Below are 57671 nucleotides of genomic sequence, written 5' to 3' on the forward strand. Positions count from 1 at the left end.
TATCAGAGGAAGCCCTTCAAGGCGTTACCCTATCATTTGACTTCTCGAAATAATAGTTCTGCTGAATATTGAATCAGCGCCTAACCTTTTCAGTTAGGAACGTGTCGCACAACTGCTCGATTGCAGTGCGAGTGGCCCTCACTGATTAAAGTTTCATTTTATTTTTGCATTGAATCTAACATCTTCACAATAAAGGCAGCTGCCTGACCACGAGTTGCTGTACCTCGGGGATCAAACTCATTATTTCCAATACCATTAACTACCTTTAGACTGTATAATCGTTGAACCGATTCTTTGTATGTTATTAAATGCTTATCTGTAAATGGTAATGCTACTAACTCACCTGTAATTCCTTTATATCGTAATGCTTTGTCAATCATAATAGATACTTCTTCACGAGTAATTGGTGAGTTAGGATCAAAAATCCCTTCACCACGACCATTAATAATTCCTACACTTGCACAACGTTTAATACCGTCATGAAGTGATGGATGTGCCTCATTAATATCTACAAATGACTTATTTCCCTCTGGTAGTTTAAGAGCATTCGAGATTAATTTCGCAAACTCCGCTCTCGTTACATTTCGATATGGCGCAAATACACCATTACCTTCGCCTTGCATAATACCTAGACTGTTTAATTTACGAATATGCCCTTCAAACCAGCCACCTGTAATATCATCTTTTGGTTTTTGTACTTCTTCCTTTGGCTTTTGTACTTCTTCCTTTGGTACATTGTAGTTAATTTTAATCCAACTTGGGTCATAGAAAATCCATTCTCCATTACCTACTTTATACCAACCATTTTTAACCGCTAATACTTTGTAACGATCTCCGTTTGAAGCTTTACGTACAACACGATGTTCAATACCCGCATCACTACGTACATTGATGCCACTACCATTTACCACTAGTTCCATGCTAGGTTCAGCTGGATTATTTTCATTTGGATTAAATGAGTCATTTTTATCTTGTAAAGGCGTATCAATCTGCGCATTTATATTTGCATACCACTGAATTCCTTGTACGAAACCAGCCCAATTACCACGTGAAATTAAAATGTCAGGACATTTTTTCCCGCTCCATTGTTGATGCTTGTAAATATGATCTGCACCAATTCCTTCTTTGTTCATTAAATAACCTGCAAGTCGTTTTGCATTTTCTAACGCTTTATTGTAATCACCGTCTTGGTTAACCGCGATCTCAATACCGATAGACTCCCTGTTTCCTGATCCATCTCCATCTCCTGCATGCCAACCATTTTCGTTTGTTGGTAAGTGTTGATAAATTTGTTTATCGTCTACAGTAAAATGCCATGAAGCTGTTCGGAAAGTGCCTTCCGTTGCTTGCTTGTATAAATATTTCGCGTGATTTTCAGCATTAGCACCAGCGGCTGTATTTGCGGTCTCATGAATTGTAATGTAACGTGCTTTCATCGGATTTGCAGGACGAATATCAGGATTTCCTGCTGGAACAATCCACTCCACAAATGGAACTCCTGCAAGTGTTCCATATTTCTTCGTACTCTGTGCACTATATTGAATACCTCTTGGCTTTGCAACAGGTTTCATTTGACGATCAGATCCATCATTTCGACCATCTACAGATTCAAATGCCTTTTCAATGTTTGAAATAGCTTCCTTTTCTGCTACTTGTCCCTTCTTAGCATTTTGCATTTTGTTTAATTCTTCTGTTTCATCATGTTTATGCTTATATTCTTCTAAAAGCATTTTTTCATTTTCAGATACTTCTGCTTCGTTAATTTGTACATGATCAGGAACTTCCAACTTGAAATTAGAATAATTTAATCCGCTCGTTCCATGTTCTCCCTGGGCAATATTAAGTTGATCAGTTTGAGATTTGTTTATCTCTTCTGCTGATGCTGATAAAGGTACGCTCCCTAAAATCACTAGACTTGTTGATAGTGCGATTACTTGTTGTTTGATTGTCTTATTCATTATTATAATAAATACATACACACTCCCACCGTGTATGTATCTCAACCTCCCTTGATTGTCACATTAATTTTTAAAAATATGAATCTACTATGTACTTCTATTATATTTTCTTTTTATTTACATATTTTAATTATTTCATTTTATACTCATTAAGAAAATATTTATATGTCATCCCTACAGATGAATTTCATCTAACATACTTTTTACAAATTTCGTCAACAAACATTATTTTACAACTAATTACAAATACCGTCAAAATAATCAATTTAAACTTAGACAAATAACTGGCATACAATTTCATAATAAGAGATCCTATACTATCGAAATACATCTATTACAAATTCCCTTTAACGTTTTCAACAATCTCATTTATCGTATTCCGATCAAACTTATCACTAATTTCATATGACTCACGATCTCCTACGAATTGCACGCCTACGATATCATTGCGATCCTTACCGTATTGCACTTCAATAATAGATCCTCGCTCTATTTGTTTCCAAATGAGACCTGCTTCATCTTTATTATCTAAAATAATGCAGTCTTCAATATTTTCATCAATCCCAATTAACTTATTATCATCCATATATCCAATCTCGTATTGTTGCCGTTCTTTCGCTTTGCCACTTACTAATATACCTTTGCTACCATATGAGTAATCCATATAGTCCTTTTTCTCCGTTTGTACCGCTTTCGGCTTTTGTGCTTCAGTTTTTTCAGCAGCCCCACAACCTGTAATAAGACTGATTGGGATAACCACTATTAATACTAATCTAGTAAATTTTTTTATCATTTGTAACCAACCTCATATATTTAATGCAAAACTCCATTTATTACTCTATTAAAGAATAACATGATACTAAGTAAACAGAACGAAAGATAACATATTATTTACATACTCGCACTTTAATGAAGGACTAGGCCATTTAAACCTAGTCCTTCATAACTTTAACTTTGCTTCACATACTTAATTGTATTAAATGACGTCTCATTAAATAATTGCAAGTTTTCCCCATCATAATCTTGAACTTTATATGCTATTTTCTTTTTTTGAATTGTATCTTCTACACCGTCTACTAAACGTTTATTGAGATGTAAATAGATTGTAAAAGCTTCCTTATCATATTCCCAAGTTCCTTCAATATAATTCTTTTTATTTGGATACTCACCTTTACCATATGTTTCAAATGTCTTATCACCTTTTAAAATGAGTGACATATTGAAACCGTCTGTTCCTTGGAATCCCCAATTACCGATTAATTCCGTACCATCTTTCACATTCTTCATAACGTTATCTGTATTAATTCCAGCTTTCTTATCTAACTCTTTCAAATCTTTCATTGATACTGTACCATCACCGATTTTAATATCCCCTTCAAGATCTTTGAATGCCTTAAGCCAGTAAATATCTCCTTCTTTCACTAACTTTTCAGATTTCTCTATTAACTCTTTATCAGTCTTATCACCTTTTTCTCTTTTTTCTTTTCTGGTGAATACTTCATTTATTAAAGAAAAAGACTCTCTAAAATAACTAATTGCTTTTTCAAAATCTTTTTGTTGGTTTACATACTCTGCAGGGGGATCTATCGACTCAAATTTATCTAACACTTTATTTAATTCTTTCACACTATCTACTATATCTGATTTCTTTTTCTTACCGTCAAAAACCTCTCTTGTAATATTGTTATGCTCCGCAAACAACTTATCAAACTCTACCCCTAATTTATACACTTTATTAGGATAGTCTTCCTTTGAAACTTTTTCTTTCTTACTATTAGACTTCGATTCTTTTACTTTAGACTCTTCCGTTTTCTCCTGTTTAGAAGTGTTCGTTTTCTCAGAAACTCCACAACCAAATAACAACATGACCGGAACTGCTACCCCTAGTAGTTTCTTTGCATTCATGACTGATTTCTCCTTCTACTTGAATAGATTACTCTTACTATACCCATCCTCTTTTTTTATCTTGTAATTAAAGTTACAATCGCAATAACTCCTAAAATTGGTCCCCAATATTCCATTTTTATAAAAAATAGCGAGTGTTTTTTGTTAAACATAACTTTTTCACCAGTTTCGGTATCTATATAAACTTTCCCATCTGGCTTATTAATATATTTACCTAAATACCAAGACATAACCCCTGATATAATAAACATTACCGCCATTGGCCAACTATGGTCTTGAAAATATGTAGCGTCCCCCGTTATAGATCCAAAGATAGCCTTACCCAAAAGAGTATTAATAATTACAATAATTGCGACTAAAAAACCCCAACCAGACCAAATAATCATCTATTTCTCCTCCTAAAGCGTACAACTTTGTACTTTATGTTAATTTGAACTGCAAACGAAAATGTTTAAAAAACCGAATATTCAGACGTTAATAATTATATTTAGCTTACATTCGATTCTAACTTTAATGTCCTAAATGCAAATGAACCAGATATAATTTGTAAAATTGTCGGAATAAGTAAAAAGAATAATGACATAAATAACATAACTATAGGAATCACAATCATACAAACTCCATAAACTTTATTATTAACCTTGTTTACTAAACACGATAAAATGAACAATCCTATTTGAACCGTTAAAATAATAGAGTAATAAGCTAAAAGTTCGTAATCAACCCCTTCCATAATATTAAACGCTACAACTATTAATATTATGGAAATAATAATTCCCAAAATGACACCAATTAAACCTAATACAAATTCAGGCGTTCTTTTCAATTCAATCCCCCTTTTATGAACCACTAACTGCTTGTATATTTTTCCCATTCACCATCATACCAAATATTCATTGGAAAAACTATACAAATGTATTTTTTATTCTACTATACTTTGCTTCTAACTATAGATAGCTTGTAGCAGTCACAAAATCAAAAGCTTCAAAATTACTAACCGAATTGTCATACTGAAAATTATAAATTAATATGATAGAATTGTAGGATTTCTTTAATTTAACTACTTCGTTAATTCGAGATAATATTTTATCATCATATGAACATCCCGTTAATAACATAGAAATGTCATCACTCGCTTCTTCTAACACTTCCTTTTCAATAAAATCCTCATCTACATCAATCATATCAATATTAAAATCAACAAAAAAACTCGCTGGTATAGCATCTCCTTCTTCATCATATGTAACATCGATATATGCATCTAACTGATCTTGCGTTTTCATATTACCTAACCATATTGAAACCATTCCATGTACTTCCATTGTAGTTCTCCTTTATTTTTTATCTTGCAGAACCAATTTTATAACTTACCGACTACTTTAAAACACATAATTTTTATAAAAAACATTTCTTCTTTCCATTTAGTTAAATGGGGTTATTCGGAAATTCATTATCATACTTATTAATTAACGCTTTATCATTTTCATTAATTGGTACTTCACCTAAGTATTTATGTTTCCAAATAATTATTTGATCACTAAAACTATATTCTGTTTCGAGCCAATTAGTATAATCGAAATGCATGTTAAATTCCCCACTATGTTCCAGAGACATTGTAAAAGAGTACCAAAGCTCTTGCTGATTATCTTTAAAAACATCTCTTAATTCCTTACTCAATTTATATAAAGAATCTTCTTTCCTTTCAAACTCCTCTTCATTAACTTCGTATTTAAAAGGAATTTCTACACTATACTTATAATTTTGTTTATTTCTGAAGTTGTTATAGAAAAAGTAAGTTCCCCCTCCAGCTTCTGATATTTGTGCATAAAAATAAAATTTCTCCCATTCTTCTGGAATCATGGCATGAACCGTTTCCGCTATCTCTCTATATAATCGATTCAATTTTATTTCCAATTGAATACCCCCTATTTGATTTTCATCATTCACTTTTTCTATATTATACCACCCTTTTAATTAGCTCTTTATTTCATCTAAAATTCAAACCAAGTTTCGATGCCTTTAGAAAGTAGACATACCTCTTAAATACAATTAGTATTAAAATAAGAAATATGAAAGACTTAAAAAGGCTCTTACATGAAGGAAGGAAGTTGCACAACTATGGATTTTAAAACAGTTATGCAAGAACTTGAGGCTCTAGGTAAGGAACGAACGAAAAAAATATACATATCTAACGGTGCGCATGAGCCAGTATTCGGAGTAGCTACAGGTGCTATGAAACCAATCGCTAAAAAAATAAAATTAAATCAAGAATTAGCTGAAGAACTTTATGCCACAGGCAACTACGATGCTATGTACTTTGCAGGTATTATTGCCGATCCAAAAGCTATGAGTGAGTCTGATTTTGATCGCTGGATAGACGGGGCATATTTTTATATGCTATCCGATTATGTGGTGGCAGTAACTTTATCAGAGTCAAATATCGCACAAGATGTTGCTGATAAATGGATTGCAAGTGGGGACGAGCTTAAAATGTCTGCCGGATGGAGTTGCTACTGTTGGCTTTTAGGAAATCGCAAAGACAATGAGTTTTCCGAAAGTAAAATTTCCGATATGCTTGAAATGGTGAAAGATACAATTCATCATTCTCCAGAACGAACAAAATCCGCTATGAATAATTTCCTAAACACAGTAGCAATTTCATATGTACCACTACACGAAAAAGCAGTCGAGATTGCAAAAGAAGTTGGTATAGTTGAAATCAAACGTGATAATAAAAAAAGCAGTTTGCTACATGCTACAGAGAGTATTCAGAAAGAACTTGATAGAGGAAGACTTGGTTTCAAGCGTAAGTATGTAAGGTGTTAAAAGTATGAAGGTGTCAATGTAGGAGAGATTGACACCTTTTTTGTGGACATTACTAGACTAACGGAGCTCCAAGTTAAAGGGAACCAATCATTCATCTCCCACTATACATCTCAAACTTCTTCTTTCAATTTATATACCCTATCTCTTTTCTCATCATCTTTGATAAAAATAAGTTTTCCTTCTGTAACAAAACCTTCTAATAGTAAACATACTTGTCCATATGCTTTAGGCTTATTCGTAGTGAATCTTTCATCGGGTATTTTACCAGATCGTATTAATCGTTCACATAGCTCAATCGCACTTATTTCTTCAGAATCAATTAATTCTAAAATATCTTTTTGTAATGGTGATAAAGGGGCTGGTACCTTACATATCTCAGCTACCTCCACCTTTTCTTTTTCTTCTTCAAATAAATCTTCAAATGAAATTTGATTCATTACACCTGTTCCTTTCTAACAATTGATTTATATAACATGAATTGAATTCTATAGGTACGAAAACTTTAAATATTAGTCATTGTTATGTAGCGCTTACCTCGTTACATGAATTTCAAACTCATGTACATCATTTCATATAGTATATTTTGATTATACCAAATATACGTTCTGTCTTCTATTGTAGAATTTTTATAACAGAAATGAAAGTAATAGTGAACATTTTTCTTCTCTTTAGTTGTATAGAAAACTATGTAAAAAGTTTACATAATAAAATTATAGTGATCTGTTAAATTTCTACGCAAAAAAGCACTTGTTGCCTTTAATTGACAATCAAGTGCTTTCAGTTCATATGTTTTTTTAGTAGCATAAATTTTGTAGGTCTTCGCTTGATTTTATATTACATCTTTCTATAAAAAACTGCAGTCCAATTATATCTAACACTTGGGCTACACTTCATATCAGACATTTTTTCATATAAATGTTCTTAGTATATTATTTTTGTAACTTTAAACTAGCAATTAACTCATCTAAACTATCCGAAATCTCTTCAAATGAACCTCGTTCAAAATCCTCCAATTCAACCTTACCACTTACATTATCTAAAACAACTATCAAACCGTTCCCCTCTACACCTATTGGAGTCTTATCAACCTTATTATGATTGTTTTTATACCCTTCTAAATTACTTTCGAAGGAATCCAATTCAATATTTGGTAATACAGGTTCTAGCCTAATATAATGATTACCAATAAATCCATCTAAATCAGCAAACCAATAAGAATTAAAATAATCATCAATTGAAGTGTGCAGTTTAATTTCAAATCTTTCCTCAATCTTCGTTAAATCATTCTTATTATTTTTTTCAATAGGTTTCCATGAAATTTCTTCTTCATCATCCATTTCACCCTGATATATAAATGAATCAACTTCTTCGTTATATGGCGTTTTAAATAAAAAATCTAACCCTTTATCAAAATATTCTTTTCTTAAATTAAAATATTTGCTCATAGCATCCTTCATTACCAAAATAATCACCCTTACTTTTCTAAGAATTTTTCTAATAGTTCAGCATATTTTTGGTCATTTCCCCAAACTCCTGCGCTTTTCTCAGCATTATGAATCCCTCCTAAACCTGGATGTAGCTTTGAGGGTACAGCCACAGCTTGACCTCCACCACCAATGTGATGATGTATTAAAGTGTCATTATATAATTCTTTTAAATCATATTGGGGAAAATGTTTTCTAAACGTTGGATTGTTTATAGGTGCGAATCCTAATTCTATTTTTTGTCTATTTGACCTATTAAACGCTTCTGGGTACTTCTCTAACATCTCTTTCCAATAAAAATCTTTATCGCGTAACCAACCCTCTGCATTGGTGTTTTTTTGCCCTTTACCAACATAGGGCATCTCAACAGTTAAGCGAGGATCCGCAGTATATTTAGCCTCTAGCTTACCTAAATCAGCACCACGATATGTTCTAATAGGATCATTAATATCACCTATCTTCTTAACCGTTTCACCCGTACCCTTACTAGCAAGAGAAGCCTCTACACCCTTAATCTCATCATCTATAATCTTATTACTTGCTGTATGATGCTTATTCACCCAGCTTTGTTTAGACGTTATTAAACCTTAGTCGCCACTTTCAAAACTTTTCGATTTGGCTGTCATATCATCTATGCTTTTTGCTGTTTTTTTCCAATCTTATCCCCTTATGAATTCTGGATTTCTCTATACTTAGCAAATTTGCAATAGCATAGGTAGTAGTTTATTGAAACCTCTCTGTTAAATAACCGTTCTATTCTAAAATAAAAAGGGGTATCTCATAAGCAAGTGAAACCCGCCACTTATAAGATAGCCCTTTAATTTTAACGCTCTATTAATCATGTAATTTACTTAAGAACTCTGTGAATGTATTAGCAACAAAAAATACATTTTCTCTTGCGATTTTCTCTGCTTCTTCTGCCGTAATCCCTTCACTTTCCATCAGCGCTTCCTTTTCCCATGCATCTTCATGTTCCCAAAAAACAACAATTGGATTTTCTTCATGATTTTTATAATCAAAGCAAATTAAATTTCCTGCTGGATCAATTCCAAAAGGAATTACATCTCTAGGTAAGGTAGCACGGTAGTTATTATAATCTCTTACAATATAATCACTACTCTCCTCATCAAAAGAAAGTAATGCACCAAAAACTCTTTCTATTCCTTCAACATCAAAACAATATGGTATTACATTAGCCCCATGATTTACCTTTGCACACTCGATATAATCTTTTGGAAACTCAACTCCCAGTGATTGACCTATTTTCTCCACAAATTCTTCCGTAACCGAATCATCCGCATACTTCCATTCTAAATTCTTCATCTAATTCCGCCTCCCCATAATCTATTTCCACCTAAATGATTCACACTATGAACTTCTTTTATTACTAATTGCATTTTCCCCGGTATTTGATGATGATGCCATATTAATCCATCTATTCTAGGCAAACCATCATTTATTTGAGCTAACTGCTTTTTAGTGAATAATTCTTTTGAGATTTCGCCTTTCTCAATTGCTTCTTTTACCAATTTAGTACATTCCCTAAATTGATCTGTATCTTTCATAACATAGAAATCTTTCTCTAACTTTAAAGAAAACTTAACATCATCCCCTTTAAATATTGGGAATCCTAAAATATCAAAATCTACTCCTTTTTTCACATGTGTTCCTCCTGCTAAAGGCTTATTTAATATATTATTTTTCGTTTTAGTATTCAAATATGTTTCTGTTAGTTCTACAACTTCTTTAAACTCTTCAACACTATCATACCCAAATTCTTTGATGGTAGTATCATCTACTTGTTTTAAGAAATCTTCAACACTATCATATCCCTTAGGAACAATTGATCTATTAATCAAGTTTCCGTCTTTATCGTAATTATTTTTAATTACTTCGTCAATTTCAGATCTATGAACAGCGTTACCCGTACCCTTAACCCCACCACTCTCCAAATTCGAGATCCTACTCTGAATACTCGCTTTTTAGGCATCATGGGCTTCTTGGAATTTCCCGCTATAGTTCGTTCCAGATCTAACGACACTTCCATCTGGCATTATTTCTACACCTTTAGCGAATGGGGTTACGGAGTCCACACCTTTTGCTAATGTATTTTCAATTATATAATACTAGCAATTTATGTTAGCCTTAATTCATAAAAAATTACTTTTTATAAATTCAACCCAAGTTTCTCGTTACCACATTTCTATATTATCTCAATCGTATCTTTTAAAGCTTCATTTACATTAATAGCCTTTTAAATAAAAAAACTGAAAGAGGATTTATCCACCTTCCAGTTTCTTCGTTCATTATTCTATCGGCCCCATAAATTGAGTAATTAAATAAACATGCTCGATAAGTTTGACTTTTTGTAAATTTTCTACTTTTTCTGGTCCACCTAGTGCAAGTAAAGGTGTGTAACCAAAACATTCATCTATTTCAAGCTTTCCGTATTTATTTAATGCCTGCTGATAATGCTTCCAATCCAATACTTTCTCTAAAAAATAATCATCTTTCGTATTTTTAAAGAAAAACTTGAATTTTCCAGCTACTACATCTACCGTACCTTTTCGATACTTAAGTAATAATAAATAGTTATTTTCCCACACAAGAATATCTCCCATACCTGTTGTAAAAATTGGGATAGCTTCTTCATAACGGATATAACTTTCCTTTAATATATCTAAATATTTTTCTGGGTTTATTGCTCTTAAGTATCCATTTAACATACTCCCAAACCCATAGCATTTCCATAAATCTATTATTTGATCTGGAACTTTCCCTGTATACTTTTCAATAACCTCTGTTGATGGTTTTTCGAAAGATATAAAATCATTTATATTTTCCATAGTATCCCCCTACTCCGATTTCAATCTAACATTAAGATATGTCAATTTTTTTTCTTCCTCTGATAAGGTGTCAGCAACTCGTCTAATTTCCTTATCCACATTACCAATCCTGCTTTTCCACTGCGAACCTATTGATGAATTAATTCTAGAATCACCCATGCCAGTTATTTTTAATGGATTTCCACCCGCAATTTGATCTGGGTCATGTAATGCAGCTTTATCCTTTATCCACTTTAAAGCTTGCTCTTCTGCTTCCCTAAATGAAAAACCTTCTTCCATAAATTCATCAATTTTATCTTGCACAGCTTGTTTTCGTGTTAATCTTTGAGCTGAATTTGCTTGTTTTGATCTCCCATATTTTAAAAATTGGTTCCGATTCTAAATAAACTCATAAACTGTCAATTTTCCCAGTCCATCTTCTTGGTTTTTTAATTGTCGTATAAACTCATCTTCATTATGTTTCCGATTACGTTTAAATTCGATTCCAATTTCGTCAGTACGCGAGCTATTATTACCCACTCCGCTAGTTTTATTACTTCCTTCTAATTTACTATGCCCATGAGCAAGTTGATAAGCGTCATCCTTAGTTACCGTACTTGCCTTTGAAAACTTTCCAGTTACTTCTCCAACAGTTGAAGGAAGCTTCACTCCTATTCCAGTATCCACCATCCTAACCGTTACTGGAATAGGAGTATTTTTCATAGCATCTAGTGCATTCTTTAAAGTCTTATTTTCCCTAGGCGATTGTACCACATTATTTCTACGCTAAAACACAAAAAAGCACTTGTTGCCTCAAATAGACAATCAAGTGCTTTAAGTTTCATCTGTTTTTAAGCAGCATAAATTTGTAAGTTTTGTAGTAACAGTATGAAACTTTTTATACTTCATAACAAATACTCTCTAAAAACTTACGAGTTTGTACGAGTTCGTTAATTTAATATACATTCCATGCGTTTATATTCATCCCACAGTAAAATGTCATCTCGCCTAAGCTCGTACTTCTTTTTCTATTCTATCCTTGCACGTAATACTCTATTTAAAGCAGTTACATAAAAACCTTGATAAGTATTCAACTTATCAAGGTTTTAGCTCTATAACTTATAATTTTCCCATAGTTTTTTTCTCATTATATGTGTCTCTAAATCTGCTAATCTAACAGGTATGGGTAACCGACTTTCTTTATTAATAAGCCTCATGACAATTTCAGTACTTGTCTCTAAATCAATCCAGTTACCACATGAAATAAAAATGGGTTTTACACTTTTGGTTGTTCTTAAAGCTCGACCATATATTTCATTATTAATGATAATATCCGTATACGATCCCTCTTGATTTTCAGGCATAGTAAAATCTACACCTTTAATCTTTAAATAACTTTTCGCTACACCAATTGTTGGTTTATTTAAATAGAAAGAAGCATGTGTTGCAATACCCATGTGTCGATAATGCAAATAACCATTCCCATCAAACATATAGATATCTGGTTGCTTAGTTAGTTTTTTTGCTGCAGCTTTAATTAAAGGCAACTCACGAAAAGCAAGAAAACCTGAAATATACGGAATTGTTATTTCTCCATAACTGTACACTTTTTCAACAACTTCATGTGTACTAAAATCAATGACTACAATACAGCATGTACCATACGTTTTACCATTTAATTCCCAATACGCTAAATCTACTCCTGCAACAAATCGTATTTCTTCTAATTCAAAGGTATTTCTAAGTTGTACTTTTGGTAAGAATGCACGCTGCTCATTTTTAAATTCCTCTATTAAAGGTTTTAATTTAGAATTATCCATTGCAATCACAGCGTAAATTTTTTTCAATAAATAGTAAATTCTCTTTGGCTGATTCAAGATTTTGTTTTTTTATATATTCTTGTTGATCCCACTCAGCGCAACATAAACATATCGCCGCATTTAAATTTCTCTTCATATTTCCTTCTCCACTTTCATACCAAATTTAGTGCATACCTCCTGTATGTCTTCTAACCATACTTCATTTAATGAATTACAACTCAACATTTCAACTGATTTTGTATAGTATTTACTTTATTATACTTTTGGCTCCCTACTGAATTTTTTAGCATATAATAAATCTGATTCACTTGGTTCTGTTTTTTGTTCTATAATATTCCCTTGTTCATCATACTTTTTAAAAGTCATCTCACGTCCGGCAATACATTCAGACTCATACTTTTTAGCCCTGTTTTCAAAGAATTCAACCTGGTAGCCTTCTGCCGAGTTTTTATTCATATTTCCTATCCTTTTTATATTACCACTCGGATAAAATTCCACATATTTTCCTTGTTTAACACCATTTTCTACGTAGAAATAACTTTCTATATTCCCATTTTCATAAATATCGTAAGCTAATCCAGTAAATAATTTTTCTTTTCCATCATCAGTATACTCTACTATTCCTAAATCATAAGGCCCTCCGTATTCTAAGTACTCCTCAAACTCTAGGCCGTTCTGTATTATATATTCCTTCGTTAATATATCATTTAACATTTTTTGAAACCTCCGTGATTATTTCAAATTCATCTGTAAGATAAGCACAATGAGGACACCTTAGAAACATCATTCCAGCTGGTTTTGTTCTATTTTGACCCGTACGAATTACATTGATAACAAAATTATCCAAACCAGCACTTGGATTAGCCTTTAATGCTTTATTCAAGGCAATTACTTCAGCGTGTGAACCTGCACCTTTTGTAAATGTATATGAATCAATAACTTCTTGTGGCATAGAATCATATCTTGACTTTATTAAAGGATGGAAATCGGGCAATATTCCATCGTAGTCATTTATCGCATAATAAATTTTACCAGTTGTTTTATCATACACTCCAGCAAAGGCTGGACCAATTTTTTTCTTACTTATCCCCGTATCCTTTAACTTTTGCAATTCCTTAAGTGTTTCGCCGCGTAAGTTAATCCTATAATTCAATTCTTTCGAAGTAAATTTTCCATATTTATTACGTAAATAATCTATTCGACTATTACCCGTACCCTTAGCCACACTACCTTCCTTACTAACTCCTGAACCACCACTACCCTTAGCAAGTTGATAAGCGTCATCCTTAGCTGCCGTACTTGCCTTTGAAAACTTTCCAGCTACTTCTCCAACAGTTGAAGATTCTACATAAGGAATCTTCACTCCTATTCCAGTATCCACCGTCCTAACTGCTACTGGAATAGGAGTATTTTTCACAGTATCTAGTGCATTCTTTAAAGTCTTATTTTCCTTAAGCGATTGTACCACATTTTTACCCAAATTTGGATTAAAACCAGGCATTCCGTCTTTGAATTTTAATAATTTGGCTAAATCAGCTAATTCACTCGTCCCTTTGAATGCTTTTACTCCTTTTCCTACTGCTCCAACAACTGGGATTGCATCTAATCCGCCAAAAATGATGTTTGCTGTGCGTTCTTCTTGGCTCAATTTCCGGTGTGTTCCCCAGTCTTCTCCGTCGATACCGCTTTTTATTTGTACACCTCCGTATACTACTGCGGCAGCGGCCCCGAGTGGCGGGCAAAGGATTGTTGTGATGATGATTCCTACGCCTATTCCTATGTCTCGCACCATTTCTAGTTTTTTCTGTTCATCTTCTATCGATTTGTATTCAAATCCTCGTGTGGATGGGACTACTTTCTTGTATTCTTCATAATTTAGTTTTGCATCTGGATTTTGTTTTTTTAGTTCTTTGTATTCCGCCCTAAGTACGTTATCAAATGCAGGTGAATCTTTAAAAATATCTTCTACTGTTATTTTATCTTTCTTCTTCTGTATTGTTTGTGGTACACTTCCGTAGCCTGCATGCGCACCTGGTAATACTGTCGTTGTTGTAGAGCCAATTCGGTTATTTGTTTCAAAACTGAGAATAGATGTATCTCTCATTTTTTGAGCGAATTTATCCATTTCTACTAAAAAAGGTTTATCTATATGTTCAGAGACTAATCGCCCTGCTTCTCCGCAATATTTTTGTAATGTTGAATAGCTATCAAGTAATTCCCCGATTTTTTGCGATTGATCTTTAGGATTAAAATGTATACTACCATCCGAGTCTAAATCTCGTATTCTTCCATCAATTCTTTTTAATGATTCATTTGCTTCCCGTAATTTTATGAGTGCATCTTTTGTAATTCGATTCATACCATCCCCCATGTTTTGCCATGGTTCAGGTCTATATTTCACATCCATCTCGTTTTCATCCCCCCAGCCGTATGGTGATTTCTACAACTTACTTAATATTTCACGTAATTGTTCGTCCTTTTCAAGCATTTCTACACATACATTTCCTACAACTGTCGCTGACCTAGAATAGTGTTCAGCCAATTCTAGTGTTTTGTGTAATATATCAGGATATTTTTCAATTACTCTCATCGCTTCACCTTTTTGATAAAAATCACAGCTTAATAAACTCTCAATATTCGTTCCAATGACGTCTACATGGATTTTATATATATTTTCTAACTTCATTACTATATCAAGTAGTTCTTGAAAATTAACTAATACTTCTTCTCCACCACCAGAACCACTATCTCCCATTGATACTTGCATTATTGAATACCTCCTAACGAGAATTGTCTCGGGTCAATTAACTTTTTATATGGCATTTTTAACACGTCATACAATTTCTTATTAACCGCATAGAGGCTCACCCAGTCATATCGATTACGATCTACATCTATTTGAACGAAATCTTCTCCTTCAGTAAAATATAAGAAACATTCCCATTTTCCTCCTCTATTACTTCGAGGCCTCGTATACGTTTCTATCGCTATAACGTCTTTATTTGATAAATCTTTTTCCTCAAATGTTTGTTGTTCTGCCTCTGTCATTCTCTTTGAGAAAGATGTATCTTCTATTTCCCTCGGTTCTCTCAATAAGAAAGGAATGCGTGTTAATAATGAAAAATATACGTCCGGTTTTGGTATGTAGTCGATCTCGTATTTTTTATTTGGTTCTATTTCTGTTAATACAGCCACTCGGTCTTTATCCTCTTTTAAAAAGCCAATTAATACATTATTCATTCTCGTGTATTCATGACAATTTTCATATTCCTTTAATAGTTCAATTATTTGAAAAGCTGCAGGGGTAATTCCATTTTCACTTGTAAGTAGGCCTTTTTCTTTTAAACTCGTAGTTGCTTTCGTGACACATTCTGCATCAAGTAAAATAATTGCGTCACGGTTTGGCAATCCAAATATATCGGTAACCCCAGCTGCACCTGCGAGAACATATAATTCAGCAGGTGCAAAACTCATTTCTTTCCCCATTCTTTTATCCCTCGTTTCTCCATCACAGTTGTTTTATCGCCCTTACTTCCGATTTATCTCCGTACGTTTGAATGCTTTTATCTAACTCTTTCAAAGCTTTCGTATGTCCTTCAAATGCCTCTACCATTTCTGAATTATATTGAATAATCAAATCAAGATAACTTAAAAATGCATCTCTCGTTTTTCCATTCCATTTCGCACCTGTGACATATGCTTTTAAGTCTTTCGCTTGGTTTAAAGAATCCTTCATACCATTTTCAATGTTTTGTGCGTAAGAAATGGCACTTGCAGTGTTACTTCCTATAATTTCAACCTCTTTACCACTCATGTTGGTTCCCTCCATTCTTTGTATGCTTAATGGATAAGTTTTTCAAATTCCTTTTTCTTTTCTTCAAAAGCCTTGGTCGCTGCAGCGTATGCTGACGCTTTCTCCGATTCTGCTTTCGCTTTATATTCCAAATACTTTGCATAAGCTGTACTTTTTGCAGATCCAACATCGCTTAATGCACTTTTAAAATAGGATACTAATGTATGTAATTCTTCATCCTTTTCATGACGTTTTTGTTCAAATTCAACTGCCGGAATTTTATTAGCTTCTAAGCCATTACTTTTACTCTCATACTCTCTCTTCGCTGATTCAGCCTCTTGAATGAATTGCTTTAACTCTCTTTCTTTATCTTTTAAATAATCATGTAAATCATCATACCGATCTCGTTTCCTCGCACTTTCTGTAAAACCAGACGCATTTAAAAAAGCATTGTACAATTCATCTAACATCTTTCTCCCCCTTTAGCACAATAACTATGTAGTTAAATTCGTATATTTAAACATGAATATTCATTACATTAAGAATTAACAAATAATTATTTTTACATATTGCTATTTTATCAAAGGGATTTTAACATTTCCATATTTTATGAATGGCTTTCGCATTTTTCTTCAATAAAGTGAAACTTTAATCAATATGACTATGTATTTATGTGCAGAAATAATAAAAAACACTGCCAGGCGCAGTGTTTTTTATTACTACCTTTTATCCAATTCATTCGTATTAAATCCTTGCTTGAGAGTAAGACCAGTTCTTTCTTATTTCATCAACAACTATTTCTGGATAATCCCAATGAAGCGTACGAGTAGGCTCCCGGACTCGTTTTACTATTCCTTAGGCTGTTTTATTTCTATATTCATTCCAATATTTTGGCTCAGTCGCTCTTAAAAGAACAATAGAAAAAGGATCTGATATGAATATCAGATCCTTAACTTTAATTTCTTAATACATACATCTTTTTACACGATAACTGGTTCATACGTGCTCAAATTATCATACTCAGTTTTTACAATACTAGGCGGAAGGTTAACACATCCTCAGATTCACCTTTTCTTGTAGCAGTGCATAATGTTTAATAAAATTAAAGCATATTTTTACTTACCAGACTTAATTTTTTCGTTATATTCTTCTAAAGTTAACCCTTTTTCTTTTAGATAAACGGCAACTTCTTTTCCTACATAACGATAGTGCCATGGCTCATACTTAATGCCAGTAATATTCTCTTTATCTTTTGGATAGCGGAGAGTAAACCCATATTCTGCAGCATTCTTATCTAACCATTTGAATGCATCGGTAGTTTCAAATTTTGCATTTAAATCTTCTACAGTATTTTGCCATTCAACTGAAATAATGTCTAACGCTAATCCAGTATGATGTTCACTTGCACCAGGATACTGAAGATATTCCAATGCCTTAGCACTAGCCTCTTTATCCGACAAGCCTTGAGATTTATAGCTTTTAACTGAAGCATCATAATAAGTTTGTTGTAATTTTATAGCTCGATAACCTGATCTTAAATAAAGATTGATTCCCTCTTTTTTTGCAGCTGCTACCATATCCTGATAGGAAGTTGCAATTCTACTATCTATTTTCATATTTGGCTTCGCATTTTGGGTGATACTTGTTAATTCAATTCCTAGTTCCTTTGATAACATATGCTCTCTATTTACAAGGATAATTCTCCAATCATTAACATCAGAGATAGGTAAAACATCTTTTTTCTTCGCATGTATTTCATTTTTATTTTTATCGTTATTATTAGTAGTTGCCTGAGATGTTTGCTTTCCACTACAAGCAGCAAGACTCCATCCCATTGCTAATACCAATGCTAAAATTATAAATTTTTTAATTGTATCTCATTCCCTTTTTGTTTATTAGTCTTTATACCAATTTCCCAACACGTCTCTAGGAATCTCCTTGAAATCCTTCAAAGAAACAGGACCGACAAATTTTTTAATTCCATGTTTTTTAGAATTTTCATCCGAATAATCTTTTAAAAATTGAATTTTAAATTGTTTCTTACCATCGGCATAGTCGGTTACTGTCGGTACGATTGCCGCTTGTCGTATACCAAAAGTTTTATCTTCATACTTAACAAATTGTACATAAGATAATCCTCCAACTAATGTTTCTAATTTTTCTTGCGCAGAAATAAGATTTCCAAGAGAATAATAGATTAGCGTTTCATGTCCATCTTTATTTTGTTTCCACTCAATTGGTTGAATTACATGTGGATGATTTCCAATTACTACATCTACACCTAAATCTGTTAAATATTGAGCAACTTCTTTTTGTTGCTTTGAAGGTGTTGAGGTATATTCTACTCCCCAATGCACCATAACAATCACCATATCAGAGCTACTCTTTGCCTTTTCCACATCATTTTGTATCGCTTTTTTATCAATTAAATTTAAAGCCCAAGACTTATCAGCTGGAATTTTAATTCCATTCGTACCATATGTATAATTTAGTAACGCAAAACGAATACCATTTTTTGTAATCGTTTTTATTTCATTACGCTCGTTTTTACTCTCATTAATACCTACCGGGATAACATCCGGATATTTCTTCCAGTATTCTCTTGTATTCGCAACACCTTTAATACCCATATCCATAGCGTGATTTGTCGCTTGCGTCACTATATTGAATCCAGTGTCCACTAAAGATTGGCCTACTTCTTCAGGTGTATTGAAAGTCGGATATCCCTGTACTTTTAAATTATTTCCGGCAATCGGAGTCTCCTGGTTCACTATAGCAAGATCACTTGATTTAACAGCTTTTTTGATATTTTCATAAATATAATTATAATCATATGAACCGTCTTTTTGTTTGCCATCTTTAATTACTGCGTCATGATATAAATTATCACCCGTTGCTATTAAATTCACAACCGATTGTACTTTTTTATCTTCCGTAAAATTAGGAGACTGTTGGATAGGACTTTTCTCTACCCAATTTGGTGCTTTTAATGATGTATCTATATTGGATTCAGCTGGTGGTAATGAAGCTTTAGATGTCTTAACATCTGTATTACCACAAGCGGTTAAAAGCACTAAAAAAATAAGACATACTAAAAAAAACTTTTTACTTCTCTGTAAAGTATCTAACATGTGATCCTCTTTTCTGTTTTATTCCTTATAACCAGTTCTAAAAAATCATTCTTTAAAACAACGTATTTTGGTTTTACCCTTAATTATGGAAGGACACTCTGTTACACCTGCTTCGGAATATACTAATAATTGTTTTCCGCTTTCTAGCAATCTATCGATTCCATCAGAAGTGATAGATTACTAGAAAAAGATGATCCACCAGGATATCGACTAGTTTGATATCCCTGTTCCAATTGCAGTAACTCGTTTAATATTTAAACAAGATAGGAGAATCGTTCATATAGCTTCTTCTCTCGCTTTATGTTTAAGGTGCCTCCAAAAAAAGGGATCGTTGCTGTACCCCTTTACATAGTGCGAAATTTTTGTAACTAATTTCTTTCATTCAAGCGACAAACATTATACCGATAACAATAAGTAAGACCCAAGAACTTATTTTACCAATATACGAAAAAAGTAGCAATCTTTTGTCCCATATAAAGAAGCCCATTAGGAGAAATGAACGAGAGATTCATTCTATTCAATTCCTGCATTGATTAATAAAAAAACAAGCCATCCAACTATTGGATGGCTCTATACTATAAAGAGAATTTGTTATTGGATTACTTCAATTTCCCTTCAAAAACAATCTTCCTACCGCACGGTTCAACTACTGTTTTGCCGTCTTTTTTTACTTCATGAAAGATTGGCTCTTCCATACGACGAGAAGGAGCGTAGCCTTCTTGTTCCATACGTGCTAAGCAGTCTGTAATTGTTTCATTTTCAAGTACTTCAAATTTCTTTTTATTAGGTTGTTTTGTCATGCCCTAACCTACTTTCTATTTTTCTTGATGCAAATTGATTTTTCATGTAGACCATATATAACATTGCGAGAATTCCCATTATAATCATAACCGCAATAAAAAAGCTTGTATACTGTATTTTTTCTATAAATACGCCGCCTAATACAGGTCCCATAATACTTCCTAAACTAAAAGCGATTCCGGATAATATATTACCTGCCGGTAGTAAATGTCTCGGTAATAAATCAGTCATAAATCCAAGCCCTAAAGAGAAGCACGATCCAATAACCATACCCGCTAAAAGCATGCAGGCAAAGACGATCCAGTAATATTGATCAAATACGGCGGCAAGTAGAAAAATGCCCGTACTTATGCTAAACGTCCACGTTAATATACGGTCCCTTCCGTATTTATCACTCAATATACCGAGCGGAATTTGTGTAATAATACCCCCAACTGCAAATGCTGGTAATAAGAAGGATACATCTGAAACAGACCACCCTTTACGAAGTGCGTATACTGGTAAGTTACTGTTTAGCATTGCTTCAAGTACGCCATATGCAAGTGGACCTAGCAGTGCAATCCATCCTAATCCAACAACTTGTTTATAACGAGAAAATGATGATTCACTCTTCGCTTCTCTTTCATCTTGCGCTGGGAATGCATTTTTTGTTGGAAGTAGTAAAAGCCAACCTATTAGACAAAGTATAGTAGATATAATAAATGGCGTTGCAAGACCGTACTGCACAGTGCTTGCTAAATACGGGCCAACGGCAAAACCAATTCCGAAGAATACACCGTATATCGATACTTGTCTCCCTATTTTACTTGGGTCTGATGTTGTCGTGATCCACGTTTGTGTTCCGACATGAAGCATATGATCTCCGACTCCAACTAGAAATCTAAGGATAAACCATACCCAAAACGAAAATGTTTGTGTAAAAAAGAATAATGAAATAATAACGAGAAACCCACCTATAACAATAATCGGCTTCATTCCAAACCTTTGCATCGGTTTTTCAAGAAACGGCGAAATGACTAATATCCCAATGTACAATGCCGTCGCATGAATACCATTAATACTTGAACTAACCCCTTCTTGTTCAAAAATCATTGCAATGGCCGGTAAGAGCATTCCTTGTGATAAACCCGAGATTGCTACAATCCCAACCATAATCCAAAAAGTAAAACGCATTGACATCCCTTTCCCTCTCCTTCTCACGCTTCCACTTTTCATTATAAACTGTTTCTGCAAATGCGTGTACGAATATTCGCAATAAAAAACAAGCTAAAAGAATGAATCTTTTAGCTTGTTACCTTATCCTTCCCAAACTTGTGCTTTCACATTGTTATGAAATTGCTTAAAGTATGGATGTTTATAAAAAGCAGTTTCATATAAGTATTGCTGTGCGTTAGCGATTGGTGGCTGCGGATATTGCATTTGTAAAGGAAGTACAGCTGGCGAAACTTGCATATACAGCGGGTTTATCATCATTTTTGTATATGCGTAATGATTATATGGCGAATAAGCGATGAAAAATGGTTGATGCATTGATAATCTCCCCTTTAACATACAAATGTTATAGTATATGCAATACTGTTCATTTCGGGGATTATTTCTGTTCTAACCAATTCTCTACATGTTTTATAAATACATCTAAACAATCAATAAACGGCGAGTGTCCGCAATCTTCTAATACCTTCAACTCTGCATTTTGCAAATGTTTCGCTAATTCCTCACCGACTACTTGCGGAACGACATAATCTCTATCGCCTTGTATGACGAGTGTTGGCGCTTTAATACGATGAATTTGTTTACTTCCCTCTACAACCCCATTATGTTCATCTGAAATATTAAATGTAATGAGCGCATAATTCACATCTACGAAATTACGTTGCGTTAACATATCATCTAAATACTTTTCATAACGGTCCGGTTCAGGTTGGTTATGCGTATATATTAATAGATTCCATACTGTACGGTAATATAGTTTGTTCATATTTTTTATCGCGTCTAATACTGGAGCAATTTGTACTGGATCTTGTGCAATTTCTTCTTTCGTCTTTACTAAACTTGATACAATCGGCTGCCCATTCGTATCTTTTTTAAAGATTGGGTAACCTTTCATTCCTACTGATTCTACTAAAATTAACTTTTCTACAAAAGTTGGGTGATTCGCTGTAAATTGCATCGCAACGCCACCGCCCATTGACCAGCCCATTAATGAGAATTTCTCTAGTTTTAACTCGTCGATAAATAATTTTACATCGTCTGCAAAGTCTTGTAATGAATCTATCGATTGATTATACGTTGATTGTCCAAACCCTCTTAAATCAAGAGCGTAAATATGGTATTGATCTTGCAACTTTTCAATAACTAAATCCCAATGTTGTGACGATGTCATGTTCCCGTGAATGAGTACAAGAATATCTGTATTTCGCCTTCCAACTTCCTGATATGCAATCGTTTCTCCGTTCGATAGTGAAACAAACTCCATTGTTGCAGGCTTAATCATCACAAGTTCCCCCATTCTATTTAATAGAAAGAAAATTCTTTACTTAATTAAAGAATAGCACGTAGAATGTACGTTCGCAACATAAAAGCTATAAGAATTTTTTACATAAACCAACATGTCTATTACTAGACAATTATTATAAAAAAGTATATAGTTAGCTAGGTAACTAATTTGAAAGGATCAAAATACATGGACGAAAAACAACATTTTTTTCACATCGTCAGCCAGACTTCTCGAAAGTTTACGAAGAAATTTAATGAACGTGTATCTCCAACAGGGTTATTTAGTGCGCAATGGGCTGTTATTTTCCGCATTAATCAAACTGGTTCTTGTACGCAAACAGAATTGTGCCAGTATTTAAATGTTGAATCACCAACGATGACTCGTACGTTAACACGTATGGAAACGATGGGATGGATTATTCGTACAGAAGGTAAAGATCGCCGTGAGAAGCTCATTTCTTTATCCGAAACAGCGATAAAGATGATTCCAATATGGCAAGAAGAAGTTGATACTTTCGAAGAAAAAACGCTAGAAGGTATTAACGAAGATGATTTACATCAAGCATTTCAAGTGTTACAACAAATTATTAAAAATTTAGATTAAATTGGAGGGATGACGATGCAAAGTGAGAAACTTTGGACGAAGGATTTCCTCGGAACTTGTTTTAGTAGTCTATTTCTCTTCTTAACATTTTACATGCTTATGACTACTCTGCCTGTCTATGTAATAGACGGCCTAAAAGGAAAACCTGAGGAAATTGGTTTAGTTGCAACTGTGTTTCTTATTTCTTCTGTTTTATGTAGACCATTCACAGGAAAATGGCTCGATGATTTAGGAAGAAAGAAAATATTATTTATTTCACTTTCATTATTTTTAGCCGCTACTGTTATGTATTTCGGTGCGCAAAGTTTATTCTTATTACTTGCCCTTCGCTTCTTACACGGTATTGGGTTCGGGATGGCAACGACAGCTACTGGTACGATCGTAACTGATGTTGCGCCAGCTCATCGACGAGGCGAAGCACTTGCATATTTCGGCGTATTTATGAGTCTGCCGATGGTAATTGGTCCTTTTTTAGGTTTAACAATTATTTCTCATTTTTCGTTTACTGTGTTATTTATCGTTTGTTCCGTATTTTCATTACTTGCATTTTTATTAGGACTACTTGTAGATATTCCACACGAAGCACCTGTTAGCAAACAAAAACGTGAAAAAATGAAATGGAAAGACTTAATCGAACCATCTTCTATTCCAATTGCACTTACAGGATTTGTTTTAGCCTTTTCTTATAGTGGTATTTTATCCTTTATTCCTATTTATGCGAAAGAACTCGGTTTAAGTGAAATTGCAAGTTACTTCTTTATTTTATACGCACTTGTTGTTGTCATTTCTCGTCCATTTACAGGAAAGATTTTTGATCGCTTCGGTGAAAATGTACTCGTTTACCCTGCTATCATTATTTTCACAATCGGAATGTTCATATTAAGCCAAGCACAAACTTCATTTTGGTTCCTTGGCGCAGGTATGCTAATCGGTTTAGGTTACGGAACATTAATTCCGAGTTTCCAAACGATTGCGATTTCTGCCGCTCCAAACCATAGACGTGGTTCTGCGACAGCTACGTATTTCTCATTCTTTGATAGTGGTATTGGCTTTGGTTCTTTCATTTTAGGTATTGTCGCAGCGAAATCCAGTTATCATAATATGTATTTTATCGCAGCTATTATCGTTGCGTTCACTTTACTTTTATATTATGGATTACACGGACGAAAACAAAAATTCAAGAAACAACCTACAGACGGAAAAATTTCCGCTTAACGTTAATAAGGAAAGTAAACTTCCCCGTTTACTTTCCTTATTTTGTATTTCTTTCAAGACGAGCGTATACTTATAGTAGAAATAAAAAGGAGGGCCATATATGAAACTAAAAAAATCTCCCCTACTCTTACTTATACTAACATTCATATTTGTAATTACAGGGCTTGGGTTTACTTACTTCAAACAAAATAAAACGACCCCATCAAAACATAATGTGACAAAAGAAAACTGGTTAAATGACCCTTACTTACGTTGGTCGTACACACATATGAAAGAATTCACTTTAGTTAATAACGTAAAAAACAATCCTGACCAAATTGCTCACTTCCCTTCCGCATTGCAAAACTTAGACGATTTTGCTGTGGAGCGTAGATTCGGAAATACAACTCCTCTAAAAAAACTTTTAGACGATAACAAAACAGATGCTTTTGTCGTTGTACATAATGGACAACTTGTTTATGAACGATATTTCAATGGGTATAAACAGAATGAACCTCATGGTATGGCATCATTAGCAAAAGTCTTTACCGGGGCGATTATACAATCTCTCGCTGAAGAAAAACGTATTGACTTAGAAAAAACAGCTGACACTTACATAAAAGAATTAAAAAACACACCGTTCGGTAATGCCACACTTCAGCAATTAATGGACATGCAAGTGTCAGCTGAATATCCTACTCATGGATATGAGCAGCCTGGGCTAGAAAATCAAGATGCACAATTATATTTAGCTAGCAATATTTTACCCCGCGGCAAAAATTACGACGGTCCGATAAAAATTTATGATATGTTACGAGAAGCCGAAGAAACTGCACCGCCTGGTTCTTCCTTTTCTTACAATAACGGATCAACAGAAACGCTCGCTTGGATTATTAGAACTATTACTGGTAAATCACTAGCTGAAAATGTAAGTGAACGAATTTGGTCTCAAATTGGTATGGAAGAAAACGCGTATTACGTTACAGATGAAACAAAAGTAGAACAAGCTAGTGCTGGATTAAATGCAACTGCTAGAGATATGGCGAGATTCGGGCAATTACTATTAAACAACGGGGAATATAACGGAAAACAAATTCTCCCTTCTTCTATTACTGAAGATATAAAAAATGTCCAAGAAGGTGAACTTGCAATTGGCCCTGGAGCTTCCATTTCTTATCATAATCAATGGTGGATTCCGCACAATGAACAAGGTGCTTTTGAAGTGTTAGGTAGTTACGGACAAACACTTTACATCGATCCGAAAGCAAATATGGTAATCGTTCATTTCTCTTCTAACGCAGCGCCAAGTAATGAAATACATTCGGTTTATTCAAATATGTATATTGATATTGCACATTATTTAGAAAAGCTTCCACAGTAGTGGAAGCTTTTTCTTATTTCGGTGTTTTATTTGAATCCATTATATTATTCCAGGTTTAAAAGCATTCGTAAATCTACTATCCTCATCATAGTTATTCATAATTAAACTTTTTATTAGCAATCCAATAAAAAGTTACGAAGAGTGTCAATAAAATCCAAATAATCGTTAGTAACACATTGGCTATTGTGTTTGAATTTACTAATCACGTAATGAATGTTTCCATCATAAAAGAGTTTGATTATTTTTGTGACCTCTCCTCCATTAAAGCGCTCATTTGCTACAGTTTAATTTTCATTATGCTGTTTTGCCGAGTCCAATGCTTTTTTTAGTTCGTCCGGTTTTTGAGTACCTATTACAACTGAATTATATATCAACTTTAACTCTATGCCTTTCTTTCCATTCATGTTATAGACTTTTTCACCCTTAAAATTAAAACGAATTCCCCATCCTCCAAATCTTTTTAACGGACTGTAAGTAATACTTTCATAGTTACGTATATCTTTGAGGAGATACTCCCTATATTGAAAATGAAAAGGTACAAAACGAACATAAAGACCTTTTCCACGAACCTCAATAATTAGCTTCAATACCCCAAGCATTAATATAGGAGAAGCAATCCCAAAAACTAACCACAAGACAATTAATGCACCATTAGGAGCTGGTTTATCTCCAAACGGAATATCAAAGATAATTTGTTGAATAAATCCATACCACATCAGTATGGCGATCCCTAATATGAGTATCCATATCCAAATTTGTTGTGGCCGCTGAACCTCACGAAAGATAACTTGTTCTTGTTGTTTCATTAGCAATTCCACCTCCTAAATGGCTTATTTATTTGATTTCAACACATTTTATTCAACAATCTGGACTGATTGCTAAACAACAAAAAAATTGTACAAAAATTCCGTTCTGGGGTTGGTATAAGATTTTAACTTGATAGGCATGGAGATACTACCATTACTTCAACAATTCGAGTATCCAAAATTTAAATTAAATCTGAATTAACTAAAGCCGACAGCAATTGGATAATATTCATACTCTGACTGGCTGTCGGCTTTAATTTTAAAGTTTAATTAAAAAAATTTTTCTTATTATTTTTGATATAGTTAACGACAATTACAAAATAAGTAACAGCTATGAGATTAATTATACTTAATATTAGACCTGATGGATTGGACCAAGGAAGTACAAAAAGCCAAAATACTACCAAAATCGAACTCATTACATATAACCATTTGAATTGATCTGTCATTTTTAATTCCCCCCTTTTCCCTTCTTTGATGATTTTATCTTTCAAGAAATCATCTCCTTTAATTAATTCGTCAATGCTAATATTGAATAAATCACTTAATGTAATAAGTGTTTCAATATTCGGATAGCCTTTTTCAAGCTCCCATTTAGAAATTGATTGTCTGCTTATGTTTAATTTAAGAGCTAGTTCTTCTTGTGATAAGTTATGCTTTAAACGTTCTTCTTTTAGCTTTTTATAAAATTCCATGATTTTCAACTCCTATAATTTTATTTTTACTATAGATTATAAAAATTCATAAGAATAGAGAAGTAGAATGATGTAACCTAAGAGTAGCAAATGTTTGAAACCGGTGGTTGCATTATACTTCGATGCAAATGAAATAACATTTTTATATATAAGGACAATCATTTTAAATTTCAGAATTTTCTATATGTTTAAAGGTTATCTCCCAAACACCCTCGAATAATTGTACTACATATACATAAGGAGGCTGATCTATTTTGTTTCGTTCCTTTACAAATGGTTGCGTCGCCTTAGTGCAACGCTTCTTGCCAGAACCGTTTATTTTATCATGTTTACTAACTGTTTTCGTTATCTTCTTTGGTATGTTTGCGACTCACCAAACCCCTGTAGAAATGATTAATCACTGGGGTAATGGAATTTGGGGACTCCTCGCCTTTTCTATGCAAATGGCACTTGTACTCGTGACTGGATCTGCTTTAGCAAATGCTCCTCTTATAAAAAAAGGATTAACGAAAGCTGCCAGACTACCAAAAACGAATGGACAAGGCATTATTGCCATTTCAATTGTAAGTTTACTTGGTGCATACATAAACTGGGGCTTTGGAATTGTTGTATCTGTTTTATACGCAAAAGAAGTGGCAAGGCAGCTGGACGGATTAGATTATAGACTAGCAATCGCCTCTTCTTACTCTGGATTTCTCATTTGGCATGCGGGTCTTTCTGCCTCCATCCCTCTTACGTTAGCAACAGGCGGTGAAACGTTAATTAAAACGACTGCTGGAAGTATTAAAGAGGCGATTCCAATAACAGAAACGTTATTCTCACCATACGCTCTCGTTCCAGTTATTATTTTTCTCATTACGATGCCTCTCATTAATAAGGCGATGCATCCAGATGAAAAACATACGATCACTGTAGATCCTAGCGTGTTCCATGAAGAAGCCGCTGCTCAAAAAGTAGAAAAAAATACATTCGCTGAAAAGATGGAAAATAGCATTATTATTACACTTTGCGTTGGATTGTTAGGTCTCATTTATATTTTCAATTACTTTTATACGAAAGGTTTTAACCTTACTCTCGATATCGTGATTTTTATGTTATTAATTGCAGGTCTTATTTTCCACAGTACTCCGATTCAGTATATTCGCGCTTTTTCAGACTCTACGAAAAGTGCTTCTGGCATTTTACTTCAATTTCCGTTTTACGCAGGAATTATGGGCATGATGATTGGAGCAAATAGTGAAGGACTTTCACTTGGAGGAGCTATTTCTAATTTCTTTATTAGCATTTCAAATGAAACGACTTTTCCGCTCTTTACATTTTTAAGTGCTGGCATTGTTAACATTTTCGTTCCATCTGGCGGCGGTCAATGGGCTGTGCAAGCACCAATTATGATTCCAGCTGGCGCTGAACTTGGTGTACCTGCTGCAAAAACAGCAATGGCAATTGCATGGGGCGATGCTTGGACGAATTTAATTCAACCTTTCTGGGCATTACCAGCATTAGCGATAGCTGGTTTAGGTGCTCGTGACATTATGGGATTTTGTGTTGTGAACTTACTATATGCGGGTTTTATCATTAGTCTATGCTTCTTATTTATTTAAACGAAAAGCTAGTTTTATACTAGCTTTTTTACATAATAAATCACTTATTTCCCATGCAATTTATAATCTTCTCCCACTCTATCTCCGTAAGATGTAATGACTCAAATGCAAAAAAATCTTCGCAAATTTTTCCGATTAAGTGTGGATGTTCACTCAAAAAATTCCACTGTAACGCTTTAGGAAGAAAATACATTTCATATTCTTTACTTCCCCGTACTATCTCATCTACTTCTCTTTCACAAATTCCTCTTATTAAATAATCATTTCTTAACTCTATTTGAATTTGCTGAAATGTTTCGCTACATTTTTTCAATTGAAGTAAACGCGTAACATACTTCCGAAAAAGTTCGCCATCATACTGAACACAGTTTATAATACGGTCGACTTCATTCATAATGTACGAGCCTTTTCTTCTATTTGTAATAACCATTTTTCACGCTTTGATACTTTACTCTTTTTCACAGATTGAAACACTGACCGTTTTATATTGCGAATGCCACAAAAACGTAAAACACCTCTCTTCATCATAATCCAATCTGCTGATCGATATAACAATGCGACGTACCATAGGGGCGAGTCTAACTTATTAATAACCCATGCTTTTTTCCCTTGCAATAATCCTTTCGGCAGAGCCCCTTCATATTTATAAGCAAATCCAGCTACGAAAATACGATCGATAAATCCTTTTAAAATTGCTGGCATCCCCCACCACCATATTGGATAGATGAATAAAAGTGTATCTACTTCTTCTACTAACGTTCTGTACCGAGCTGTTTCTTCTTCATTTACTAAATCACGTCTTTTCTTCTCTTCATTAAATACGAGGACTAGATCAAATTGTTCTTTGTATAAATCAAGCAGCGTAACTGAATGATTTGTTTCCGGTAGTCCTTTTTGCACATGATTTAAAATCGCCGCGTTAAAACTTGAAGGATTAGGATGAGCGTATACAATTAGTACGTTCACTACATAACAACTCCCTCTATACGTTAAAGTTACCCCTTCTTTAACATCTTCTCTACAATCTGTACGTTTTTCGAACTTTGCAATAATCGATTCAATAATATAAGTAATTCTTCTTTTTCTAAATCTCTCAGTTTCTCTTTAACTGCACTCTCACCAGCACCTTGAATATCATAAACAACTGCCGCCATATGCTTACAAAGATTCTCATATGGACATTCGCAGCTACTTTCTGAAAAATCTTCGAGATCGATAACTACTTCATAATTTCCTGCATTTCCAGTAACGAAAGCAAACACTTTTTTATCATGTATTTCAACATCTTCTACATGTCCATCTTCATAATATTCATATCCCTTATCTACAATGTACTTTGGGATCCATTTCGTTATATCTTTTAATAAGTAAGCGTACATAATTGTACCCCTTCCTTTAATTCCCTTTTGACTTCAAAAATCCTGTATGTTATTCTAATAACTGTCAAATAGCAAGTCTATATGACAAAACGACTGACACCTATTCGGCGAAGGTGTCTCTTTTCATTTGCAGCCGATATGAATTGCCTCTTTCAGGCACATTCAATTTTTGACACTACACACTCAACACCATTCCCTGTATCAGGCTGCTTTAGCAGTCTTTTACTCTACATACTCCGTTATTTTAAGAAAAAAAGAGAGCTTAGCTCCCTTTTCTCGCCTTATACAATACCCCTTTTTCAGCATAGAGATATTCATCAGCTAATGTAATTTTCCCATCCAGTTTTAGTTCGTCTAATAATCTTGATAAATAAAATTGATGCAACATCTTTTTCGTGAATTTCCCTTCATGATGCGAAACGATATGTTCTTGAATATCTAACAATGATATCGGCTTATCTTGCTCTATCATATATTCATAAACTGTACTACGCAGTTTTACGTATTTTTCGAGTGTCACAGTAATGCGCAACCCCTTTCTTCTTAATATAAATTTTCGTAATCGGTTTTTTTGCAATAAAAAAACCTCTCCGATAAGAAGAAGTTACGTATATATCTTCGTCTTATCTCCCAGAACAAATATGTTCTGCTGGAATTAGCACCTGCATCGCGGTTGCTGGGTTTCATCGGGCCAGTCCCTCCACCTCTCTGGATAAGAAAATATTCACTTAATTCTTACTATACGTAATTCCACTTTAATTGTCAAATAAATATAACAAATTATATTTTCTTCCTTACTGTTCATACTACCCATATACGAACACGCAAGGAGGATTATGAAATGCATCAAAATGCTCGCGGATATGTACAAGATTCTTTTCAATCATTACAAGAAGCTAAAAATTGTTTAGAAGAAGCGCTCGAAACAGTTGAAAAAGATTTTAATCGCGCTCGTATTGAACAATCACTTTATGCTGTTGAACAAGCTATTCAACGTTGCGAGTACACCGTTCACATTTTAGAAAAAGATTAAAAACTTCCCATCAATTGATGGGAAGTTTTTTCAAATGGCATACTTCATAATTATTGCCGTTATGATTAAAAAATATACAGAATTAGCAATTTCTAAAATTCCTACTTTTATAATAGAAATTTTTTTGCCATACAACACAATTGCTCGAATGGCACTTGGTATAAAAATAAGAGAACACCAGGGATTAATCACAAATATGATTATTGTTAATACGATATGATATCCCCAAGATATAAGACGATACTTCGGGTTATTTTTTTCACGAATCATCGTTTTCACATAGAACGTACTACCTAAAAAGTATAAAAATGAAATAAGTGCAATGAATATAGCTGTATGATCGATTTGCTTCATTGAAAAGTAATAACTAATTAATCCACCGATACAAAATACAATAATCGCACAAATATCATTTAATAGTGCTCTTTCATTTTTTTGACGAGCGTAATACATATTCACTATAAATAATGGAATCATTACTATTACGAATAAAAGAATTCGCCACCCATATAATAAAGAAATCATCCCAAATAGGAACGCAATGCTGAAATAAACAATGGCAGCTTGTAAAAACTCTTTTTTTCGTCTTTGCTTTATGTACGTAAGAAATGGATACGTGGCTAAATAGATAAAAAACCACGCTAAAAACAATGGAATATGATAAATAGTAGGTTTCCCAAGTATGACACTTAATAAAAAAGGAATAACAAGCATAGCCCATGCACCATGTTGCTTCGGAATAACTAACTTCATTAACTATACACCTCCCTTTTGAAAAAAGTTCTCACCTACCATTATACAAATAATTTTATATAATAACGGATGTATATTAAATCGATTTTTTGACAAAAAAATGCTCCTTACAATATGTAAGAAGCATGAAAGAGGCAAACGAATATGTAAGTCGCGACCCTACCTTATATGAGTATGCTTTTCTATGTCACGTTATGCTCATCTAATATACCGTATTTCTTTTTAAATCTTGTAAGAATCGTAATCCATGAAGTACTAAATAGTAATAAGAAAATAACATTCGAAATCGCATGGCTCAAATCAAAGTAAAAACTTGCGATATAATACGAAATGACAGTTTCCCATGTTGCTTCTCGTATAAAACCGAGAAGACCCCAGAAATTCATAATCCAGCCAAATAAAAAGCCAACAATTACTCCGTAAAGAAGTCTTCCCCATAGCTTTTTCATAAAAAATGTATTACGAAGTAAACCTGCTATAAAACCAATCATGCCCCATGAAAACATTTGCCACGGTGTCCATGGACCTTGTCCTAAAAAAATATTAGATACGATTGCTGCTGTAGCACCAATCATAAAACCAGTTTCACTACCAAATACAATTGCAGAAACGATAATGACAAAAGAAGTTGGTTGTACACTTGGTAAAATAGAAAATGGCACCCGGCTTACTGCTGCAATTGCCGCTAATACAGCAACGAGAACAATTTCACGTGAAACAAACGCCTTTCTTTCAAAACGGATATAGAAAGGTAACATAATAACCGCTAATATAAACAAACTACTTAACATGTAATAACCGTCCATGACAAGTGTCGTAAGGAGTAATGTGCCGATTATTACTGCAAAGATACATATTATGAATGCAACATATCTTTTGGACAAGCTTCGTACACATCCTCCCACGTTAATGCATATGGCAATTCTTTTCGAATGAATCGGTTAATAGATGTTGTATAAAAGAAGTTGCCGCTAAAAAATTCTTTCGGTGCATCATTCATAATGACTGTTCCATCAAATAACATCATACATTGATCAACGTATTTCGCTGCAAACTCAATATCATGCGTTGCCATTACAATTGTTGTACCTTCTTTTTGTAGCTTCCTAAATAGCTCTCCTACTCTTTCTTTCTTCCATGGATCTAATCCCTTTGTCGGTTCATCAAGTAATAATAAAGTCGGCTTTGATAATAACGTTGTACATAATGCAAGAAGTTGTTGCTCTCCTCCGCTACAATCGTGCGGATGGCGTTCTTTAAGCGAATACAACCAAAACTGTTTTAGCGTATCTTCTGCTATTTCTTTTCCTTGTTCTCCGTATAATTCACGTGCACGTTCATAAACCTCGTCCCATACTGTATCAAATGTAAAATGATAATACGGATGCTGCGATACATACCCAATACTTTTAAATCGTTCTTTCGAATCAATTTTATGTATCACTTTTCCGTTCCACTTTACTTTCCCTCTTCTCGCTTTTTGTAATCCTGCTAAAATCGTTAACAGTGTAGACTTACCTGTACCGTTCTTCCCAACGAGCGCTACCCATTTTCCTTTTTCAATCGAAACTGATAAATCATGTAAAATAAGCGGACTATTTTTTTCATATTGGAACGAAATATGCTCTGCGCTTAAAATAACCTCTTGCTTTTCACTTTGTGCTATTGGCTCATTTACATATGATATCGCTGCAAAATCATTCATTTTCATTTGCGCCTCTCGCACTGTAAACGGAATATCTCTCACATTCCACTCTAAAAATAGCCTTGGAATTTGCGGAATAAATGGACGGAATGATTCTACTCCCCACATATCCGTAATAACAAATTTAGGACTACCATCATACATAATACGGCCATTATCCATACAAACAACGCGTGTTGCAAGCGGGATAACTTCATCTAAACGATGTTCACTTAAAATAATCGTAATTCCAAGTTCTTCATTAATCCGTTTTAATAATCCTAAAAACTCTTTTGCAGCGATTGGATCTAACTGCGCTGTCGGTTCATCTAATAATAGCAATTTCGGCTGCATAACTAATACCGCAGCTAAATTAACAAGTTGCTTTTGCCCACCAGATAACGTGTGAACAGATTGATGCAATAAATCTTGAAATCCTAAAAAGCTAATAAGCTCTGCTATTCTTTTTTGAATAATATGTGATGATAATCCGATATTTTCTAAAGAAAATGCTAATTCTTGAATTACTGTATCCATAACGATCTGATTTTCTGGGTTTTGAAATACCATCCCAATTTCTTGGGCAGATAACAAATCAGCTACTTCCTCTATTAAAACACCCTCATAAAATATCTCTCCAGAACGCGTACCAATTGGAAGTAACTCCTTTTTAAAATGTTTTAATAAAGTCGTCTTCCCAGATCCCGATCCTCCAGCAAGTGCAATAAACTCACCTTTTTGAACAGAAAGAGAAATATGCTGTAACGCTTTTTCATTTTCATCAGCATATACAAATGATAAATTGTTTATTTCTGCATGCGCCACCATATCCATTCTCTCCCTTCCATTATGATTGGTAAACTAATAAACATCGTAAATACGACAAACATCATCCCATCGTATTGCTGAAATAGAATCGATTCGACTTTCGGATAAATAATCAATTTCCCCCCGCCATAATTACTACATATAATAGCAGCTATAAATAAAATGATTAAATAACTGAGCGTATACCAATCGCGCCTTTCCATTCTATAGCGAATATACGTCGTACGCTTCGTTACACCAAATCCACGAGCTTGCATAGAATCTGCCGTTTGCAGTGCATCTTCTAATGAACAAATTAATAATACTTGCAGCAATTGCATACCATTTTTGACGCGTTCAATTATCGAACCTGAATCTACCTGCACACCTTTCGTCTTTTGAACGAGTGTGATTTTCTTTAATCGCCTTATAAACAAAGGAACAAATCTCACTGTAATCATCGTTAACAATGCAACTTTCGGTGAAATTCTTGAAAACAAATATAAAAATTTATGACTGGAAATAATATCATTGTATGACGCAAACGTAAACATAACTGCAACTAGTAATAACCCCATTACTATTCCAAACATAATCGCCTCAAGCTTAATACGGCTATCACCTAACCAAAATAACGTAGTTCGACCTCTATGCGTTAATAACGAATTAAATAAAATTACCATAAAGAAGAAAACAATTGTGCTCGGTAGCATCTTTCTTATCTTTTCGCTATTTCCTTGCATCACATTTAACATAATAATTAATACTATTGCTCCAATTAAAAAAAGAGGATGAAGACACATCATACATAGTATCATCACCCCGATATAATAGAAAAAATTCACAAAAGGATGTAAAGAAGAAAAACTTATTTTCATAGCCCTTTACCGAATGCCTTTCTTATTGTAATACGTATACCCACTCAATTGTATCTCCTGGTTTTACCGTAGCTACACCAGCACTATGGTTTGGAAAAGCACCGTTCACACGATATTTCCATCCACTAGTATCCGCAATATCTTTTTCATATAAATCATTAATACCTTTTACATAAATACTATCTCTAGATCCGCTTGCATCAACATCTAATCCTGTACGTTGCAATACTTTATACACAGTATCGCCATCTTGTACATCCATCTTTTTCGCACCCATTATATATCCGTTATTTCCTTTTACTGAGATTGTTACTTGTTTTGCTTGCGGTTTCGGTACTGGTACTGGATCTGGTTTTGGTGGTTCAGGTTTTGGTACTGCCGGAGTCGGTATCGTTTTCTCCGCTTTATTCGGATCTTCTTTTTGCTCCTGCTTCGGTGTTTCTTTCGGCTGATTCACAACCTTTGCTTCTTCTTTTACTTCTGGTGCTTTCGGTTGTTGTTTCTCTTCTTGTACTTGTTGCTGCTCTGGTTGCTTATTTACAGCAGGTTGCTCTTTCGGTTGTTCCTGTTGTTTCTCTTCTTTCTTTACCTCTGGTTGTGCCTGCGGCTTTTCCTCTTTCGGCTTCTCTTCTACTTTTTGTTCTTGTTTCTCTTTCTGTTCTTCTTGCTGCTTTTGCTCTGATTCAGCTTGCTTTTCTTTTGTTTTTTCTTCCGGCTTCGCTTCATCTTTTTGTTCTTTTTGTTTCGCTACCTCTTCTTGCTTCGGTTCTACCTTCTTCTCAGGCTTTACAGCTGCCTCTTCACATCCGGCAAGTAGCCCGAGCGAAAGCAGTAAAGAAATGAACCATTTCACCTTACTCATCCTATCTCTCACCTTTCATACGAAAATTAGGAGCAAATAATTGCTCCTAATTTTTTGTTAAGCTGCTTTACGTCTCCATAATACATATGCAGAAGCAATACATAATACACCCATACCTACTTCTGTTGCTGGACTATGAGAAGATGCTCCTGTTTTTGGTAGACTGTTACCGTTTCCGATTTTTTTATTCTTAACCGGTTCGTTATCTACAACTACTTTTAGATTTTCATCTTTTGTTTCTTGTTGTACTTGGTCTTGTTCTTTCGGTTCTTCAGTAACTTCTTTTTCTACTACATTATTTTCTGGTTCAACGACCTTTTCTGGCTCTTCAATCGGTTTTGGCTTAATTACATCACCAGCGTCTACATTAGACCAATCATAAATAGATTTTCCCATTTCCTTAAATTGAAGTAATGCTAAAAGAGCCTGTTCTGTAGCCATTCCGTTACCATTTTGATCACTTGGTAACCATTTAAATTCACCATTTGAAAGTTGATATGATAATAGGTTTTGCATTGCCTTATGAAGACGGTTTTGATCTACACCTTTAACAAGCGATAATCCAATAATTGCTTGCGCAGTACTATTTGAATTTTCTTGTCCATCAGCTGAAAAACCACCATTTTGCAGCTGTTCGTTATATAAATACGCAACAGCTTTTTGTATAGCTGGTTTCACATCTGATCGCTCTTGATAAGGAGCTAATGCTGATAAAACCATACCTGTTACATCAACGCTACTAGCACTATCTTTACTACCTGAACTATTATAAGTCCATCCACCGTCTGTATGCTGATTATTTAACAGTGCTTCCACTAGAGCAACTCTGTTCCATTTTGATTCAACTGGAATCTCATACTTCTTCGTATCAAATGCAAGTAAAGCAAATGCATAACCTGTAACAGAATTCACTTTATCTGACTCATACAATTTTTGAACTAAATTATGTCCACCTACATTTTTAGGGTCTGCACTCATTGCATTCATCATAATAATTGTTCTAGCTAAATCTGTCGCTGAAAAACGATTAATGCGCTTTTCTACTTTTTCAGTTACTGACTTAACATAATTTAATTTTGCCTCAATTGGCACATTCTTTCCAGAACGAGAAAGCGCTACAGCTACCCAGTCACTTTCAATTCCATCTTGTAACATCTTATCTGATGTTTTAGAAATGGCTTCGTTTAATTGTGCACTTGGATCTTGAATGTTCTCTTGCTGTGGTTGTTCTGGTTGTTCTGGTTGTTCTGGTTGTTCTGGTTTTGGATCATCCGTCTTCGGTTCTTCTGGTTTTTCTTGTTTTGGATCATCCGTCTTTGGTTCTTCTGGTTTTTCTTGTTTTGGATCATCCGTCTTTGGCTCTTCTGGTTTTTCTTGTTTTGGATCATCCGTCTTTGGCTCTTCTGGTTTTTCTTGTTTTGGATCATCCGTCTTTGGTTCTTCTGTTTTACACGTCCCGAACTTATCTAACGTTTCTTTCAATGTTTCCTGGCTTATATTGCTCCAGTCTGAAACAAAGCGAAAGACAACAACATCTCCAGATTTTAATTTATAACTATCTGCTCCGACTTCTGCAGACTTATCATTTACATCATACAGCCAAGCACTTGTAGCCCCGGCCATTAAACCATCGATGCCTTTTACATATGTTCCAAACGACATCGTTTCAGATTCTACCTTGTCCCCCATGACCTTTTGCAGCAAACTTAAAGCTGTTTCCCCATCTTTAATTTGCTCTTCTTTCGGACATAACATAATGCCTTTTTGTGATTCCCCAATAATTGCAAGTTTTGCTGTATTTTCTTCAGCAAACGTAATATGTACTGTATTCGCAAAAGAAACAAATACAAGTGTCACTGCCATTAACGACGTAAGCAGCCACTTTTTCAACATTGCCATCCCAAAATTTCCTCCCTTACTACCATTTACACAAAAAAAGGCCCTTCAAGGGCGTGCGATTGACACTCTCTTTTTGTAAGTGTCGAACAAAAATGTACAACACCTCCTACCCGCATTATTCGCGGCTATATTTGTATAGGAAAAATAATTTTGTTTATGAACGTATCATTGTGATAACATTCACTTTTCTTGGCACAACTTACTTCCATTTAAGTTATCGTAAAACGATAAACCTATACATTCTGTAAATTTTAAATTTCTGTATTATTTTACTATTGACAAAGAATTTTGTCCATGCTTTATCGGATTTATTTTCTAAGAATAATAACTTATTAACTCTTAACTATGTAAACTCTTTTCACTAATAATGACGCCATCTTCATCCGCATAGACATATTCATTTGGATTCCAATCCACTTGTCCAAAGTGCAATGAAATATTTCGTTCTCCTTTTCCTTCTTTCACACTTCTATTTGGCATCGTTCCTAACGCTAAAATACCAATATTAATATTCTTTAGTTCACTAGAATCACGAACATACCCATTCACAATAATTCCTGCTAGCTTTCTTTCTTCCGCAATAGCTGCCAAATTATCACCAAGTAAAGCACAATTCCTAGACGCTCCGCCATCAACAACTAATACTGTTCCTTCTGGTAATGTTTGCAATCCTTCCTTCACTAGTACATTATCATCTTTCACTTTTACAGTTGCAATTTTCCCGTGGAATTGTTCTTTCTTCCCAAAAGACCGAAAAGACTGGCGACATATTTGTAATTCCTTTTCAAATTCATCACATAGATCTGTAGTTTTCCACATCTTGTTCCCTCTTTTCCTTTTTCTTTCTACATAAACATATTCTTGGCTTATTATCGTTTCCCTGTCTAATATTGCAATAATTTGTATGTGCGGGAAAAGGATACAAAAACTATTGCCTTAAGAAGCTACCTTTATTATAATCTATTTCACGGATCGAATTCAGAATATTAAAATTAATCAAGTGAAGAAGGAGGAATTTTATGCAAATACAAACTGAGGCAAAAAAACAACCTAGTAAACAAAAGTTTAAAATGCCTGATGCGTACGTACTACTATTTTTTATTGCTTTACTTTGCGCCATTGCTACTTATTTCGTTCCCGCTGGAGAATTTAAAAGAGTTACAAACGGGACCGTTACAACGACAATACCAGGAAGCTATCATTCTGTTCCACAATCACCTGTAGGATTTGTTTCTTTTTTTACCGCTATTGAAAAAGGAATGACACTTGCTGCTCCGATTATCTTTTTAATTTTATTTACAGGTGGAGCCATTGCAATTCTTGAAAAGACAGGTGCCCTTGACGGTTTAATCTATCATGTTATTAACAAATTTCGTAATCAGCAATTACTTTTCATATGTATCGTTGCCGCACTTTTTTCTATTCTCGGAACGACTGGCATTATCGTTAATTCAGTTATCGGTTTTATCCCCATTGGTATCATCGTTGCACGCACATTAAAATGGGACGCTATCGTCGGTGTAGCAATTATTTATTTAGGCACTTATGCTGGTTTTAACGCTACTATTTTATCCCCCTCACCTTTAGGCATTTCACAAAAGATCGCAGAACTTCCGATGTTTTCGGGAATTGGTTTACGCACAGCTATCTATATATCTTTTTTACTTGCCACTATCCTTTATATTAATTGGTATGTAAAGCGCTTGAAAAAATTGAATAAAGGAAGCATTCTTGGCGACAACTGGTTTCCAAGTAACGCTCTTTCAAGCGAAAAGGAAGCAGAGAAAAAAGAAGTTCCTTGGACGATACGTCATAAATTAATTTTACTCGTTTCAGCTTTATCATTAATTGCATTTTTAATAGGCGCTTTTCGTCTACATTGGACGGACGCAGAAATGACCGCTACTTTTATTTTCATAGCAATTACAGCCGGAATAATAGGTGGCATGAAAGCAAACGATATCGCTTCTACTTTTCTAGCGGGCTGCCAAAATCTCATATATGGTGCTTTAATCGTCGGAATGGCTCGCTGTATTTCAGTCATTTTAGAACAAGGAAAATTACTTGATACAATCGTTAACCAGCTCGCACAGTCTCTTGAAGGACAAAGCCCTGTATTTGGCGTTATCGGTATGTACGTAAGTAGTGCTGCATTACATTTCCTTATTTCATCCGGGACAGGAGAATCGGTTATTTTCATTCCGATATTAGCTCCATTAGCTGATTTCATGCACATTACACGCCAAGTTACAGTACAGGCTGTTATGCTCGGCGAGGGTGTAGTAAACTGCCTTAATCCAACTTCCGGTGTTTTAATGGGCGTTCTCGCAGCGAGCGGCATTTCTTATGGAAAATGGATTCGTTTCATGGCTCCACTTGCACTCATTTGGTTTATCATTGGACTTGTTTTTCTTATTGTTGGGGTGAATATTGAGTGGGGACCTTACTAAATACTTAACTAGATAAATAAGTACTATCGTTCCATATAAATATCTATTCTATTTCCCTCACTAGTCCTATAAAAATCATTTATTCTAGTAAAAATATAAGAAGGGATTGATCATAATGATCAATCCCTTTTATCAAAATATAATACCTTTAAAGATCTTAGTTCCAGATTTTATTTACCCATTCAGGATAATCAATAAAAGGATTGCGGTTATGTTGATATTTTGTAAAAATCACTTCATTACGCTTTCGCTCTAAATCATCGACCGGGTCTTGTTCATTCCATTTTAATAAGACAGATAGTTTCCCCATGTATGGATCTTTATTGTTATTTACTTTTTCATTTAGTTCTAAATCTATTTCGCCGTTGTCTCCCTCGTAACGAACAGCCATATAAAACAGCATTCTAGCAATATCTCCTTTTACACTATCACGAGGTTCCCAAGAATCACTATCATATTTACATTCTGTCGCCTCAGAATGATTCACACCACCATTATCAAAATCTAGATTTCCACGTGAACTATTTACAGATACATCCGTCGCTCTTAAATGATGTAGATCTGTTCCAGGTCCTGCAGTCGTTCCAAAGTCACCGTGAGATTTTGCCCAAACATGCTCTCGGTTCCAGTTATTTACTCCTGATCCATTCGTAAGTTTCCCTTGCGAACGACCAGTATATAAGAGTATCACATTATTTTTATTATTTGGGTCCTCATCAGTATCTCTTAGCGCTTCCCAAACCGCACTGTATGATAGCTTTGTATGATTATCAATAATATTATGCAGTTCCTTCTTTAATTCTAACCCCGTTTTTCCTATTGCGTTATTATAATATGTATCGTCATAATTTTTCACAATACTCTCTTGTGCTGATGCAGGAGCTACTTCACCGTGTATAGTATCTGTGAATGATAGCGATGCAGAACCTAAAATAAAAAATGAAGATAGTGTAACCATAGCAATCTTTGTATTTCGAAACTTCATATACCCATTCCCCTTTAAAATATAATTTAAAGCTATTAACTAAAAAGTGCTTTCTAACCCCCAAAACCTTTTAGAAACCCCTACCCCTTTTCTGTTTATTTAATACAAGACTCTATCCAGTCTGTATCACTTCTAAACTTTTTATTTATTCACATTCCAAACAATTTCACTTTTTACAAGGAATATCCTTCTCTTATAAAGATTATTAACATATTCTTTACAACTAAAAAGTAGTTTAATATTAACTTATAAATTTTAATTTATTTATGCAATAATGCATATTTGATAAATACTTAAAAAAACAGTTTGAATAAAAAGCATTCAAAGAAAACCGTGCAACAAAACAGATACAGTCTAAGACAGAAATAATAAAAATCAAGATGATAGCTCGACTTTTCCCTTTTCCATAACTGTCTTTATTTTTGTGTAAAACCTTTCTTTCTCTGAATAATACGTACAAAAATAGATTGGATACCATTTAGGCACCAATCTATTTTAATTAAAGAAACTGTGTCAATTCTGAGTTCACAATACGTTGTGCAGTAATGATAACACTGTCAGCTGTTAGTCCATAAACACTATATAGTCCACCAGGTTGATTAGGAACAATTTGAACTTCATATTCAAATGCTTGTCCAAAAGCAGGATGAACTAAGCTTAGAGTTACAAAAGTAGAAGCATTAGAATTCACATTGAAGTTTACCTGTTCAATTAATACTAATGAACCGTCAAGTCTAAAAACTCTAGCTACTCCAGTAAGTGGGCCCGCAGTACGGTTAAGGATTTTCACCCTAACTTTATTTGCATTAGCAGGTTGATTTCCTACGTTTTCAATTGGTCCTGTAGTAAGAGCCATATAACATCACCCCCATTATATTATTATGATATTCAACGATAAACATTAATGTTATAGTCTAATTACCCAATCTACTTAAAATAAAAAGAAGCTCCAAATTCTATTATATTTAGGTCATAGATATTAAACTTAATAAAATCAAAGGCAGGAGCATATTTGATATGTTCCTGCCTTTTTATTGTGGGATACCGATAAATAGCCCTCTAGCTAAGATTTTAAAGTGCTACAAAATCAAAAATTTTATCTCACCACAGTTTTCTACGAGAATCCAGTGAACAGCTTATTTACATAATTTTTGTTCTCGGAAGTTGATTTTGTAGCGCCCTTTCTCGTAATTCACTATGTTTTCCAAAGAAAATAGTGAAAAACAGGGCGATGAATACATTTACAAAATGACAAAACTGTAAGAATACACGAATGTTTGTAAGAAAGTTCGATGTTTTCTTTTTCCTTTTTTTATTATAGTGAAAAAGAAGAACAAAATATTCTCTTATGTAGGAAAGGAAGATAATAATGATTGATCTATTAAATAAATGGATGTTAGAAAGTACAGCCAATTTTAATATCGTTGTAGGACTTACAGCACTTCTATTTTTGGGTTCAGTAATTGCACTTATTATTATTTACAAAAAAATTGGTAAACCGGTTGAAAGAACAAATACTATTTATTTAAAAATTACTTCTCGTATGTTTACTACTCAAATTCTAATGAATGCTATATTTATTTCTTTAGTTGGTAAAGATATTGAGAATTTCCGTCAAATCTTTATATTATTTGAAGCTTTTGTATTCTTTATTGGAGCTATTTATTCGTTTAAATTATATAGACAGGAGTACAAATAGTTGATCCCCATCTAATTTCTTTGCTTCCGCTGAATTTTGAGGTGAGGGTCTTACTTCCCGGCGAATAGCGGGATAAAACTAGAACTTCTTTTCCTATGTATCATTATTTCGTTACTTCACCAAACTGCGCTCTCGTCACTTTCGCCAAGTCCTCTACTTTAAGCTCAATTTGTATACCAATTTTCCCGCCACTCACTATCATCGTTTCAAGTGATTGGGCACTTTCATCAATACATGTAGAAAATAGCTTTTTCATTCCAACTGGTGAACAACCGCCGCGAATGTATCCTGACACTTTCGTAATATCTTTAACAGGAATCATTTCAATTTTCTTTTCACTTACTGCTTTTGCGGCAGCTTTTAAATTTAGTTCCTCATCTACCGGAATGATAAACACATGATAATTTTTACTATTCCCTTGAGCAATTAACGTTTTATATACTTCTCTCACTTCTCGTCCAATTTTCTCAGCTACTGATACGCCATCAATTTTTCCATCGTCTGGATCATATGACATCATCGAATATTCAATTTTTTCTTTATCTAATATTCGCATCGCATTTGTTTTATCTTTTTTCATAACGTTCTCCTTAAAAGGTTATTTCATATTATTAAGTTTTATTATACACCCTTTTCCATTTCTCCTACATAACTTCACGTATATTTCAAAACTAAAAATATTGATAATTCAAAAATCATCTGATATAATTTGGAAAAACTTATGTTAAGGAGAGATTTGTCATGTGAAATGTTAATACTTCTTTCCAACTTCATCATCATACGTAACGCCGTGTATCCGAAGAAAAATTTTTCTTCGTGGGTACAGGGCTTTTCCTGTTGACCCACGAAGCGTTCATAAAGCTATGTGGGTATTTTTATACCTGCATAGCTTTTTTTAATTTAAAAAAGGAGTGATTATGATGGAAATGAGAAATGTAAAAGGAACGAAAGACTATTTACCAGAGGAGCAAGTGCTGCGAAATAAAATTAAAAGAGCTTGTGAAGATACGTTTGGACGATACGGATGCAAACCTTTAGAAACGCCGACGTTAAATATGTATGAGCTTATGTCTTACAAGTACGGCGGTGGTGATGAAATATTAAAAGAAATATATACACTTCAAGATCAAGGAAAACGTGATATTGCCTTACGATACGATTTAACTATTCCATTCGCAAAAGTTGTGGCAATGAACCCGAACCTCCGCCTCCCTTTTAAACGTTATGAAATTGGGAAAGTATTTCGAGATGGGCCAATTAAACAAGGAAGATTTCGTGAATTTATACAATGCGACGTTGATATTGTCGGTGTAGAATCAGTCATGGCTGAAGCGGAACTCATGAGCATGGCGTTTGAGCTGTTCCGAACATTAAACTTAGAGATATCGATCCAATATAATAACCGAAAATTGTTAAATGGTATTCTTCAGGCCATTAACATCCCTACTGAATTAACAAATGACGTCATTTTATCATTAGACAAAATCGAAAAGATTGGGATTGATGGTGTACGAAAAGATGTATTAGAGCGCGGAATTTCTGAAGAAATGGCTGATACAATATGTAATACTGTATTATCTTGTCTAAAGCTTACAATTGTTGACTTTAAAGAAGCTTTCAATAACCAACTCGTTGCCGATGGCGTAAACGAATTGCAACAATTACAGCAATATTTAATCGCTCTCGGAATAAATGAAAATACGATATTCAATCCGTTTTTAGCAAGAGGACTGACAATGTACACAGGTACTGTATATGAAATCTTCCTAAAAGATGGCTCAATTACATCTAGCATAGGTAGCGGCGGCCGTTACGATAACATTATCGGAGCATTCCGTGGTGATAGTATGAACTATCCAACAGTCGGTATTTCATTCGGTTTAGACGTTATTTATGCAGCACTATCGCAGAAAGAAACAATCTCATCTACAGCGGATCTATTTATCATCCCGCTCGGGACAGAATTACAATGCTTACAAATTGCCCAGCAATTACGTTCTACCACTTCCTTAAAAATCGAACTCGAACTAGCAGGACGCAAATTAAAACGTGCCCTTAATTATGCCAATAAAGAGAATATCCCTTATGTGCTTATTATTGGTGAAGAAGAACTTAGTACAAACACTGTTGTGCTGCGGAATATGAAGGAAGGTAGTGAGATGAAAGTTCCGCTTACTTCTTTGAAAAATAATACATTGAATAAATATTTTACTACGCCTACTACGTTATGACTGTGAAGTATTCTCAAAATGTAAATCAGGTAAACAAAAAAGGGCTGTCCGCGCATGACAGCCCTTTTCCCTTAATGAACAACACCTTCATAAGTGAAATTATATTAACGATTTTCCGAATATATCTATCATAATTTACACTATATCAACGATACATAGATTTTTCATTTGATAGATAACCGGGCAATTAGTTTACATAAAATAATTATACTCAATTTAATCTTACAAAACTTTAACATCCAATTACCTATTTTAATAATATATGGTTTTCTAATTTCACTACCAATTTAAGAAAAATTCATATCCTTCTCTACTATACCACTTTCATCTATTAACTTTTATTTTGTGCATTCCTACTCTCCAAAACTTTCTCCATATTATGAGTTGCCCATTCCATCATTAATAGAATCATTGGACGAAGTGATTCACCAAGCTCGGTTAACGAATATTCTACTTTAGGTGGCACTTCACGGTATACTTCACGATGTATGATGCCATCTGCTTCAAGTTCTCTAAGCTGCAGTGTTAACATTCTTTGTGTGATATTAGGTTTTAATCTTTTTAATTCATTAAACCTCTTTTTCCCATCTAATAAATGATACAAAATAACACCTTTCCATTTTCCACCAATTACCTCAACCATAGCTTCAACTGGACAAGAATATTTATTTAAAAATGGGTAATTTATATTATTTTCATTTGAACAATCCATAATAAATCCCTTCCCTTAACATTAGTATCTTTTTTGATACTATACCACATAAATGTGCGTACTTGTATCTATGTTACTTTAAAAATATAATTTACTTACAAAATAAATTAAAGAAAAGAGGAACTTTTATGACAAATACAAACGAAATTACAAAAGAGAAAATTATGGAGGCTTTTCATTTCAGACATGCATGTAAAGAGTTCGATCCTATGCACAAAATTTCAGAAGAGGATTTTAAATTCATTTTAGAAACAGGCAGATTATCTCCTTCTTCTTTTGGATATGAACCTTGGAAATTTATTGTCGTACAAAATAAAGAATTAAGAGAAAAACTACAACCGTATTCATGGGGCGCTGGTGGGCAACTTGCAACAGCAAGCCATTTCGTCATTGTTCTTTCAAGAAACATTAAAGATATGCATTATGATGCAGAGTATATTAAATATATGATGAACGATATTATTGGATTGCCTGAAGACACTCAAAAAATTAGATATGAATTCTTCAAAAAGTTCCAGGAAACAGATTTTAACTTATTACAATCCGATCGTACTGTATTTGATTGGGCATCTAAACAAACTTATATTGCTTTAGGTAATATGATGACGAGCGCAGCTCAAATCGGTATTGATTCTTGTCCGATAGAAGGATTCGATAAAGAGAAAGTAGACTCTTTACTTCGTCAAGAAGGCATTATACAGGGCGATAACTTTGAAGTATCTGTTATGGTTGCCTTTGGTTACCGTAAAGAAGATCCAAAACGTGATAAAACAAGACAGACTATAGATACAATTGTTGAATGGATTAAGTAATGTAGCACACACAAATAATGCTCCTAATAGCTGGATACTTATACTAAAGAACTATTAGTCGTTTTTCTTATGTATGAATTTGGTTTTTCATGGAAAGATATATTAGTATGTATGCAGTTTGAGCACTCTATTTTTTAGAGTCGAACAGGAGGAGAATGAATATGTCTGATATTGAAGTTGGCGAAGTGTTTACTCTTAGTGATGAGAATAACGAAGAGCAAGAAGTAGAAGTACTTGGAGCGATGGATGTCGAAGGCGCAGAATATATTGCAGTTGCCTTTGTTGAAGATATCCAAACAGAAACTGAGGAAGACATTGATATTTTCTTTTTAAAAGTAGAAGAAGATAATGAGTTTTCATACATTGAAAATGATGAAGAGTTTGATAAAGTATCTGCTGCGTTTGAAAAGATTTTGGATGAGCAAGAGCAAGAATAGTATGAATGAAAAACACGAGGGCGGATGCATATCCGCCCTCTTTTTATTACTCATCCAGAGACTCACGCAGTAATTGCAGTACATCTTTCATCGCAAAAGGTCCATCTTTTTTAACATGCTCCGCAAATTCTGAAACGAGACGTAATGTTCTCACACTTTCGATTGGATGTTCTCCTGATGCACTTTCAGCTGAAAGCATAACTGCATTCGTCCCGTCCAGTACAGCTTGAAACACATCAGTCACCTCAGCCCTTGTTGGAATAGAATGATCTACCATAGATTGAAGCATTTGTGTTGCTGTAATGACATATGTATTCGTTCGATTACATTCCTGAATCATCATTTTCTGTAAAAGCGGAATGCATTGATACGGTAACTCTACTCCTAAATCGCCCCTTGCAATCATAATTCCATCTGCTTCTTTACATATATCCTGAAAATTCTCGATTGCTTCCATCGTTTCTATTTTTGCAATTACATTAGGTGACGTTTCTTTATACTGTTGTATAAAATCTCGTATTTCTTTTATATGACTAGGTTTTCTTACGAAAGAACATGCGATAAAATCAACATTCTCCTCTAAAAGAAACTGAATATCTTTTTTATCTTTCTCTGTAATAGCTGGTAAACGAACAGCCGCATCTGGTAAATTAACTCCTTTATGAGATGAGATATTGCCACCTGTTTTTACCTTCGTTTCTATTTTGTCCGTACTTATCTTTTCAACAATTAATTCAACTTCTCCATCATTAATTAAAATTCTACTGCCTACTTTCACATCATTCGGTATTCCTTCATAATCAACACTCGCTTCTGTATTACTCCCTGTAACTGGTTGTGTATGTAAAATAAAAGAATCTCCTGCCTGAAGTGTAATTTGCCCTCCCTTCACTTCACCTAATCTTATTTTAGGTCCTTGTACATCACCCAAAAATTTAGTAGAGTCATCTAATGATTTCACTAAACGAATGATGTCTTTATGACTTTCATGCGTGCCATGCGATAAATTCAGTCGAACAATTTTCATACCATTCTTTATTAACTGCGCTAACGTTTCTTTATTATTACTTGCGGGTCCAATTGTACAAATTCGATCGATTGTCATTTTTGTCACCATCCTTTTTTTAATAAGTTTCCCATATGAACTTAAAAATAACAGAGATTCTGACATGAATAGATTTAAATTTACATGAATTTCATAAAATTAAACCTGTATCCCTTGCTGGCTAAGCATTAGAAGATATATTCGCTTTTTTGCAAATGAAGACATGTTGAATCGAAAGTAAAAGAAAAGTTAAGTATGGGATAAACCATTGAGAGTTTCGAAATTTTCATATATTGTATGAATTGAGTTCGAACTCAAAAATTTAAAAAGGTGGGAAAATTAGTGAATATGAAAAAATCTTTATCGGTGACAACTTTAGGGTTAGCGGTTTTAGGTTTTGGTTTTACTAATAACGCAAGTGCTTCAGAGATCGATACTGTAGACAAGCAGCCCGTTTTAGTTGACTTTGATACAATTCAATCAACAAAAACATCTAGTGTTCCTAGTTTGACTATTGCAGCTGCACCTAAGAATGACTCTAACATTAGCGTATATACTCCCTTTTTTGGTAACCCATATGCAGTTGCTAAATCGAAATCAACTACGACCGAAGACTATGTTTATGCAAAAGCAAGAACTTTCAATGGCGATGGCTCATTAGTAAATACGAAAAGTAATAGTGCAAAAAAATCATCCTTTGTAAGTGCTACAGCGACGAACACAAGCATTTATTATGGAGATGATTACGCTATCGGTAATCATACCTATAAATTAAGTGGTTATAATGATGTGAATCACGAAACAAAAGCTTTCTGGTAAGAAAGAGAAAAAAGATATGCATCTTGCATATCTTTTTTCTCTAATATTTTACATATATTGAGGTGCTATTTATGAAACAAATATATATTATTAGCGGTGTTTTACTTATTTCATTACTTACAATTTATATTTTGTTCAATACTTCAATCATACAACCTCATCCACCTTCCATAGAAAATAAACGCGAGCAACAAACCAATACTATTTCTTACGGATTGAAGGATAATCAAGGCCAACATATTAACAATGGCAGTACAATTACTAGTGAGGATAATAAAATTAATGTAACATTCTCATTCGTACATACTATTAATGAAAACCGAAAATATGGATTAATTGTTCTAGAAGATTACGAACAAAAACCTTTTAAAATAGAAGATACTACTAATGAAATATCACACTATTTTTTTGATATGAAACCAAACAGTTCAATGACTACGAAAATCTCTTTACACACTTCTCCTAATGCAAGTGAATTAACCTTTTTAATAATAAAAAAATCTGAATACAAATTAAAAGATAATAACTTAAATAAAGCAGCTATTTTAGAAGATATTCTAAGTATGCGATATTCAATGCATCCTCTTCAGAAAGAAAACGAAAAAATAAAACTCCCCCTTATAGATCCAGATGCTATTTTAAAAGATGGTCTTTACGAACCAGTATTTGTTACGAACCGTGAAGAGAACTTACAAACCGTCTTCTTTGAAAAGGAAGGCAAGCAATTAATTTTATCAAACGGTAATGAAACAAATGATGAAATGACTTACGCAATCGTAGCTTTTAAAGATTGGAAACAAGTTGAAATATTTAACAATAGAAAAGTCGTTTATACTAAGGTTGCACCTGAAACAAGACAAATCTTTAATTTCACATTGCCTTCAGTGGATCAAGAAAGTAATTTTCAACTCGTCGCTTTTCCATTTCCTTATAAAGTTAGCGAAGAAGATTATGTCAGTCAACAAGCATTCAGTTCCTTTCGCATCGTAATTGAAAATGAAAATAAATAAGTTATACTGTGCACATTACAACAACCTAAAAAAGGCCTACTCACACGAGTAGGCTTTTGAAACTATGAAAGTTTCGTCAATAACTGATTTAAATCTTTTTTCGTTTTCGTCGTTAATGATTTCATTTTATTAACATCAATCTTTTCCTTCTCCGCCCCTACAATTAACGGATACATACTTTGACCGATTGTTTTAGAATCCGTCGGATGTGATGCTTCTAGCTCTTTTTCAATCACATCCCACTTTTCGTTAATTTGTTTGCCAAGCTTATTCACTGTTTCCAATTTCGGATTAGCAGCTAACTGCTTGTCCAAGCTATCAATTAATGCTACAACTTCTTTAACATTCGTTTTCACAGCAACACTTTTCTTCGGATCTTTCGTTGCCTTTCCGTTATTGTTTGTGCTTGTACTTGTGCTTTGATCTGCTGTTTTCCCGCTAGTCGTTTGATCATTCGTTTTTCCTGTCGTTTCTTTTTCTTTTGTTTTTACATTTTCGTTTTGAGTTGACGTTTTGCCGTTACTTTCAGTTCCTGATGATTCTTTCGTATTTTTTGCATCCTTATCTGTTTTTTCATTTGAAGAAGTATTTGTTTCTTTTTCAGTATCTTTCGTTGTTTTTGAAGCTTCATCTGCACTTGTCGTTTTTGCTTCTCCATCCTTTTGCGCAGTTACTTGCTCTTTCTTTTCCGTTTCTTTATCTGCTGAAGGACTACAAGCTGCCATAGTAAGCATTGTACCAATTGTAATCGATGCGATAGCGACCTTTTTCATTTTCATATAAATCCCCCTATGTTTTACATAATTTATCCTCCCCTTTACGATTCGATTTCCCCTTAAAAAATCCCTTTTCATACGAATTATCATCTTTCCGACAGTAATCTTCATAATAATACGTACAAAAACTGATAAACTCATTTTAATATTCGAGTTTCTTCTACTTCATTTTTCTGCTCACAAGTAAAAGAAAAAGAGTATATTGTCACATTAAGAATTACTATCTTCATATGACAATATACTCTTCTATCAAATTTTTATCTTTCTTGACATTTTATTTATACAAAAAAATAAAATTTTCTTTCGTTTTTTGTTTCTCAACATTTGTTAACATAATATTTTTATGAATAACCACCATTCGAGTGAATGACTTGCCCAGTAACCCATTTCGCTTCTTCACTTACTAAAAAAGAAATTAAGCGCGCAGCATCCACCGGTTCTCCTACTTTACCTTGCGGGAATTTCCATACTAAATGATGCTTCAGCTCCTCTGTAATCCATCCTGTATTCGTCGGTCCTGGATCTACAGCATTCACTGTAATCCCCTTCTCCATTGCAACTGGTGCTACTGACTTTGTAAATGCTTCAATTGCCCCTTTCGTTGCTGCATATGCTAGTTCATCTGGCATTGGGCCTACTGACTGTCCTGAAGTAAGATTAATAATACTCCCGCCCGTTTTAAGTGAATAATGTTTTATAAACATTGAACTTAATAGCATAGTAGCCCGAACATTAACTGTATAATGTTTATCCAACTGCTCTACATCTAATTCCTCAATCCTCGTATGATTAGAATACACTGCATTATTAACTAGAATAGATGGATCACCTAACCGTTCTGATACCATATAAAACAAACGATTTGGCGAATAAGACTGCGATAAATTGATTTCTGCCATTTCACATCGAACATCGTAACTTTCAATTTCCTTTTTCAGCAAAAAGGGTTCTTGATCACTCATTCCCCATGGCATCGCTTTATCATACTTTGGCCAGTACGTGAAAAAAATGTCTATCCCCTTTTGAGCAAGCACCTTGCATACAGCTGCACCAATTCCATTCAGACGAGTTGCCCCTGTTACAATTGCTATTTTCTTCACCTTTTTCTCCTCCATCTATACACAGATCCCCTGTATGAATACAGAGGATCTATCTTCTTATTGAATATTTGACAGTATACGTTCAGCACCTAATTTTAACATTTTAATAAAGATATAATTTACAATCGTAAACATTACAAATAAAACGATAAACATAACCCACAGTCCGACATGAAGGAAGAAGTATAATACACTTACTCCCCCCACAATAATTAAAGCTATTAAAATATTAGCTAAAAAATTCCACAAAGTTGTATATCGACTTTTAAATAATTTCTGCTCTGTATCCCAATGAATATCTGCAGTTTGCGCGTCCCAGCGTGTTCCGATTAAATTAATTAATAACAACCCGTTCGCACTTAGTAAAAACCACAGTATCATAAAGACTGGAGAAATCCCAGCTACAACTGCCATCGTAATACCGAATACTGCTAAAATGATCACATTAATTAACCAAGCAGTGATTGCTTTCGCAAAAAAGATATCCGAAGCCTTTACTGGTAAATAACGATTCACAAACCAAGAGCTTCCATCTCGCGAAAATGACGTTGTTGCAATGACGTTACTACCCATTAAAAATAACGATGCACAAAGGCCAACACCAATTGCAAATCCCGTTGTCTCTGGATTGTTAATATACTCTGTAATAAACTTTAAATTTCCATCTTGCACAAATAAAATAAAGAACAACATAATTGGCATAACGAAAGTTTGTACAATGCAATTTAAGAAAAATTGTGGTGTACGGAATAACGTTTTAAATTCTTTTTTCACATACGCTTTTAAATGCGAACTTTGTACTGTTGATTTTTGTAAACCTTCCGCCGAAATAACTTGTTTCTTTGCTGTACTCGTTGAAAGTCCAATAACCCCTTTTAAATATGTACGCTCTGCTATGTAATAAAACAACACAAAGAAGACAAATGAAATAACTGCAAAGATTATTACATATAAAGGTCCCTTCCAATTTGCATTTTCTACTAATGCTACTGCTCCAAAATATGTAGTTGGAAAATAGTTTGTCATTTGTACTAAAAGAGAAGACTGGTTGTTTGCAAGGTAATCCGCAATTGCATCTTCAGAAAACGAACTTTTATTTTTCCACTGCAAAAATACGTTAATTCCTACAATAAATAGTATACTTACGATTCCAATAAATATATTTCCTCGGTCTTTATTTTTCGCTATATTTGTATACCTCATAATAACTGTCATCAGTAACGAAGCTAGTACTAACGGCACAATTGGGAAGAGTAAGTAAATGAAAATCATATATATGTAATATGTAATAAATGCGCCACTTTTTAAACCGTACGTAATAAAGATCGGTAATAAAATAAATGAACTCATTACGTATTGTGTAATTAATACTGTTAAAAATTTGGCTGAAATAATTTGCGCTGGTTTTAATGGTAATGGTAATAACATTTCAATGTCATTGCTGTAGTAAAATACAGTTAAAATGTTCGTAATACTCATTAAAAATACCCATATACTCGCAATCGCAAGTCCCATTGCGATAATCATTCCTGGATCTTGCCCTAAATGTATCATTCCCTCATACATTGCATGCGTGATAGAACCAAACAGTAAAAAGCCGACAAATAAAATAGCTGCAAATGAAAATACATACGCCCATCGCTTCTTCTTATCTGTTATAAAATCTGCATAATTTAATTTCAATAATACTTTCGTTAACGTCCAAATTTTACTCATTGCCCGTCATCTCCAAGAACATTTTTTCAAGTGATTCATTGGATTTAAAATGATCTCTCATTTCATCTAAATTCCCTTTAAACTGAAGGTTTCCCTTATTAATAATCGCGACGCGGTCACATAATTTTTCTGCCACTTCTAATACGTGTGTAGAGAAGAATACAATCTTTCCTTTATCCGCATGTTCTCTCATCATTTCTTTTAAAATATATGCAGATTTCGGATCAAGCCCAGTTAATGGTTCATCTAAAATCCATACATCTGGCTCATGTACGAGCACACCAATAATAACGATTTTTTGTCTCATACCGTGCGAATAACTTTGAATTTGATCAGATAAAGCATTATAAAGATCAAACTTCTTCGCTAAAGACTCTATTCGTTCTTGTCGTACTTCTTTCGGCACTTCATACATATCGGCCATAAAGTTTAAATATTCAATTCCTTTTAATCGTAAAAACATATCTGGACTATCTGGTACATAACCAAACGTCTTCTTCGCTTCCATCGGCTCTTCCATAATATTTTTTCCGTTAATCGTAATAGTCCCTTTGTCCACCCCGTGAATGCCAGTAATCATCTTAATTGTCGTTGATTTACCCGCACCATTCGGTCCTAAAAATCCAAAGATTTCGCCGCTAGGTACAGATAAACTTAAGTCTTTTACTGCATAGGTAGACCCATTATAACTTTTTGACACATTCGTAATTTCAATCATTCCATCCAATCCTTTCCTTAATTACCAAATAACTATATTGATATTATAGCATACTTCTATTTTAAGATTTTTACATTTTTCAGTTTATTTAACCTTTAAAATAAATATACACCCCTAATCCAACAACTAAAACGACAGCTAGTATAATATAAATCATTGTTAAGCGTTTAATATTCCCCTTTGTCGCTTTGCTATAATTTGCATCACCATTCCGCCCAATTAACACCGTCGCAATGACAGTAATCACTACAAGTAATACAACGATCATGATCCAAGTTAGCATTTCTTCCTCCCCCTCCTTACAACCATTTTACAATATTATCCTCTTTATTTCGCAGCATATTTCCTCTTTTTACTATTATTATGAAGCAAGCTGGAAAACTATTATTACCATTCCTATCCAATTGTGATATATTTGTAACATAACGTGACTTATTTCTAACAACGTAAGGAGGACCTATCATGAAAACAACTTGGATAAAATATTTAGGATTTCTCGGTTTCTTCGGTTTCCTCGGATTTTTTTATGAAAAAGGATTGTTTACTATGTTCTGTTTCTTCTCCTTTTTCACATCGTATAGAACAGTTCAACACGATGAACTGTTTGAACAAATTGTCAATAAATCGTGTCACAATGCATTTATCGTTACGTTACTAACTACCACAATCATTATGTTTATTGAAATGTTATTCCCAAACCCTACGCTACAAGAGATTGATATCGCTCTTATTTTCGGCACACTCATTCTTACATTCGGCTTTTCTATGTTCTTTTATGATAAACCTGTTGATGAAATGGAAGATGCACCATGGCGTTCGTAACGAAGATAAAAGAATACCGTGCCAAATTGAACATGACACAAGAAGATTTAGCGAAGAGCGTTGGTGTGCGACGTGAAACAATTAGTCATCTCGAAAAAGGTAAATACAATCCTTCCTTACAACTTGCTCACGATATAGCGAAGGCACTACATAGTATGATTGATGAGATTTTTATTTTTGAGAATAAATAAAAAATACCGTCATTCTTTCCAAGAAGAATGACGGTATTTCTCATTGATTATCCATATAAAACCGCATGAAATACGCCTAATAGTAAGTATTGATCCTGAATGTAATCTTCATCATATACATTCATCTCAATGTAATACATATCTTCCTCAAGACGAATATTCCAATCTGCAATTACATAGCCCTTTCGTAATAACTTTCCCATTCCAAATGAAGTTTTATGAACAACATATTCTTCTGCCTTATATGTAAAGGTAAATAAGAAATTTGCATCCAATAACTTTCCGTCACATACAAGTATTTCATGCTCTGCATCATGATTATCTTTGTACGTTACTAAAATCTTTCTTTGGCGCTGCCTACTTACATCCTTTGCAATGACGCGAATATTGTCCTTACTATCCTTTATTTCATAAATAATATTACTACCAATTTTCGGAATAAAATCCAGCACTCTCATCAGCGTATTTTTATAATAGCCCCTTACTACACCTACTTGCTCACTTCCATTATAAACCTCTATCGGTGTCGTATCTGCTTTGCTATCACACGGTCGTTTGTAAGAGAGCTGCATCATTCGCTCTCCTCTTAAGTACTGATCAAACGTCACAGGATATTCTATCATGCGCAGTTCTTTATTTAGCTCATACAAATAGTGTTGAACACTCTCTATTAATGTTGTAGTAGCTATACGCTCTTGAAGTTCAAATTCTTGCCAACTGGAAAAAACATTCCATTGATTATGATCCTCTTCATAGAAGAAACCAAGAATTACCTCTTCACGGTCAGCCGTTTCATATTTCATAGGCACGTTCTGCCCATGTTGAACTTGCTCCATCCACTGACCTAAATAAATGCCCAGCTCTGCAACCTTCATACATGATTTTGGAAAAAATACGCTGTCACTCGCGCAAATCGTTACATCTCCTTCGATAAAACCCTTTGAATAAGCATCATACCGTGGCTCATCCTTCTGCGGGAGATTCTTGTCTAACTCAAATAAAAACATTAACATCCTTTATTCACCTCTAGTTGTCACACTAATCATACATGACATCGCATCACGCTAGGAAACTATTTATATACGCATATTTAATTCACGCATTATAACACGTGAATGACCTTGTATAGTAGCTCTATTTTTTTGTTCTATATCTTAGTATATGAATTTATATGAGCGATTTTTCAAATATATCTATCGCAACTTACAATATATCAACGATTTTTTCAATATATTGATTTTTCGACAAATATCAGCATGATTAAAATGAAGCTACCTTTTCTTCCGCCACTTCTACAATTTCTAAAATTTGTAGCAGACTCTCCACTTCATAAGTCGGGCTAACATCTGTCCCGTTTTCTTTCAAACTCGGATTATACCAACACGTATCAATGCCGAAGTCTTCTCCGCCTTTCATATCAGAAGTTAGCGAATCTCCGACCATTAGTACACTTGATTTATCCGTAATTCCAAATTTCTCAAATGCATAATCAAAAATCTCACGCGCTGGTTTTTGATGACCAACTTCTTCAGA

At 34.1% G+C, this 57671-nt stretch carries 66 protein-coding genes, 2 pseudogenes and 1 riboswitch (1 of these 69 running past the window's edge); of the genes and pseudogenes, 15 read left to right on the forward strand and 53 right to left on the reverse strand.

What is annotated here, in order from left to right; all coding sequences use genetic code 11:
- Window positions 1-158 precede the first annotated feature (158 nt).
- The 7 genes from ACS2CR_RS10535 to ACS2CR_RS10565 form a co-directional block, all read right to left on the reverse strand.
- Window positions 159-1958: an S-layer homology domain-containing protein gene (locus ACS2CR_RS10535; protein ID WP_003284799.1), complete on the reverse strand. Its 1800-nt coding sequence runs from the start codon at window positions 1956-1958 to the stop codon at window positions 159-161.
- 334 nt (window positions 1959-2292) lie between these two features.
- Window positions 2293-2751 carry a hypothetical protein gene (locus ACS2CR_RS10540; RefSeq protein WP_000591634.1) on the reverse strand — a complete coding sequence of 153 codons (459 nt, stop codon included), beginning with the start codon at window positions 2749-2751 and terminating at the stop codon, window positions 2293-2295.
- Between the two features lie 155 nt (window positions 2752-2906).
- On the reverse strand, window positions 2907-3863 hold the full coding sequence (locus ACS2CR_RS10545; protein WP_000992206.1) for a DUF3994 domain-containing protein: 957 nt from the start codon (window positions 3861-3863) through the stop codon (window positions 2907-2909).
- Between the two features lie 56 nt (window positions 3864-3919).
- The gene (locus ACS2CR_RS10550; RefSeq protein ID WP_000587855.1) at window positions 3920-4249 is read right to left on the reverse strand and encodes a hypothetical protein; all 330 of its coding nucleotides are present in this window, start codon (window positions 4247-4249) and stop codon (window positions 3920-3922) included.
- 101 nt (window positions 4250-4350) lie between these two features.
- The gene (locus ACS2CR_RS10555) at window positions 4351-4689 is read right to left on the reverse strand and encodes a DUF4064 domain-containing protein (RefSeq protein ID WP_153602714.1); all 339 of its coding nucleotides are present in this window, start codon (window positions 4687-4689) and stop codon (window positions 4351-4353) included.
- Between the two features lie 121 nt (window positions 4690-4810).
- Window positions 4811-5185 (reverse strand): immunity 22 family protein, encoded by a 375-nt coding sequence (locus ACS2CR_RS10560; protein ID WP_000451798.1) that lies wholly within the window; start codon window positions 5183-5185, stop codon window positions 4811-4813.
- A 103-nt stretch (window positions 5186-5288) separates the two neighbouring features.
- Window positions 5289-5777: an antitoxin YezG family protein gene (locus tag ACS2CR_RS10565; RefSeq protein WP_053512598.1), complete on the reverse strand. Its 489-nt coding sequence runs from the start codon at window positions 5775-5777 to the stop codon at window positions 5289-5291.
- A gap of 204 nt (window positions 5778-5981) precedes the next feature.
- Here ACS2CR_RS10565 and ACS2CR_RS10570 point away from each other — a divergent pair, with 204 nt between their 5' ends.
- Window positions 5982-6689 (forward strand): DNA alkylation repair protein, encoded by a 708-nt coding sequence (locus ACS2CR_RS10570; RefSeq protein WP_053512599.1) that lies wholly within the window; start codon window positions 5982-5984, stop codon window positions 6687-6689.
- A gap of 110 nt (window positions 6690-6799) precedes the next feature.
- On the opposite strand, the gene ACS2CR_RS10575 is transcribed toward ACS2CR_RS10570, so the two are convergent.
- The 21 genes and pseudogenes from ACS2CR_RS10575 to phaZ form a co-directional block, all read right to left on the reverse strand.
- Entirely contained in the window at window positions 6800-7126 is a 327-nt protein-coding gene (locus ACS2CR_RS10575; RefSeq protein ID WP_053512600.1) for a DUF3895 domain-containing protein, read from the reverse strand.
- A 492-nt stretch (window positions 7127-7618) separates the two neighbouring features.
- Complete coding sequence (locus ACS2CR_RS10580; protein WP_002101116.1) at window positions 7619-8134, reverse strand: SecY-interacting protein Syd; 516 nt, start codon at window positions 8132-8134, stop codon at window positions 7619-7621.
- Between the two features lie 29 nt (window positions 8135-8163).
- A complete protein-coding gene (locus ACS2CR_RS10585; RefSeq protein ID WP_001032811.1) occupies window positions 8164-8733 on the reverse strand; it encodes a hypothetical protein in 570 nt (189 codons plus the stop codon).
- A gap of 274 nt (window positions 8734-9007) precedes the next feature.
- Complete coding sequence (locus tag ACS2CR_RS10590; RefSeq protein ID WP_000792753.1) at window positions 9008-9496, reverse strand: SMI1/KNR4 family protein; 489 nt, start codon at window positions 9494-9496, stop codon at window positions 9008-9010.
- A pseudogene (locus tag ACS2CR_RS10595) lies at window positions 9493-10266 on the reverse strand (HNH endonuclease). The gene ACS2CR_RS10590 and the pseudogene ACS2CR_RS10595 overlap by 4 nt, the downstream one beginning before the upstream one ends.
- Before the next feature lie 213 nt (window positions 10267-10479).
- Entirely contained in the window at window positions 10480-11019 is a 540-nt protein-coding gene (locus ACS2CR_RS10600; RefSeq protein ID WP_000427866.1) for a T6SS immunity protein Tdi1 domain-containing protein, read from the reverse strand.
- A 9-nt stretch (window positions 11020-11028) separates the two neighbouring features.
- Window positions 11029-11775: pseudogene (locus ACS2CR_RS10605) on the reverse strand (polymorphic toxin type 15 domain-containing protein); the annotation flags it as partial.
- A gap of 335 nt (window positions 11776-12110) precedes the next feature.
- Window positions 12111-12818, reverse strand: a complete 708-nt coding sequence (locus ACS2CR_RS10610) for an endonuclease V (protein WP_015382421.1) — start codon at window positions 12816-12818, stop codon at window positions 12111-12113.
- Window positions 12811-12954 carry a hypothetical protein gene (locus ACS2CR_RS10615; RefSeq protein ID WP_000828061.1) on the reverse strand — a complete coding sequence of 48 codons (144 nt, stop codon included), beginning with the start codon at window positions 12952-12954 and terminating at the stop codon, window positions 12811-12813. The genes ACS2CR_RS10610 and ACS2CR_RS10615 overlap by 8 nt, the downstream gene beginning before the upstream one ends.
- 119 nt (window positions 12955-13073) lie before the next feature.
- Window positions 13074-13532 (reverse strand): toxin-antitoxin system YwqK family antitoxin, encoded by a 459-nt coding sequence (locus tag ACS2CR_RS10620; protein ID WP_000930862.1) that lies wholly within the window; start codon window positions 13530-13532, stop codon window positions 13074-13076.
- On the reverse strand, window positions 13522-15225 hold the full coding sequence (locus ACS2CR_RS10625; protein WP_053512601.1) for a YwqJ-related putative deaminase: 1704 nt from the start codon (window positions 15223-15225) through the stop codon (window positions 13522-13524). Before ACS2CR_RS10625 ends, ACS2CR_RS10620 begins: the two co-directional genes overlap by 11 nt.
- Before the next feature lie 33 nt (window positions 15226-15258).
- Window positions 15259-15585, reverse strand: a complete 327-nt coding sequence (locus ACS2CR_RS10630; protein ID WP_001198201.1) for a hypothetical protein — start codon at window positions 15583-15585, stop codon at window positions 15259-15261.
- Entirely contained in the window at window positions 15585-16304 is a 720-nt protein-coding gene (locus ACS2CR_RS10635) for a DUF5081 family protein (RefSeq protein WP_053512602.1), read from the reverse strand. The genes ACS2CR_RS10630 and ACS2CR_RS10635 overlap by 1 nt, the downstream gene beginning before the upstream one ends.
- Before the next feature lie 22 nt (window positions 16305-16326).
- Window positions 16327-16632, reverse strand: coding sequence for a WXG100 family type VII secretion target (locus tag ACS2CR_RS10640; RefSeq protein WP_000014535.1), 306 nt, complete (start codon window positions 16630-16632; stop codon window positions 16327-16329).
- Between the two features lie 26 nt (window positions 16633-16658).
- A complete protein-coding gene (locus ACS2CR_RS10645) occupies window positions 16659-17081 on the reverse strand; it encodes a hypothetical protein (RefSeq protein WP_000883470.1) in 423 nt (140 codons plus the stop codon).
- 645 nt (window positions 17082-17726) lie between these two features.
- Entirely contained in the window at window positions 17727-18458 is a 732-nt protein-coding gene (locus tag ACS2CR_RS10650) for a M15 family metallopeptidase (protein ID WP_000241986.1), read from the reverse strand.
- A 48-nt stretch (window positions 18459-18506) separates the two neighbouring features.
- Window positions 18507-19742 (reverse strand): CapA family protein, encoded by a 1236-nt coding sequence (locus ACS2CR_RS10655; protein ID WP_000887606.1) that lies wholly within the window; start codon window positions 19740-19742, stop codon window positions 18507-18509.
- Window positions 19743-20341: 599 nt separating this feature from the next.
- The gene (locus tag ACS2CR_RS10660) at window positions 20342-20542 is read right to left on the reverse strand and encodes an NETI motif-containing protein (RefSeq protein WP_000166303.1); all 201 of its coding nucleotides are present in this window, start codon (window positions 20540-20542) and stop codon (window positions 20342-20344) included.
- Window positions 20526-21722 carry an MFS transporter gene (locus ACS2CR_RS10665; protein ID WP_000062796.1) on the reverse strand — a complete coding sequence of 399 codons (1197 nt, stop codon included), beginning with the start codon at window positions 21720-21722 and terminating at the stop codon, window positions 20526-20528. Before ACS2CR_RS10665 ends, ACS2CR_RS10660 begins: the two co-directional genes overlap by 17 nt.
- Before the next feature lie 117 nt (window positions 21723-21839).
- A complete protein-coding gene (locus ACS2CR_RS10670) occupies window positions 21840-22073 on the reverse strand; it encodes a hypothetical protein (RefSeq protein WP_000554160.1) in 234 nt (77 codons plus the stop codon).
- 61 nt (window positions 22074-22134) lie between these two features.
- Window positions 22135-23037: an intracellular short-chain-length polyhydroxyalkanoate depolymerase gene (gene phaZ, locus ACS2CR_RS10675; protein ID WP_053512603.1), complete on the reverse strand. Its 903-nt coding sequence runs from the start codon at window positions 23035-23037 to the stop codon at window positions 22135-22137.
- Window positions 23038-23226: 189 nt separating this feature from the next.
- On the opposite strand from phaZ, the gene ACS2CR_RS10680 reads away from it, so the two are divergent.
- From ACS2CR_RS10680 to ACS2CR_RS10690, 3 genes are all read left to right on the forward strand, one after another.
- The gene (locus tag ACS2CR_RS10680; RefSeq protein ID WP_000343675.1) at window positions 23227-23643 is read left to right on the forward strand and encodes a MarR family winged helix-turn-helix transcriptional regulator; all 417 of its coding nucleotides are present in this window, start codon (window positions 23227-23229) and stop codon (window positions 23641-23643) included.
- Between the two features lie 15 nt (window positions 23644-23658).
- Window positions 23659-24858, forward strand: coding sequence for an MFS transporter (locus ACS2CR_RS10685; protein WP_001190318.1), 1200 nt, complete (start codon window positions 23659-23661; stop codon window positions 24856-24858).
- A gap of 100 nt (window positions 24859-24958) precedes the next feature.
- Complete coding sequence (locus tag ACS2CR_RS10690) at window positions 24959-26218, forward strand: serine hydrolase domain-containing protein (RefSeq protein ID WP_153602715.1); 1260 nt, start codon at window positions 24959-24961, stop codon at window positions 26216-26218.
- 284 nt (window positions 26219-26502) lie between these two features.
- Here ACS2CR_RS10690 and ACS2CR_RS10695 read toward each other — a convergent pair whose 3' ends face one another.
- Both ACS2CR_RS10695 and ACS2CR_RS10700 read right to left on the reverse strand, forming a co-directional pair.
- A complete protein-coding gene (locus ACS2CR_RS10695) occupies window positions 26503-27024 on the reverse strand; it encodes a DUF6141 family protein (RefSeq protein WP_053512605.1) in 522 nt (173 codons plus the stop codon).
- A 266-nt stretch (window positions 27025-27290) separates the two neighbouring features.
- On the reverse strand, window positions 27291-27719 hold the full coding sequence (locus ACS2CR_RS10700) for a helix-turn-helix domain-containing protein (protein WP_053512606.1): 429 nt from the start codon (window positions 27717-27719) through the stop codon (window positions 27291-27293).
- Window positions 27720-27973: 254 nt separating this feature from the next.
- On the opposite strand from ACS2CR_RS10700, the gene ACS2CR_RS10705 reads away from it, so the two are divergent.
- Window positions 27974-29320: a short-chain fatty acid transporter gene (locus tag ACS2CR_RS10705; RefSeq protein ID WP_153602716.1), complete on the forward strand. Its 1347-nt coding sequence runs from the start codon at window positions 27974-27976 to the stop codon at window positions 29318-29320.
- Between the two features lie 40 nt (window positions 29321-29360).
- Here ACS2CR_RS10705 and ACS2CR_RS10710 read toward each other — a convergent pair whose 3' ends face one another.
- From ACS2CR_RS10710 to ACS2CR_RS10725, 4 genes are all read right to left on the reverse strand, one after another.
- Entirely contained in the window at window positions 29361-29714 is a 354-nt protein-coding gene (locus ACS2CR_RS10710; RefSeq protein WP_053512607.1) for a group-specific protein, read from the reverse strand.
- On the reverse strand, window positions 29711-30286 hold the full coding sequence (locus tag ACS2CR_RS10715) for an NAD(P)H-dependent oxidoreductase (RefSeq protein WP_001101651.1): 576 nt from the start codon (window positions 30284-30286) through the stop codon (window positions 29711-29713). The genes ACS2CR_RS10710 and ACS2CR_RS10715 overlap by 4 nt, the downstream gene beginning before the upstream one ends.
- A 29-nt stretch (window positions 30287-30315) precedes the next feature.
- A complete protein-coding gene (locus ACS2CR_RS10720; RefSeq protein WP_053512608.1) occupies window positions 30316-30699 on the reverse strand; it encodes an SWIM zinc finger family protein in 384 nt (127 codons plus the stop codon).
- 262 nt (window positions 30700-30961) lie between these two features.
- Complete coding sequence (locus ACS2CR_RS10725) at window positions 30962-31219, reverse strand: hypothetical protein (RefSeq protein ID WP_000171476.1); 258 nt, start codon at window positions 31217-31219, stop codon at window positions 30962-30964.
- 100 nt (window positions 31220-31319) lie between these two features.
- Window positions 31320-31418, reverse strand: a riboswitch (SAM riboswitch).
- A 122-nt stretch (window positions 31419-31540) separates the two neighbouring features.
- On the opposite strand from ACS2CR_RS10725, the gene ACS2CR_RS10730 reads away from it, so the two are divergent.
- Window positions 31541-31732 carry a hypothetical protein gene (locus ACS2CR_RS10730; protein ID WP_000554032.1) on the forward strand — a complete coding sequence of 64 codons (192 nt, stop codon included), beginning with the start codon at window positions 31541-31543 and terminating at the stop codon, window positions 31730-31732.
- A 30-nt stretch (window positions 31733-31762) separates the two neighbouring features.
- Here the strand turns inward: ACS2CR_RS10730 and ACS2CR_RS10735 are convergent, their stop codons facing one another.
- The 7 genes from ACS2CR_RS10735 to rraA form a co-directional block, all read right to left on the reverse strand.
- Window positions 31763-32485, reverse strand: coding sequence for a YwiC-like family protein (locus tag ACS2CR_RS10735; protein WP_153602717.1), 723 nt, complete (start codon window positions 32483-32485; stop codon window positions 31763-31765).
- Window positions 32486-32667: 182 nt separating this feature from the next.
- Complete coding sequence (locus ACS2CR_RS10740) at window positions 32668-33369, reverse strand: ECF transporter S component (RefSeq protein ID WP_000044907.1); 702 nt, start codon at window positions 33367-33369, stop codon at window positions 32668-32670.
- Window positions 33342-35003 carry an ABC transporter ATP-binding protein gene (locus ACS2CR_RS10745; protein WP_053512609.1) on the reverse strand — a complete coding sequence of 554 codons (1662 nt, stop codon included), beginning with the start codon at window positions 35001-35003 and terminating at the stop codon, window positions 33342-33344. Before ACS2CR_RS10745 ends, ACS2CR_RS10740 begins: the two co-directional genes overlap by 28 nt.
- Window positions 34976-35854, reverse strand: coding sequence for an energy-coupling factor transporter transmembrane component T (locus tag ACS2CR_RS10750; protein ID WP_002101120.1), 879 nt, complete (start codon window positions 35852-35854; stop codon window positions 34976-34978). The genes ACS2CR_RS10745 and ACS2CR_RS10750 overlap by 28 nt, the downstream gene beginning before the upstream one ends.
- Before the next feature lie 22 nt (window positions 35855-35876).
- Window positions 35877-36716, reverse strand: a complete 840-nt coding sequence (locus ACS2CR_RS10755) for a DUF4430 domain-containing protein (RefSeq protein ID WP_000048903.1) — start codon at window positions 36714-36716, stop codon at window positions 35877-35879.
- A 57-nt stretch (window positions 36717-36773) separates the two neighbouring features.
- On the reverse strand, window positions 36774-38615 hold the full coding sequence (locus ACS2CR_RS10760; protein ID WP_284558945.1) for a DUF4430 domain-containing protein: 1842 nt from the start codon (window positions 38613-38615) through the stop codon (window positions 36774-36776).
- A gap of 339 nt (window positions 38616-38954) precedes the next feature.
- Window positions 38955-39434, reverse strand: a complete 480-nt coding sequence (rraA, locus tag ACS2CR_RS10765) for a ribonuclease E activity regulator RraA (protein WP_000266033.1) — start codon at window positions 39432-39434, stop codon at window positions 38955-38957.
- A gap of 200 nt (window positions 39435-39634) precedes the next feature.
- Between rraA and ACS2CR_RS10770 the strand changes: the two genes are divergently transcribed.
- Window positions 39635-41065: a YfcC family protein gene (locus ACS2CR_RS10770; protein ID WP_053512612.1), complete on the forward strand. Its 1431-nt coding sequence runs from the start codon at window positions 39635-39637 to the stop codon at window positions 41063-41065.
- Between the two features lie 157 nt (window positions 41066-41222).
- Here ACS2CR_RS10770 and ACS2CR_RS10775 read toward each other — a convergent pair whose 3' ends face one another.
- Window positions 41223-42050 (reverse strand): endonuclease I family protein, encoded by an 828-nt coding sequence (locus tag ACS2CR_RS10775; protein WP_053512613.1) that lies wholly within the window; start codon window positions 42048-42050, stop codon window positions 41223-41225.
- A 499-nt stretch (window positions 42051-42549) separates the two neighbouring features.
- Entirely contained in the window at window positions 42550-42906 is a 357-nt protein-coding gene (locus tag ACS2CR_RS10780) for a hypothetical protein (RefSeq protein WP_053512614.1), read from the reverse strand.
- Window positions 42907-43419: 513 nt separating this feature from the next.
- Between ACS2CR_RS10780 and ACS2CR_RS10785 the strand changes: the two genes are divergently transcribed.
- Window positions 43420-43749 (forward strand): hypothetical protein, encoded by a 330-nt coding sequence (locus ACS2CR_RS10785; RefSeq protein WP_000566272.1) that lies wholly within the window; start codon window positions 43420-43422, stop codon window positions 43747-43749.
- 103 nt (window positions 43750-43852) lie between these two features.
- Here the strand turns inward: ACS2CR_RS10785 and ybaK are convergent, their stop codons facing one another.
- Window positions 43853-44329 (reverse strand): Cys-tRNA(Pro) deacylase, encoded by a 477-nt coding sequence (gene ybaK / locus ACS2CR_RS10790; RefSeq protein ID WP_000710861.1) that lies wholly within the window; start codon window positions 44327-44329, stop codon window positions 43853-43855.
- A 337-nt stretch (window positions 44330-44666) separates the two neighbouring features.
- Between ybaK and ACS2CR_RS10795 the strand changes: the two genes are divergently transcribed.
- Entirely contained in the window at window positions 44667-45980 is a 1314-nt protein-coding gene (locus ACS2CR_RS10795; RefSeq protein ID WP_100240250.1) for a histidine--tRNA ligase, read from the forward strand.
- A 331-nt stretch (window positions 45981-46311) separates the two neighbouring features.
- Here the strand turns inward: ACS2CR_RS10795 and ACS2CR_RS10800 are convergent, their stop codons facing one another.
- On the reverse strand, window positions 46312-46692 hold the full coding sequence (locus ACS2CR_RS10800; protein ID WP_000340650.1) for a winged helix-turn-helix transcriptional regulator: 381 nt from the start codon (window positions 46690-46692) through the stop codon (window positions 46312-46314).
- 128 nt (window positions 46693-46820) lie between these two features.
- On the opposite strand from ACS2CR_RS10800, the gene ACS2CR_RS10805 reads away from it, so the two are divergent.
- Together ACS2CR_RS10805 and ACS2CR_RS10810 are read left to right on the forward strand one after the other, a co-directional pair.
- Complete coding sequence (locus ACS2CR_RS10805) at window positions 46821-47504, forward strand: NAD(P)H-dependent oxidoreductase (protein WP_000185717.1); 684 nt, start codon at window positions 46821-46823, stop codon at window positions 47502-47504.
- Between the two features lie 155 nt (window positions 47505-47659).
- Window positions 47660-47941, forward strand: coding sequence for a DUF1292 domain-containing protein (locus ACS2CR_RS10810; protein ID WP_002005464.1), 282 nt, complete (start codon window positions 47660-47662; stop codon window positions 47939-47941).
- Between the two features lie 46 nt (window positions 47942-47987).
- Here the strand turns inward: ACS2CR_RS10810 and ACS2CR_RS10815 are convergent, their stop codons facing one another.
- Window positions 47988-49046: a pyruvate kinase gene (locus ACS2CR_RS10815; protein ID WP_053512615.1), complete on the reverse strand. Its 1059-nt coding sequence runs from the start codon at window positions 49044-49046 to the stop codon at window positions 47988-47990.
- Window positions 49047-49328: 282 nt separating this feature from the next.
- Here ACS2CR_RS10815 and ACS2CR_RS10820 point away from each other — a divergent pair, with 282 nt between their 5' ends.
- Together ACS2CR_RS10820 and ACS2CR_RS10825 are read left to right on the forward strand one after the other, a co-directional pair.
- A complete protein-coding gene (locus ACS2CR_RS10820) occupies window positions 49329-49805 on the forward strand; it encodes a hypothetical protein (RefSeq protein ID WP_001056346.1) in 477 nt (158 codons plus the stop codon).
- A 71-nt stretch (window positions 49806-49876) separates the two neighbouring features.
- Window positions 49877-50815 (forward strand): hypothetical protein, encoded by a 939-nt coding sequence (locus tag ACS2CR_RS10825; protein WP_153602591.1) that lies wholly within the window; start codon window positions 49877-49879, stop codon window positions 50813-50815.
- Between the two features lie 62 nt (window positions 50816-50877).
- Here ACS2CR_RS10825 and ACS2CR_RS10830 read toward each other — a convergent pair whose 3' ends face one another.
- From ACS2CR_RS10830 to ACS2CR_RS10850, 5 genes are all read right to left on the reverse strand, one after another.
- A complete protein-coding gene (locus ACS2CR_RS10830) occupies window positions 50878-51594 on the reverse strand; it encodes a hypothetical protein (RefSeq protein WP_000782538.1) in 717 nt (238 codons plus the stop codon).
- Between the two features lie 338 nt (window positions 51595-51932).
- The gene (locus tag ACS2CR_RS10835; RefSeq protein WP_002101122.1) at window positions 51933-52691 is read right to left on the reverse strand and encodes an SDR family oxidoreductase; all 759 of its coding nucleotides are present in this window, start codon (window positions 52689-52691) and stop codon (window positions 51933-51935) included.
- Between the two features lie 57 nt (window positions 52692-52748).
- Window positions 52749-54407, reverse strand: coding sequence for a putative ABC transporter permease subunit (locus tag ACS2CR_RS10840; protein ID WP_000036884.1), 1659 nt, complete (start codon window positions 54405-54407; stop codon window positions 52749-52751).
- Complete coding sequence (locus ACS2CR_RS10845; protein ID WP_000570206.1) at window positions 54400-55125, reverse strand: ABC transporter ATP-binding protein; 726 nt, start codon at window positions 55123-55125, stop codon at window positions 54400-54402. The genes ACS2CR_RS10840 and ACS2CR_RS10845 overlap by 8 nt, the downstream gene beginning before the upstream one ends.
- Window positions 55126-55213: 88 nt before the next feature.
- Window positions 55214-55408, reverse strand: a complete 195-nt coding sequence (locus tag ACS2CR_RS10850) for a hypothetical protein (RefSeq protein WP_000958863.1) — start codon at window positions 55406-55408, stop codon at window positions 55214-55216.
- A gap of 179 nt (window positions 55409-55587) precedes the next feature.
- On the opposite strand from ACS2CR_RS10850, the gene ACS2CR_RS10855 reads away from it, so the two are divergent.
- Window positions 55588-55947 (forward strand): DUF3796 domain-containing protein, encoded by a 360-nt coding sequence (locus ACS2CR_RS10855; protein ID WP_053512617.1) that lies wholly within the window; start codon window positions 55588-55590, stop codon window positions 55945-55947.
- The gene (locus ACS2CR_RS10860) at window positions 55935-56138 is read left to right on the forward strand and encodes a helix-turn-helix transcriptional regulator (RefSeq protein ID WP_153602592.1); all 204 of its coding nucleotides are present in this window, start codon (window positions 55935-55937) and stop codon (window positions 56136-56138) included. Before ACS2CR_RS10855 ends, ACS2CR_RS10860 begins: the two co-directional genes overlap by 13 nt.
- Window positions 56139-56185: 47 nt before the next feature.
- Here the strand turns inward: ACS2CR_RS10860 and ACS2CR_RS10865 are convergent, their stop codons facing one another.
- Complete coding sequence (locus ACS2CR_RS10865; protein ID WP_053512618.1) at window positions 56186-57151, reverse strand: tubby C-terminal domain-like protein; 966 nt, start codon at window positions 57149-57151, stop codon at window positions 56186-56188.
- A 247-nt stretch (window positions 57152-57398) separates the two neighbouring features.
- Window positions 57399-57671: the 3' portion of a YjjG family noncanonical pyrimidine nucleotidase gene (locus ACS2CR_RS10870; RefSeq protein ID WP_048568373.1), read on the reverse strand. Its footprint extends 438 nt past the window's final position; the window shows 273 of its 711 coding nt (coding positions 439-711); its start codon lies beyond the right edge, outside the window; the stop codon is at window positions 57399-57401.

The sequence above is a fragment of the Bacillus cereus group sp. BceL291 genome (assembly GCF_051776705.1).
In the GTDB taxonomy this organism is placed as follows: Bacteria; Bacillota; Bacilli; order Bacillales; family Bacillaceae_G; genus Bacillus_A; species Bacillus_A cereus.

Coding starts and splice junctions, on each gene's coding strand:
- ACS2CR_RS10805 (WP_000185717.1), top strand. CDS start 46,821: ATGACAAATACAAACGAAATTACAAAAGAGAAAATTATGGAGGCTTTT.
- ACS2CR_RS10730 (WP_000554032.1), top strand. CDS start 31,541: ATGCATCAAAATGCTCGCGGATATGTACAAGATTCTTTTCAATCATTA.
- ACS2CR_RS10780 (WP_053512614.1), bottom strand. CDS start 42,906: ATGGCTCTTACTACAGGACCAATTGAAAACGTAGGAAATCAACCTGCT.
- ACS2CR_RS10600 (WP_000427866.1), bottom strand. CDS start 11,019: ATGGAAAATATAAATGATTTTATATCTTTCGAAAAACCATCAACAGAG.
- ACS2CR_RS10760 (WP_284558945.1), bottom strand. CDS start 38,615: ATGGCAATGTTGAAAAAGTGGCTGCTTACGTCGTTAATGGCAGTGACA.
- ACS2CR_RS10635 (WP_053512602.1), bottom strand. CDS start 16,304: ATGGGGAAAGAAATGAGTTTTGCACCTGCTGAATTATATGTTCTCGCA.
- ACS2CR_RS10855 (WP_053512617.1), top strand. CDS start 55,588: ATGAAAACAACTTGGATAAAATATTTAGGATTTCTCGGTTTCTTCGGT.
- ACS2CR_RS10575 (WP_053512600.1), bottom strand. CDS start 7,126: ATGAATCAAATTTCATTTGAAGATTTATTTGAAGAAGAAAAAGAAAAG.
- ACS2CR_RS10620 (WP_000930862.1), bottom strand. CDS start 13,532: ATGTTAAATGATATATTAACGAAGGAATATATAATACAGAACGGCCTA.
- ACS2CR_RS10815 (WP_053512615.1), bottom strand. CDS start 49,046: ATGACAATCGATCGAATTTGTACAATTGGACCCGCAAGTAATAATAAA.
- ACS2CR_RS10710 (WP_053512607.1), bottom strand. CDS start 29,714: ATGAATGAAGTCGACCGTATTATAAACTGTGTTCAGTATGATGGCGAA.
- ACS2CR_RS10785 (WP_000566272.1), top strand. CDS start 43,420: ATGATTGATCTATTAAATAAATGGATGTTAGAAAGTACAGCCAATTTT.
- ACS2CR_RS10545 (WP_000992206.1), bottom strand. CDS start 3,863: ATGAATGCAAAGAAACTACTAGGGGTAGCAGTTCCGGTCATGTTGTTA.
- ACS2CR_RS10860 (WP_153602592.1), top strand. CDS start 55,935: ATGGCGTTCGTAACGAAGATAAAAGAATACCGTGCCAAATTGAACATG.
- ACS2CR_RS10615 (WP_000828061.1), bottom strand. CDS start 12,954: ATGAAGAGAAATTTAAATGCGGCGATATGTTTATGTTGCGCTGAGTGG.
- ACS2CR_RS10680 (WP_000343675.1), top strand. CDS start 23,227: ATGGACGAAAAACAACATTTTTTTCACATCGTCAGCCAGACTTCTCGA.
- ACS2CR_RS10535 (WP_003284799.1), bottom strand. CDS start 1,958: ATGAATAAGACAATCAAACAACAAGTAATCGCACTATCAACAAGTCTA.
- ACS2CR_RS10865 (WP_053512618.1), bottom strand. CDS start 57,151: ATGTTAATGTTTTTATTTGAGTTAGACAAGAATCTCCCGCAGAAGGAT.
- ACS2CR_RS10640 (WP_000014535.1), bottom strand. CDS start 16,632: ATGAGTGGTAAAGAGGTTGAAATTATAGGAAGTAACACTGCAAGTGCC.
- ACS2CR_RS10795 (WP_100240250.1), top strand. CDS start 44,667: ATGATGGAAATGAGAAATGTAAAAGGAACGAAAGACTATTTACCAGAG.
- ACS2CR_RS10770 (WP_053512612.1), top strand. CDS start 39,635: ATGCAAATACAAACTGAGGCAAAAAAACAACCTAGTAAACAAAAGTTT.
- ACS2CR_RS10655 (WP_000887606.1), bottom strand. CDS start 19,742: ATGTTAGATACTTTACAGAGAAGTAAAAAGTTTTTTTTAGTATGTCTT.
- ACS2CR_RS10560 (WP_000451798.1), bottom strand. CDS start 5,185: ATGGAAGTACATGGAATGGTTTCAATATGGTTAGGTAATATGAAAACG.
- rraA (WP_000266033.1), bottom strand. CDS start 39,434: ATGTGGAAAACTACAGATCTATGTGATGAATTTGAAAAGGAATTACAA.
- ACS2CR_RS10830 (WP_000782538.1), bottom strand. CDS start 51,594: ATGAAAATGAAAAAGGTCGCTATCGCATCGATTACAATTGGTACAATG.
- ACS2CR_RS10610 (WP_015382421.1), bottom strand. CDS start 12,818: ATGGATAATTCTAAATTAAAACCTTTAATAGAGGAATTTAAAAATGAG.
- ACS2CR_RS10580 (WP_002101116.1), bottom strand. CDS start 8,134: ATGAGCAAATATTTTAATTTAAGAAAAGAATATTTTGATAAAGGGTTA.
- ACS2CR_RS10775 (WP_053512613.1), bottom strand. CDS start 42,050: ATGAAGTTTCGAAATACAAAGATTGCTATGGTTACACTATCTTCATTT.
- ACS2CR_RS10670 (WP_000554160.1), bottom strand. CDS start 22,073: ATGCATCAACCATTTTTCATCGCTTATTCGCCATATAATCATTACGCA.
- ACS2CR_RS10755 (WP_000048903.1), bottom strand. CDS start 36,716: ATGAGTAAGGTGAAATGGTTCATTTCTTTACTGCTTTCGCTCGGGCTA.
- ACS2CR_RS10685 (WP_001190318.1), top strand. CDS start 23,659: ATGCAAAGTGAGAAACTTTGGACGAAGGATTTCCTCGGAACTTGTTTT.
- ACS2CR_RS10550 (WP_000587855.1), bottom strand. CDS start 4,249: ATGATTATTTGGTCTGGTTGGGGTTTTTTAGTCGCAATTATTGTAATT.
- ACS2CR_RS10745 (WP_053512609.1), bottom strand. CDS start 35,003: ATGGATATGGTGGCGCATGCAGAAATAAACAATTTATCATTTGTATAT.
- ACS2CR_RS10800 (WP_000340650.1), bottom strand. CDS start 46,692: ATGGATTGTTCAAATGAAAATAATATAAATTACCCATTTTTAAATAAA.
- ACS2CR_RS10735 (WP_153602717.1), bottom strand. CDS start 32,485: ATGAAGTTAGTTATTCCGAAGCAACATGGTGCATGGGCTATGCTTGTT.
- ACS2CR_RS10540 (WP_000591634.1), bottom strand. CDS start 2,751: ATGATAAAAAAATTTACTAGATTAGTATTAATAGTGGTTATCCCAATC.
- ACS2CR_RS10690 (WP_153602715.1), top strand. CDS start 24,959: ATGAAACTAAAAAAATCTCCCCTACTCTTACTTATACTAACATTCATA.
- ACS2CR_RS10625 (WP_053512601.1), bottom strand. CDS start 15,225: ATGGATGTGAAATATAGACCTGAACCATGGCAAAACATGGGGGATGGT.
- ACS2CR_RS10825 (WP_153602591.1), top strand. CDS start 49,877: ATGAAACAAATATATATTATTAGCGGTGTTTTACTTATTTCATTACTT.
- ACS2CR_RS10850 (WP_000958863.1), bottom strand. CDS start 55,408: ATGCTAACTTGGATCATGATCGTTGTATTACTTGTAGTGATTACTGTC.
- ACS2CR_RS10630 (WP_001198201.1), bottom strand. CDS start 15,585: ATGCAAGTATCAATGGGAGATAGTGGTTCTGGTGGTGGAGAAGAAGTA.
- ACS2CR_RS10700 (WP_053512606.1), bottom strand. CDS start 27,719: ATGGAATTTTATAAAAAGCTAAAAGAAGAACGTTTAAAGCATAACTTA.
- ACS2CR_RS10695 (WP_053512605.1), bottom strand. CDS start 27,024: ATGAAACAACAAGAACAAGTTATCTTTCGTGAGGTTCAGCGGCCACAA.
- ACS2CR_RS10840 (WP_000036884.1), bottom strand. CDS start 54,407: ATGAGTAAAATTTGGACGTTAACGAAAGTATTATTGAAATTAAATTAT.
- ACS2CR_RS10665 (WP_000062796.1), bottom strand. CDS start 21,722: ATGTCAATGCGTTTTACTTTTTGGATTATGGTTGGGATTGTAGCAATC.
- ybaK (WP_000710861.1), bottom strand. CDS start 44,329: ATGAAAAAAGATAAAACAAATGCGATGCGAATATTAGATAAAGAAAAA.
- ACS2CR_RS10720 (WP_053512608.1), bottom strand. CDS start 30,699: ATGTACGCTTACTTATTAAAAGATATAACGAAATGGATCCCAAAGTAC.
- ACS2CR_RS10590 (WP_000792753.1), bottom strand. CDS start 9,496: ATGAAGAATTTAGAATGGAAGTATGCGGATGATTCGGTTACGGAAGAA.
- ACS2CR_RS10845 (WP_000570206.1), bottom strand. CDS start 55,125: ATGATTGAAATTACGAATGTGTCAAAAAGTTATAATGGGTCTACCTAT.
- ACS2CR_RS10570 (WP_053512599.1), top strand. CDS start 5,982: ATGGATTTTAAAACAGTTATGCAAGAACTTGAGGCTCTAGGTAAGGAA.
- ACS2CR_RS10810 (WP_002005464.1), top strand. CDS start 47,660: ATGAATATGTCTGATATTGAAGTTGGCGAAGTGTTTACTCTTAGTGAT.
- ACS2CR_RS10645 (WP_000883470.1), bottom strand. CDS start 17,081: ATGTTAGATGAATTGTACAATGCTTTTTTAAATGCGTCTGGTTTTACA.
- phaZ (WP_053512603.1), bottom strand. CDS start 23,037: ATGATTAAGCCTGCAACAATGGAGTTTGTTTCACTATCGAACGGAGAA.
- ACS2CR_RS10660 (WP_000166303.1), bottom strand. CDS start 20,542: ATGACAAAACAACCTAATAAAAAGAAATTTGAAGTACTTGAAAATGAA.
- ACS2CR_RS10750 (WP_002101120.1), bottom strand. CDS start 35,854: ATGAAAATAAGTTTTTCTTCTTTACATCCTTTTGTGAATTTTTTCTAT.